Here is a 55,876-nt window from a genome sequence, read left to right on the forward strand (position 1 = left end):
CGCAATTCGGGCGATCCGGCGGTGGCCGAGGGCGGTGAGGTAGTCGACGGTCTCGCGTACCGGGGCGCCCTCGTCGGACCAGACCGGCACCAGCGAGCCAGCCCCCGACGGATCGCCGATGACGACGACCGGCATGCCGAGCTCCTCCATGACCGGGACACGCGGGTCGTCGACGTGCAGGTCGACCAGGAACGCGCCGTCGATGCGGCCCTCGCCCCACCAGCGCTGGTGGACGGCGATCTCGCCGTCGTGGTCGCCGACGACCTGGAGCATGAGCGCGAAGTCGCGGGCCGACAACTCGGCCTCCAGGCCGCTGATCAGCTCCATGAAGAACGGTTCCATGCCGAGGATGCGGGCCGGACGGCACAACGCCAGGCCGATCGCGTTGGCGCGGGCGCCGTTCAGCGCGCGGGCGGCGCTGTTCGGTCGCCAGCCGATTTCATCGGCTATCGCAAGAATGCGTCGCCGGGTCGACTCCGATACACCGGGTTGCCCGTTGAGCGCGTAGGACACCGCACCCTTCGAAACCCCCGCCTGACGTGCGATATCAGAGATCGTCGGTCTTTTCACGAACCCACCCCGTCGTGCGACTTAACTGGTTCAGCGTATATCAGGCTATTGACACCCCCGTCATGTGGATTTTACGGTCTCGGTACTTATCCGGTTCAGCCATGAATCACGCATTGGGAGTCCTCTTGGGAGCGCTCCCAACACGTCGGCCGGGGCTCCCACCGGCCGGCCCATCGGGGTTGGCCAGCAGGTGTGTGGATGCAAGGAGAAGAGACGATGCGGAACCGCGCTACCCGGTTTCTGATCCCCATCGTGGCGGCGGGCTTACTCGCGGCCGCGTGTACGAGTGGCGGCACTCCCACTCCGGCCCCGGGAGCGTCGGCGCCGGCCGCACCGGCTCCCGCCGCCGAAGGCGGCGCCTTCCCCCGGAACGAGACCCTCTACACGAGCGGCACCCAGTGGGGCCCGCCCGCGAACTTCAACCCCATCCGTGAGTGGGACTCCGCGACCGGCACCAAGGGCCTGGTCTACGAGACGCTGTTCCACTTCGACCCGGTCGCCGGGAAGCTCAACCCGTGGCTGGCCGCGAGCGGCGCGTGGGTCGACGACACGACGTACGAGGTCAAGCTGCGTCCGAACATCACCTGGTCGGACGGCAAGCCGTTCACCGCCGAGGACGTCAAGTTCACCTTCGAGCTCGGCAAGATGGAGACGATCCCCTACCACAACCTGTGGAACTGGCTCTCGGCCGTCGAGGCGCCCGACGCCTCGACCGTGAAGTTCACCTTCTCCAAGGCCAACTACCAGCAGTGGGACTTCAACATCTACAGCCGGTCGATCGTGCCCAAGCACATCTGGGAGGGACGCTCCGAGAAGGACGTGCTGGACGGGATCAACGAGAACCCCGTCGGCACCGGCGCGTACAAGTACCACAGCCACGACCAGGACCGCGTCGCGTGGGTGAAGAACGACACCTGGTGGGGCAAGGCGCAGCTCAACCTCGACCCGAAGCCGAAGTACATCGTCGACATCGTCAACTCCTCCAACGAGGTGGCGATGGGCCTGCTGCTGCAGAAGGGCCTCGACCTCTCCAACAACTTCCTGCCTGGCGCGGCCAACCTGGTCACCGGCAACTTCGGCATCAGCACGTACTACCCCGAGCCGCCCTACATGCTCTCGGCCAACACCGCCTGGCTGGTGCCCAACACCACCAAGAAGCCGCTGAACGACGCCGCGTTCCGCAAGGCGCTGGCCACCTCGGTCGACGTGAAGAAGATCGTCGAGGGCGTGTACGGCAACCTGGTCAAGCCCGCCAGCCCGACCGGCCTGCTGCCGCAGTGGGACCAGTTCGTCGACCAGGCGGTCGTCGGCCAGAAGGGCTTCGCCTTCGACACCGACAAGGCCAAGCAGATGCTCGCCTCCGCCGGTTACAAGGACGGCAACGGCGACGGCATGGTCGAGAACAAGGACGGCTCGCCGATCGCGCTCAAGCTGATCGTGCCGGCCGGATGGACCGACTGGATGGAGGCCATCCGGGTCATCGCCACCGGCGCCAAGGCCGCGGGCATCAACGTCGAGGCCGAGTTCCCCGACTACAACGCCCTCGTCGAGGCGCGCAACACGGGCAAGTTCGACCTGGTCATCAACAACGAGCGCCAGCTCTCGAACTCGCCGTACACCTACTTCGAGTACGTCTTCCAGCTCCCCGTCCAGGCCCAGCAGAACACCGTGAACTTCGGCCGGTACGAGAACGAGGAGGCCTGGAAGCTGGTGCAGCAGCTCGACGGCACCAAGACCGACGACATCGAGGGCATGAAGAAGGTCGCCTCGCAGCTTGAGGGCATCATGCTCGACGAGATGCCGGTCATCCCGCTCTGGTACAACGGCCTCTGGTCGCAGGTCAGCAGCAGCGTGTGGAAGAACTGGCCCTCCAGCGAGGGCAGCGCGCCCAAGTCGGCGCCCACGATGTGGCGTAACTGGCTCGAGCTCGGCGGCTTCGAGTCGCTCGCGGCGCTGCAGCCGGTCGCTCCCTAGTCAACCCGTCTCGGCCCTCCCCGGCGCTGCGAAGCCGGGGAGGGCCTCCCTAGGGAGAACCCCTCTTGCGTCGCTATTTCGGCAGGAAACTGCTCATCTACGGGCTGACCTTCTTCATGGCCGTGACCGTGAACTGGCTGGTGCCGCGCCTCATGCCGGGTGACCCGGTCGCGAGCATGCTGGCCCGGGCGCGGGTCGCGCAGCCGGAGGCCCAGGAAGCCCTGCGTGTCTACTACAACAACCTGTTCGGCTTCGACCTCCCCTGGTGGCAGCAGTACCTGAACTCCTGGGGGTCCCTGTTCCGCGGCGACTTCGGGATCAGCCTGTGGGCGTTCCCGACTCCGGTCGCCGACCTGCTCACCCGGGCGGTGCCCTACTCGCTGGCGCTGCTCATCCCGTCGATCCTGCTGAGCTGGGTGGTCGGGAACCGGCTCGGCGCGCTCGCCGCGCGCCGCAAGGTGCTGGACAACACGGTCCTGCCGGTCTCGTACGTGCTGACCGCCACCCCCTACCTCTGGCTGGCCGCCCTGATGGCCTGGGGATTCGGCGTCGTGTGGGGGATCTTCCCGGTGGCCGGCGGCTACAGCTTCTCGATGACGCCCTCGTTGACGTGGGCGTTCCTCGTCGACCTGTTCTGGCACTGGTTGTTGCCGTTCGCGTCGTTGTTCCTGGTCGCGCTCGGCGGCTGGGCGATCGGCATGCGCAACGTGATCATCTACGAGCTCGAATCCGACTACGCCAACTACATGTCGGCGCTGGGCGCCCCGCAGAAGCTCATCCGGCGCTACGCCTTCCGCAACGCCGTGCTGCCGCAGATCACCGGTCTGGCGCTGCAACTCGGTGTGCTGGTCGCGGGCGCGCTGGTAACGGAGATCGTCTTCTCCTATCCGGGCCTCGGGTCGCTGATCCTGGCGGCCATCCAGAACAAGGACTTCTTCCTGCTCCAGGGCGCGTTCCTGTTCATCGTGCTGGGCGTGCTGATCGCAAACTTCATCATCGACGTGGTGTATGTGATCGTCGATCCCCGTACGCGAGTCGGAATGGCGGGTGCCGCGGCATGAAGACGGAGGCGCTCTACTTCGCGGTCCGCAACACGAAGCTGCTGGTCGGGGCCGGGATCATCCTGGTCCTGCTGGGCATCGGCGTGATCGGGCCGTTCTTCATCGACAAGCCCCCGACCGAGTACGTCGGCATGCAGATGCAGCCGCCCGGCGGGGAGTACTGGCTCGGCACCAACACGTTCGGGCAGGACCTGTGGGCCCAGTTCGTGCACGGCCTGCGCACCACGTTCCTGGTCGGCGCGCTCGGCGGGGGCATCGCGGCGGTCATCGGCATGGTCGTCGGGTTCCTGGCGGGCTACAAGGGCGGCTGGATCGACGAGATCCTCAACATGCTCACCAACATCGTCCTGGTGCTGCCGACGCTGGCCGTGCTGTTCATCCTGAACGCCTACATCGGCGTCCGGAGCGCCGGCATGCAGGCCCTGTTCATCGGGCTGACGCAGTGGCCGTGGGCGGCCCGGTCGATCCGCGCCCAGACCTTCTCGCTGCGCGGACGCGACTTCGTCGACCTGGCCCGGCTCAGCGGGGTGGGGTCGGGCCGCATCATCATGCGCGAGATCGCCCCGAACATGAGCTCCTACCTGCTGCTCACCTTCATCCTGCTGTTCGGCGGCTCGATCCTGATCGCCTCGTCGCTCGACTTCATCGGCCTCGGCCCGACCGACGCCGTCTCCCTCGGGCTGATGCTGCAACAGGCCCACCAGTGGAGCGCGATGCACCTGGGCCTGTGGTGGTGGTTCGTCCCACCCGGGGCCGGCATCACCCTCATCGTCGGCGCCCTGTACGTCGCCAACGTCGGCCTCGACGAGGTGTTCAACCCCAAGCTGAGGGAGCTCTAGATGACCCTGGAAGTGGACGACCTCAGGGTCTACTACCGGACCCTGAAGGGCGACGTCCAAGCCCTCGACGGGGTGTCCTTCGGCCTCCGCGACGGCGAGATCCTGGGCCTCGCGGGGGAGTCGGGCTGCGGCAAGACCACCCTCGGCAAGGCGCTGATCCGGCTCGACGGCCGGATGAAGCACGTCGGCGGCAGCGTCACCCTCGACGGCCAGGTGCTCCCGATCGGCGACGACGTCAAGATGAACCCCTACCGGTTCAAGCAGGTCTCGCTCATCCCGCAGTACTCGATGAGCGCGATGAACCCGACCCGCAAGATCGGCCGCATGGTCCGGGAACTGCTCGAATCGCGCCGGGAGAAGCTCGACCTCGACGAGCTGCACAGCCGCCTCGACCTCGTCGAGCTGCCGAGACACGTCCTGGGGAAGTACCCGATCGAGTTGTCCGGCGGCATGAAGCAGCGCATGGTCATGGTCATCTCGACCCTGCTCAACCCGTCGCTGCTGATCGCCGACGAGATCACCTCGGCCCTCGACGTCTCCACCCAGAAGGCCGTCGTCACCACGCTGAAGGGCTTCCGCGACCGCGGTTTCGTGAAGTCGATGATCTTCATCACCCACGACATCTCGCTGACCAACCAGCTCGCCGACACGATCATGGTCATGTACGCCGGGAAGCTGGCCGAGAAGGCCCCCGCCTCGACCGTGGTGAACGCGCCGAAACACCCGTACACCCAGCTGCTGATCTCGTCGTTGCCCGAGGTCGGGGTGCGGTACGCCGACAAGCGCCTCACCGGCATCCCCGGGAACCCGCCGTCGCTGCTCAAGCCCGAGCCCGGATGCCGGTTCCGGGACCGCTGCCCGCTGGCGTTCGAGAAGTGTGCCGAGGACCCGCCGCCGGTCGAGGTCGAGAAGGACCACGTCGTCGCCTGCTGGAAGGCCGCCTGATGCTGAAACTCGACGGGGTCACCAAGGTCTACCGGATCGGCGCGTTCGGCGGGCAGACCATGACGGCGGTCGACGACGCCGGTTTCGAGATCAAGCCGGGCGAGGTGGTCTCGCTGATCGGCGAGAGCGGCAGCGGCAAGAGCACGATCGGCAAGATGGTGCTCCGGCTGCTCCCGCCGACGTCCGGGACGATCTCCATCGACGGCCGCGACGTGCGCTCGATCGGCAGGCGCGACTACTACCGCAAGGTCCAGGGCGTCTTCCAGGACCCGTTCAGCTCCTACAACCCGGTCTTCAAGGCCGACCGGGTCTTCGCGATGATCCGCCAGGTCTACTTCAAGGGCGTGCCCGACAAGGAGTGGACCGCGAAGATCGAGGCCGCCCTCGACGCCGTCCGGCTCAGCCCGGGGGCGGTGCTGAACAAGTTCCCCCACCAGTTGTCCGGCGGCCAGCTCCAGCGCCTCCTGATCGCGCGGGCGCTGCTGCTCGACATCGAGTACCTGGTCGCCGACGAGATCATCTCGATGCTCGACGCGTCCACCCGCATCGACGTGCTGAACCTGCTGGCCGACCTCAAACAGCGGGGTCTCGGGGTGCTGTTCATCACCCACGACCTGGCGCTGGGCAACTACATCAGTGAGCGGACGGTCGTGCTCCACAAGGGAAGGATCGTGGAGTACGGACCCACCGACGCCGTCTTCGAGCAGCCGGAGCACGCTTATACGAGGAAGCTGCTGGCGTCGGTGCCGCAACTGCACACGAAATGGGAGGACGCGTCGTGATCAGGACGCTGCACGAAGGATGGACCGTCACGGCCGTCTCGTCGACCGGGCAACCGCGCCCGGTCGTGGCGGGACTGCCGGCGACGGTGCCGGGATGCGTGCACACCGACCTGCTCGACGCGGGGATCATCCCCGACCCCTACCTCGACGACAACGAGAACCGGCTCAAGTGGATCGGGCGCACCGACTGGTCGTACGAGACGTCCTTCGACTGGACCGACCCCGGCGACCAGCGGGCCGACCTCGTCTGCGAGGGCCTCGACACGGCCGCGACGGTGATCCTCAACGGCGTCCAGATCGGCCAGACCGCCAACCAGCACCGCGTCTACCGCTTCCCGGCCCGGCACCTGCTGCGCGAGGGGAGGAACACGCTGAAGGTGCTGTTCGAGGCCCCCTACGGCTACGCCGAGAAGCAGCGGGCCGCGCTCGGCGACCGGCCCGGCGCCTACAACGAGCCCTACCAGTTCATCCGGAAGATGGCCTGCAACTTCGGCTGGGACTGGGGCCCGACCGTGGTCACCTCGGGCATCTGGCGGCCCATCTACCTGGAGACCTGGTCGTCGGCCCGCCTCGCGGAGGTCCGCCCGCTGGTGACCCTCGACGGCCGCGACGGCAAGGTCCGCGTGCACGTCACCGTCGACCGCGCCGCCCAGGCGCCGCTCACCGTGACCGCGTCCGTCGCCGGGGTCGAAGACCGGGTACGCCTGGCGCCCGGCGAACGCACCGCCGTCATCACCCTGACCGTGCCCGAGCCCGACCTGTGGTGGCCGCGCGGCTACGGCGAACAGCCGCTCTACACGCTGACCGTGACCGCAGGCGACAGCGTGTGGTCGCGCGAGATCGGCTTCCGGTCGGTGACGCTGGAGCGCGAGGCCTTCCGGCTGATCGTGAACGGTCAGCCGGTGTTCATGAAGGGCTTCAACTGGATTCCCGACGACTGCTTCCCCAACCGGGTCACCCGGGAGCGGGTCGCCGAACGTTTCCACCAGGCTGTGGACACCGGCGCGAACACGCTGCGGGTGTGGGGCGGCGGCCTCTACGAGAGCGAGGACTTCTACGCCCAGGCCGACGCCCTCGGCGTGCTGGTCTGGCAGGACTTCCCGTTCGCCTGCGCCGCCTACCCCGAGGAGGGCCCGTTCCGGGCCGAGGTCGAGGCGGAGGCCCGCCAGCAGGTCACCCGCCTGTCGAGCCACCCCTCACTCGTCCTGTGGTGCGGCAACAACGAGAACATCGAGGGGCACGCCGACTGGGGCTGGCAGGACACCCTCGACGGCCGTAGCTGGGGCGCCGGGTTCTACTTCGACCTGCTCCCCAAGATCGTCGCCGACCTCGACCCGACACGTCCCTACTGGCCGGGCTCCCCCTATTCGGGCAGCCCGGACGCCCCGCCGAACGACCCGTCGCGCGGCACCACCCACATCTGGACCGTCTGGAACCGCGAGGACTACACCTTCTACGGCACCTACACGCCGCGCTTCGTCGCCGAGTTCGGCTTCCAGGGCCCGCCCGCGTGGGCGACGCTGCGCCGCGCCGTCTCCGACGAGCCGCTGACGCCGACGTCCAGAGGCGTCGTACACCACCAGAAGGCCCACGACGGCAACGGGAAACTGCTGCGCGGCCTCGGCGACCACCTGCCGCAACCGCGCAACTTCGACGACTGGCACTACTACACCCAGCTCAACCAGGCCCACGCGATGGCCTTCGGGGTCGAGCGCTTCCGCTCGCTGATGCCCTACTGCATGGGCACGATCGTCTGGCAGCTCAACGACTGCTGGCCCGTCACGTCGTGGTCCGCCGTCGACGGCGACGGCCGCAGGAAGCCGCTCTGGTACGCCCTCCGCCGCAGCTTCGCCGACCGTCTCGTCACCTTCCAGGACCCGGAAACCGTCGCCGTCGTCAACGACACCTCCGATGAATGGCAGGCGGAACTGGTTGTGGTCCGGTTGACTGTGCACGGTGAGGAACTGGCACGGGAACGTTTCCCGGTGCGCCTGGCGGCCCGGTCGGCGATGACCGTCCCGCTGCCGGCCTCGATGGCGCCGGGCGACCCGTCGAAGGAGCTCGTGAGCGCCTCCGTCGGCGACCTCCGGGCCCTCCGGTTCCCCGCCGACGAACTGCCGCAGGCGTCCTACGAGGTGACGACAGAGCAGATCGGCGATGGTGTACGGGTCGAGGTCACGGCCCGCACCCTGGTCCGCGACCTGGCCCTGTTCCCCGACCGCCTCGACCCGGCGGCGGTCGTCGACGACATGCTCGTCACCCTGCTCCCCGGCGAGACCGCGACCTTCGTCGTGACCGGGAAGGATCTCGGCCCGGAGGCGCTGACCGCCTATCCGGTGCTCCGCTGCGTCAACGAATAGACAGGGGAATCATGACCGTCTTGGCGATAGACATCGGAGGTACGAAGTTCGCCGCCGCGACGGTCGAACCCACGGGAGCGATCACCGCCAAGCTGGAGATGCCGGTCGGCCCCGACCCCACGGCCACGCTGAAGGACATCGTGGCGCGCATCGTCGTCCCGGGGCTGATCTCCGAGGAGGGCCTGACCGGCGTCGGGATCGGCTCGGCGGGGCCGCTCGACGCGGTGCGGGGCACGGTGAGCCCGGTCAACATCTCGGTCTGGCGGGACTTCCCGCTGGTCAAGACGGTGGCCCAGCTGCTGCCCGGGGTGCCGGTGCACCTCGCCGGCGACGGCCAGCTGATGGCGCTGGGCGAGTGGTGGCGGGGCCGGTTCTCGGCCGGGGCGCTGCTCGGGATCGTGGTGTCGACCGGCATCGGCGGCGGGCTGGTGTTCGAGGGACAGCCGCACCTCGGGCCCACCGGGAACGCCGGGCACATCGGGCACATCCGGGCCGGTGAGGGCTGGGAGCCGTGCCGGTGCGGGGCCGTCGGGTGCGTGGAGACGATCGCGTCGGGCCCGTCGATGGTGCGGTGGGCGCTGGCCAACGGCTGGCAGCAGGCGGTGGAGCCGACCTTCTGGGCCGGACGGCCGGTCGACGCCAAGGCGCTGGCCGCCGACGCCAAACGCGGCGTCGCGGTGGCCGTGGAGGCGTTCGACCGGGCCGCGGGCGCGCTGGCCACCGCGATCCTCACGACGGCGGCCCTCTTCGACGTGGACAACGTGGTCGTCGGAGGCGGGGTGGCCGCCGCCGGGACGACGTTGCTGACCCCGCTGCGGCGAGCGGTGGCCGACCAGGCCGGGCTCGGCTTCCTCCGCCGCCTGAAGGTCGAGCCGACCAGCCTCGGCCGCGACGCCGGGCTGCTCGGGGCGGCGGCCCTGGCACTCGGACGAGAGTGACATCCTGTTCACCGGAGGACGACCACACCGACTCACGAGGACGTAGACAACGTGGACCTGCTCACCAACCCGATCAAGGACTACGGATGGGGTTCCCGCACGGCCATCGCCGCGCTCACCGGCCGTACCGCGACCGGACCCGAGGCGGAGATGTGGCTCGGGGCACATCCGTCCGGCCCCTCGCGGTTGACGCGGGACGGCGTGGAACACGCCCTCGACGAGGTCATCGCCGCCGACCCCGCCGGTGAGCTGGGGCCCGAGGTCGTCGAGCGGTTCGGCGAGCGGCTGCCCTACCTGATGAAGCTCATCGCAGTCGACGCCGCCCTCTCCATGCAGGTCCACCCCACCCTCGACCAGGCGGCCGACGGGTTCGCGCGGGGCGACCGGAACTACTCCGACCCGTGGCCGAAGCCCGAGATGATCGTCGCGCTGACCCCGTTCTCCGCGCTGGCCGGTTTCCGGCCCGGCCCCGAGGCGGCGGCCCTGTTGGCGGCCCTCGAGCTGCCCGCCCTTCAGCCGGTGGTCGACCGGCTGGCCGCCGGCGACGTGCTCGGCGCGCTGCGGGTGCTGCTCGAATGGCCCGCCGACGAGCGGCCCGCGCTGGTCGCCGACGTGGTGCGGGCGTCGTGCGACCCGCTGGTGGCGACCCTCGCGGAGACCTACCCGGCCGACCCCGCCGTGCTGGCGCCGCTGCTCATGCGGCACCACGAACTGGCTCCCGGCCAGGCCATCTACCTGGGCGCGGGGGTGCTGCACGCCTACCTCAGCGGGTTCGGCGTCGAGATCATGGGCAGCTCCGACAACGTGCTGCGGGCCGGGCTGACGCCCAAGCCCATCGACATCGAAGAGCTGCTGCGCATCACCGACCCCGACGAGCAGCCCGCCGAGATCACCCCCGTCGGCGACCTCTACCTGCCCCACTGCCCCGAGTTCCAGCTGCGCCGCTTCGTCCCCGGCGAGGGCCGCACCCTCCCGGGCGGGGTGCCCCGGATCGCGGTGTGTGTTGAGGGCACGGTCGTGCTCGCCGGCGAGACCAAGCTGCGCCCCGGCGACTCGGCCTTCCACGCCGCCTCGGCGGGCACCTTCGAGGTGTCCGGCCAGGGCGTCGTCTTCGTGGCCGAGCCGCGCCAGAGCTAGCGTGCGGCGGCGACGACCTCGATCTCGAAGCCGTCGCCGCTCACCACGTGGCCGGGCCGGACCTTGAAGCGCTTGCGCAGCTCGACCTCGCCGTCGACCAGCACGTAGCCCTCGGCGACCATGTATTTGGCCTCGCCGCCGCTCTCCGCGATGGACAGATATTTCAGCAGGTCACAGAGCGGGATGAACTCGTCATCCAGTTCAAAGGTCTCGCGCACCTCCCCAGCATAGGGAGGGTCAGCGGTCGCCCGCCCAGACGAACAGGGCGGCGCCGCTCAGCAGCAGCCCGGCGCAGCACGCCACGGTGCGCAGGTGGTTCCACGGCGCCCACTTCGGCGCGAACTCGGCCCAGACCCGCGCGGCCCGTGCCGGATCGGTGATCTCCCCCGCCGCGAGCAGCGCGTTGTTCAACGGGACGTTCACGATCGCCGTCGGCACGAACGAGCCGAGCACGTAGACGGCGGTGGCCGCGAAGAAGAGCAGCGCCGCACCGCGGTGACCCGAACCCAGCAGCAGCACCCCGGCGAGGGCCGCGACCAGGGGCGCCCCGATGAACGAGGCGAAGAACAGCGGGTTGAGGATCTTGACGTTGATCTGCTGCATCGCGGCGACCGCGTGATCGGCCCGCGAGGCGTTGAGCCCCGGGATGACCGACACCGAATAGGCGTAGAACAACCCGGCGATGTTGCCCATCAGCAGCAACGCGAGCCCGGCGACGAAAGCGGTGAGCACGAACATGACAACCTCCCGTTTGATTGCCGCGGGCGGGCTTGGCCGCTTTCAGTCCGGGCCTTCCCTCGTCGCTCCGGTTCGCTTCGCTCTCCTGCGCTCCTCAGTCCAGGTCCCGGACGCGGCCAAGCCACGACTGGTCGGCCTCACGACCAAGTCAGACGGTAAAGAAGGGAGATGTCCCCGCGTATCCGACTGGGGGTTGGACATGTCTCCGACCACAGGGGGAAGCCGGGGTGCCGCGTGATCTTTTGTTTGGTGTTCGTGCTGGTCACGGTGGCCTGGTATCTCCTCCGGGGGGTTTCGCGGTGGTCGCCGAGAGCACGGCGGGCCGTTGGGATCGGGTCGCCCTACACGCGGTTCCTGCATCAGTGGGTGCTCTCGGCGCCCGCCACGTTCACCTATGTCGTGGTGTTCACGAGTTCGACGATTCTGCAGCGGACGGGGCCGCCGGATCTGATCGACGTGCTGACGACCTTTCAGAGCACCAATCTGGCGCGGTTGTCCGACAATCCGCTCGTAGTGCTCGCGGACAGCGCGCTCTGGGTCTCGGACCGGGGGGCGTTCCTGGCCTTCTACATGATCGTGTACGCCACCGTCGTCGCCTGGGCCGAGCAGCGCTACGGGACGCCGCGCATCATCGTCATCGGGCTCTGCGGGCACGTGTTCGGGTCGCTGCTGACGGCGTTCGTGGAGTATCACGCCATCACCAACGGGCTGGCTCCGGCGCGGCTGGCCGTCTCCACCGACGTCGGGGTCAGTTACATCATGGTCGCCGGGGTGGTGGCCGCCGTGGTCCTGATGCGGGGGCGGTGGCGGGCCGTCGGGGTCATCACGCTGACGCTGGGCGTCGGAGCGCCGATCGTGATCAGCCGGAGCGTCTGGGACCTGGGGCATCTGCTGGCCACGATCTGCGGTCTGGTGGCCGCGCTGATCTGCCTGCGGGTCGCGCCGCCGCGTACACCACCCGCTTTTGACCTGGGAAAATGGGGTATGTCCCCTTCGTCGCCGGTCTTGGGGGGAAACGATGGCGCGGGGTGACGTGCCGCGGGTGGCGTCCATCGTGTTGACGGTGCTGGCGGTCTACTCGGCGGCGATCGCCATCGTGCCGCCGCTGCGCGAGATGGCACGGCCGCTGACCGCGCTGGTCGACGACTTCGCCGTTCCGCTGACGCCCAACCTGGCCTACGCCGCCTTCCTCGGGCTGCTCGCCGGGGCGCTGGCGCGGCGCAAGCGGGTGGCGTGGCGGTTGCTGGTGCTGCTGCTGGCGTTCTCGGTGCTGCTCAGCGTGATAGCCACGCCGCTGGTGGCGATCGCGCCGATGGCGGAGATACCCGACCAAGGACGGCTGCTCAGCGAGGTGCTGGTCTCCGGGGCGATCGCGCTGATCCTGATCGGCTATCTGTGGTGGGGACGGGCCGAGTTCTTCGCCAAGACGCAACCCGCGTCGTTCCGCAAGGCCACCGCCACGCTCATCGCGCTGCTCGGGGTGTCCTACGTCGTGGGCTTCCTGCTGACGATCTTCTTCCCGGGCGACCTGATGCGGTCGGCCCGCGCGATCTGGGTGCTCAGCCGGGTGCTCGGCGGGGTGATCGAGGTCGAGGACTACGGCCATCCGCCGGCCTGGGTCGCGTTCCTGATCGGGCTGATGAGCGCCGTCGCGCTGCTGGTGGCGTTCGGCGTGCTGTTCCGGTCGCAGCGGCAGCGGGCCGTGCTCGCGCCCGGCGACGAGGAGCGGCTCCGGGCGCTGCTGGGCGAACGCGACTCGCTGGCCTACTTCGCCACCCGGCGCGACCGCAGCGTCATCTTCTCGCCGAGCGGCAAGGCCGCGGTGTCGTTCCGGGTGGTCAACGGGGTCACCCTCGCGGGCGGCGACCCGCTGGGCGACCCCGAGGCGTGGGACCACGCGATCAAGGCGTGGATCGGCCAGGCCCGCGAGTTCGGCTGGACCCCGGCCGCCATCGGCTGCGGCGCCGAAGGGGCCAGGGCCTACCAGCGGGCCGGCCTGAAGGTGCTCGAACTCGGCGACGAGGCCGTCATCGAGGTCAAGAGGTTCAGCCTGCAGGGCCGGGAGATGCGCGGCGTCCGCCAGGCGGCCAACCGGGTCGAACGGGCCGGCTACCAGCTCCGGGTCCGCCGCCACGGCGACATCGCCCCCGAGGAGATGCGGCTGATCAGCCGGCGCGCCGACGCCTGGCGCGACACCGAGACCGAACGCGGGTTCTCGATGGCCCTCGGCCGTCTCGGCGACCCGCTCGACGCGAACTGCGTGCTGGTCGAGAGCCTCAGCAGGGACGGGGACGAGGCGGCGCTGTTGTCGTTCGTGCCGTGGGGCGAGCGGGGGCTCTCGCTCGACCTGATGCGCCGTGACCGGACGGCGGAGAACGGCCTGGTCGAGTTCATGGTCGCCGGGCTGGTCAGGAACGCCGGCTGGCTCGGGGTCGAACGGGTCTCGCTCAACTTCGCGGTCTTCCGGTCGGCCTTCGAGGAGGGCGCGAGGATGGGCGCCGGCCCGGTGATCCGGGCCTGGCGGCGCACCTTGTTGTTCCTGTCACGCTGGTGGCAGCTCGAAGCGCTCTACCGGGCCAACGTGAAGTATCACCCCGAGTGGGTGCCCCGCTTCCTCGCGTACGGGGACACCCGCGACCTCGTCAGGGTGGGCATCGCCTCGGCCATCGCCGAAGGCTTCTTCAAGCCGCCGACGCTGCCCCGGATGCTCAGCTCTGCACGAACACCGACCGCCAGTTCGGCTGCTCCAGGTAGCGACGCAGCTCGACCAGGCCGCTGAGCCAGCCGGCCCACCCGGCGTAGGGGGGCTGGGCCGCGTCGAACCCGCTCGTCACGAACGTCAGGGTGGTCCTGCCGCCGGAGCCCTCGAGCTCCCAGCTCGTCACCATGTTGCCCCAGTCGATCGTCGACGCGGTCGGCTCCAGCGTGACGATCTTCGCCGCGTAGTCGCCGGCCGCCTCGAAGCCGCCCATCGCGAACCGGCCGCCGACCTCGGGCTCGATCTCGATCGGGTAGCCGAACCACGCGGTGGCCTGCGCGGAGTCGGTCAGCGCGGTGTAGACGCGGTCGGCCGGGGCGTCGATCTCCAGCGTGGCGGAGAACGCGCCGACCTTGGCCGTGTAGTCGACCTTCGGGCCGAGCGTGCGGCCCTCGACGTGGTCGGCCAGGTTGCCGAGCGCCAGCGCCCAGAAGGTCTCCAGTGCGGCGAGCGGGCTCGGGCTGCCCGAGAAGACGAGCGAGCGGTCGAAGTGGGACTGGACCACCGCGACCACGGTCTCCCCGTCGGTCTCGGTGAGCCGGATCTCGGTCGTGGTCTCGGTGCCGTCGAGCGTCCAGGCGAACTTGATCAGGTCGTCGGCGACCTCCAGCACACGCTGGTGGGGAGCGTCGCCGTCCAGGGTGTGGCGGCCCCAGAAGTCGTACCGCTCGGGCAGGTCGACCTCGGCGTGCTCGGCGAACCAGACGCGCAGCTCGGCGGGGTCGGTCAGGGCGTGGAACACGGTCTTGAGCGGGGCCTGGATCCGGACGGCCGTGAGGGGGGACTGGGTCATGACTCTTCTCCTTGCTGGTTCGGGTAACAGGCCACGACGAGCTTGAAAGGGTCGCCTTCAGCACCGCCGTACTTCGTGAACAGTCGTTGCAGGGTTTCCTGGAGCTCGGCCAGGAACTCCGGCCGTCGCTCCGTCGGGACGCGGATGTCGCCCGAGACGCCGATCGACGGCAGCTCGGGGACCGATCGGTCGAGTGCGGCGATGTCGGCCTGGACCTCTTCGACCAGGTCGAGGAGGTGGCCCAGGCTCAGCTCGTCGCGGGCCCGGCCCAGGCCGATGTGGCCGACGAGCCGGGGTGAAAGCCAGTAGGAGCGGGCGGTGGCCTGGTAGATGCCCTCGGAGATGCCGCGCACCTTCCGTTCGGACACCTGCTCGACCAGCCCGGCCTCCACCAGGCGTTTCACGTGGTAGTAGACCCGCTGCGGGGTCTGCGCCAAGATCGCGCCCACTTCGCCGCAGGTGCGCGGCTCGGCGAGCTGCCGCAGCACGTCGATGCGCTGTGGCTTGAGCAGGGCCTCGGCCTGCTCGATCTGTTCCAGGTACAGGACGTCTCTCATCGCAAAAATAAGTTTGTACGTAAAAAACTCCCTTGTCAATGGGGCGCGAAACCGTGATGCGGAGCGAGAGGGTGTCCCCCTAAAGTGCCCACCGTGGAACAAACCGACCGCAAAGCGCTCATCGCCGCGGGGGTGACCGTGGTGCTCTGGGCGTCCGCGTTCGTCGCCATCAGGCACGCCGTGCTCTCGTACTCCCCCGGAGCCCTCGCCCTCGGGCGGATGCTCGCCGGATCGCTGACCCTCCTGGTCATCCTGCTGGCCCGGCGCGAAGGGCTGCCCCCACGTGCGGCCTGGCCGGGGATCGTCGTCTCCGGCGTGCTCTGGTTCGGGATCTACATGATCGCCCTCAACTGGGGCGAGCAGGAGGTCGACGCCGGGACGGCCGCCATGGTCGTCAACATCGGGCCGATCATCATCGCCCTGCTGTCGGGGCTGTTCCTCGGCGAGGGGTTCCCACGTCGCCTGCTCATCGGCATGGCCGTGTCGTTCACCGGCGCGGTCGTGGTCGGCTACTCCATGTCGGAGGGCGGCGGGGCCTCGGTGCTCGGTGTGGCGCTCTGTGTGGTGGCCGCGCTGACCTGGGCGATCGCGACGATCGTGCAGAAACCCGCGCTGCGGCACGCCTCCGCGCTCCAGGTGACCACCTTCGGCTGCCTCATCGGCGCGGTCACCTGCCTGCCGTTCGCCGGGCAGCTCATCGGCCAGGCCGCCGACGCGCCGCTGTCGGCCACGCTGAACCTGGTCTACCTCGGCGTTTTCCCAACGGCGTTGGCCTTCACGACCTGGGCTTACGCCCTGGCGCGGACGACGGCGGGGAAGATGGGCGCCACCACCTACGTGGTGCCGGCGATCGTGATCGTGATGGCCTGGGTGGTCCTGGGGGAGACCCCGACCTGGCTGGCCCTGGCGGGCGGCGCGCTCTGCCTGGCCGGTGTGGCCGTCTCCCGGCGGAGAACGGCCTGATCATCTCTCTGTCGCGAGTGAATTTCTCACGCGACGGAATGCGTGATCGTGCCCGAATAAGAACCCGCGACCGCCGATGACGGAACTCTGACAATTACTGTCGGATTCCACGCGACCGTGGTGTTTCCCACCGCCAGAGTCACGCTGAACGCCGTGTGCGTGCCCGTGAGGGCGATCGCGTTCGCGGCGGTGAGCTGGCCCGGAGTGAACACACCCGTGCCCGATACGGTGGTCGCCGGGCCCGACCAGTAGGAGATGTTGGGCCTGGAGATCGTGGACGTGTTGCCGCCGACCGTGGTCGTGAAGTTGGTCGTGCTCACCGTGGCCGTGTAGCTGACCTGGACCGCCGAGCCACGGGTGTCGGCGACGGTGACCGTGCCGAGCTGGGCCGACAACTGGCCTCCGATGGTGGTGCTGCCGAGCGCTCTGGACGTGGGAACGGTGATGGCAAGACCGGCGTTGGCCGCCCGTTTCGCCGAACCTTCCCGCCATCTGCCGGACTCTCGACGGGGTGCCGGGCGTGCCGGGGACGGCGGGCCACTTCGGGTCGACTCCTCCTGAGTGGCGACCAGGACGCCGCCCATGGTCCCGCCCTCTCCGCCTTCCTCCGCCACGGCGGGGGCGGCCGTCACGACGGCGGCGACCACGGTTAGCAGGACCGCCGTCACGCGTGGTCTCAGGGTGTCCTCCGGGCCCGTCGCCAGATGAGGTAACCACCGCCCGTCACGGTGAGCGCCCCCGCTGCGACGAGCAGGGCGGTCGTCGAGGGAAAGCCGGTGCTGCTCTGTTTCACGACGGCCGTCGTGTCGCGGGCGACGGGGAACGTCACCGTCCCACTCGCGGTTCTGGTGGTACGTCCGCTCGTCAGCTCCAGGTCCGCCTTCCACGGCCCCATGGGCAGCGAGGGATCGAGGAGGACCTCGACCTGCCCCACGTCCTGGGGCGCCAAGGTCACGCCGCTGGTCACCGGGAACGGTCCGGCCGACGTGCCGCCGGGGCCCTCCGAGAGCCGCAGTTCACCACTCATGTCGACGGCCCGCCGGCCGGTGTTGGTGACCTGCGCATCCAGGCGCGGCTTCCCCGCCGGGTCGCGGCTCGCCCAGATCTTGTCGACGCGGAAGTCGGTCGGCGGTTCGCCGCCGGTCCCGACGTCGAGGTAGACACGGATGCCCACCCGGTTGTTGACCTGGACGTTGTGTTGCCCGGTCGCCGAGGAGCGGGCCTCGGCCCACATGACGGCGTACCGCTCGCCCTTCCAGGCGGTCCGGGGCACGCGGATGGTGGCCTTGAGCATTCGTTCGCCGCCTGGAGGCAGCGTCACGGCCGGGTGGTCGAACGAGATCCACGACGACAACTCGTTGCGCGTCTGTTCCGGCAGGAAGCCGAACTTCTTCTGCCTGATCTCGGCCCCGGCCGCGTACAACCACAATGTCTGGGGTCTCGCGGAGGTGTTGTTCACGGCGAACCGCCGGTGGATCACGGTCCCCGGCTTCACGTGGTCGACGATGTAGGCCCGCGCGCGTGGATCGTCGGCCCTGTCCTCTGGCGCCTCGACGAGCCGGATCCCGATCAGCCCCTCCGGCTTCGCGTCCGCCCGGCCGGTCAGGGCGGGGAGGGCGAGCAGCACCAGGAGAGGCGCGATCAGGATCCGATGGAAAGCGGCGCGGTCACGCGACCGAATGGGTCACCGTCCCCGTGTACGTGCCGGCGACCGCGGAGTTCGGGATGGTGACGCGAAGGGTCGGGTTCCAGGTGACCGTGTTGTTGCCGACCAGCGCGGCCGCGGTGAACGCCGTGACCTGGCCGGTGAGCGGCGCGGCCAGCTGCACGGTGAGCTGGCCGGGTGCGAAGGTGCCGACGCCGCTGGTCGCGGTGGCCGCGCCCGACGCGTAGGCGGCGTCGGCCTTCGGGATCGTCTCGTTCGCGGTGCCGCCACCTGTGGTGAAATCGGTCGAGGTGACACCGGCGGTCCACGAGCCGAGCAGCGTGCCGCGCAGGTCGGTGACCGTGACCGGGCCGATCGTGCCCTGAAGGGTGGTGTCCGAGGCGCTGTTGCCCAAGTTGATGCTCGCCGGGGCGCTGATGGTGAGCGCGCCGCCCTGGATCGTGAAGGTCACAGTGGTGTCGGCGGCCTGCGCCGGGGCAACGGAACCGATCAGCAGCGCCATGGCCATGCCGATCACATATTTGAGAAGCCGCATCGGTCATCCTCACATCGCCCGGAAACACCGGGTTGCGAACAAGTCAGCGCGAGCGTAGATCGCTGACGAGCCGCCCCCGGCGCTCCGCGCGCAGGTCAGAGGAGATCTTGACCATCCGCTGGGTCACCGCAGGGTGGTCACCCTGTAGTGAGCTCGGGCAGCACCTTCGCGCCGAACGTCTCGATGAACCGGGTCTGCTCCTTGCCCACGTGGTGCAGGTAGACCTCGTCGAATCCGGCGTCGGCGTACCCGCGCAGCCAGTCGGCGTGCCGCGAGGTGTCGGCGGACACGAAGACCGACTTGGCGACCTCCTCGGGGGTGACGAACCGGGCCACGCTGTCGAACATCTCCATGGTGTCGAAGTCCCAGCTCCCGGGCGGGCCGACCACGTTCGACCGCCACTGGTCGTGCGCGGTCGCGAGGGCCTCCTCCTCACTCGGCGCCCAGCTCAGATGCACCTGTACGGCCGCCGGCCCCCGCCCGCCCGCCTCGCGGTAGGCGTCCAGGACCTCCTTCGACTTGGGGCTGTTCACCGTGATCAGCCCGTCGGCCCACTCCGCGACCCACCTGGCGGTCTCCACACTGACCGCCGCGCCGATCAGCTTCGGCGGCTCCGCCGGGAGCGACCACACCCTGGCCCGGTCGACGGTGACGAGCCCGTCGTGGGTGACCTCCTCGCCGTTCAGCAGGGCCCTGATCACGTCGACGCACTCGCGCAGCCGCTGCTGCCGGATTTCCTTGCGCGGCCACCGGTCACCGGTGACGTGCTCGTTCGACGCCTCGCCGGAGCCGAGCGCGGCCCAGAAACGGCCCGGGAACATCGCCGCGAGCGTCCCGATCGCCTGCGCGACGATCGCCGGGTGGTAACGCTGGCCGGGCGCGTTCACCACGCCGAACCGCAACGTGGTGGCCTGCAGCGCGGCGCCCAGCCATGACCACGCGAACCCCGACTCGCCCTGCCGGGCGCTCCAGGGCGCGATGTGGTCGGAGCACATCGCCATCGCGAAGCCGGCCTCGTCGGCGAGGCGGACGGCGTCCAGAAGATCACTGGGGGAAACCTGCTCATGGGAGGCGTGAAAGCCATAGATCGCCATGCCTATCGACTACCCCGGCAAGTCATCCGCTATCGGGCGTAAAGCGGGCAGCTCTATGGTGGGCGCATGTCCTCAAGATCACTGTTGACCGGCGCCGCGTTGACCGCGACCGCCCTGCTCACCGTCGCGGCCCCGGCCGCCCAGGCGGCGGCACCCGCCCCCGCCACCGTCGCGAAGAACGTGTTCAAGGGCTTCGTCGCGAAGGACAGGAAGGCGATGCTGAAGTGGGCCGCCCCCGACGCGGTCGACAAGCTCCTCAAGTACAAGTTCCGCACCCCCGACAAGTTCGCCGGCTGCACGGCCGCTGGAACGTGCCGATACGTCCACACGAGCGTGAAGGTGCCGGGCGACCTCAACGGCATCCTCATGGTCGTCAAGGGCTCCCGGGTGACCGCGGTCTACACCTCGCAGCACGTCACCTCGCCGTCGACGGTCGCGAAGACCTTCTACCGGTACTGGCAGCTCGGCGCCAAGACCCGCGCCCGCGAGATCGCCACCGCCGGGGCCATCAAGACCCGCTTCGCGGTCAAGTACGACCCGACCGGCGTGCCCTACCACAGGCAGGGCTGCTCCAAGGAGACGAAGGGCTACAGCTGCGCCTACTCCTACGAGGGCGGCGCCATGTTCCTGCACGTGCGGGGCACGAAGGCGGCCGGCTACTACGTGAACTCCGTGAGTTACATCGCCGACTGAAAAGGCATATAGGTCCCGTCTCGGCCGACGGGACCATGCACAGACCCGGTTTGGGTCGGCACGCTGGGTGTCCGGCAACTCTCCCGAAAGGGGAGTCCCATGGACACGCTCATGCCCGTCCTGTTCATCCTCGCCGTGATCCTCCTCGTGTACGGCGCGGCGCAACGCAACCCGCTCAGGAAGTGCCCTCGCTGCGGAGGCAAGGGCACTCTCCCGTCGAGTGTGTTCGAAGGCCGCTACCGGATCTGCCCCCGCTGCGACCGCAAGGGCGAGATCGGCGGCTAGCGAACCTCGTCCCTCGTCATCCGCGTGCTCCGCGGCGTTTCGCCGCTCGGTCGAGTGCCCAGATGTAGTACCAGGGGCCGCTGCGGATCGCGCGGAGGCTGTTCTGGTTCATCGCCTGGATGACGCCCCACAGCCCGCCCGTCGCGCCGAGGATGCCCAGCGCGGGCAGGAGCGCCGGCCCGTGGACGGCCACGAGCGTGGCGCTCACCGTGCCCACGACGGCCCCGCTCGCGGCGACCGCCCGGGTGCTCCGGACCCTCGCCATCTCGTCACGGCAGTCGAGGATGTGCCCCTCGATCTCAAGGCCGATCCTGGCCAGTTCCCGCTCGGACTGGACGGCGTCATGCGCCTGGTCGAGTCTGGCGAGCGTCTGGCGCAGGTGGTTGCGGAGACGTTCGTAGGACCCGAACTCCTCGACGGTGATCTTGCCGAAATCGCGCAGACCGACCCCGTCGATGAACGGCAGGTCCATCTCCAGGATCGGCCGGACGACTCTGCTCTTGACCGGCCTGTCACCGGAGACCTCGATCGCCCGGCGCCCCTCGACGAGAAAGTCGATCACGTTCTTGTGCTTGACCGGCTTCGTCTTGCCGACGGCGCGTCCGTCCTCCAGACGTTGGGTGCGGACACTGTAGCTGGGCAGATACCACGCGAGTCCGGCCCGCAGCAGGGGCTCGGCGTCTCTGATCCAGGTTCCGAGACGCGCGAGGTCGGGCGTGGTGAATCCGACGTACCGGTCGTCCCAGGCCTCGGCGTATCCGTCCCTCTTCCGGGACCCCTCCGCCACGCCGAAGTAGTTCGTCGGCATGTCGCCCAGATTCGGCTTGTCGGAGCTGTATCGGTGAATTTCGTGGTACTTCCCGCGCCAGTCGTCCGACAGCAGCAGCGTGTCGGAGATGAGCGAGACGCGCTTGGTGATCAGGTCGAAGGAGCCCCGCCGGACGCCGAGACCGACGTCGAACGTGTGGTTGCCGATTCCGGCGCGGTCGGTCAGCGTGGCCCTGTGGTCGTCCCAGAAGTAGACGGCGTACCGCCGCGCGACCTCCTCCGGGGGATCCTGAGGAGACACATGGCGGTAGAACCGCCGCATGTGCTTGGCGATGACATGATCCTGAACGCCTCCGCGCCGCCACGGCCACATCCATCAAGCGTAGATTCTGCGGACCTTGGCCGGCAGGGCGCTCCCACGGCCCCGCCGACCAAGGTCACGACCAGCGATCAGCGCACGTACACGTTGGGCCTGGCCGGGGTCGCCATCCCGTCGCCGATGAAGAAACTCGGGTGGGGCGGCTGGTTGTAGGCGGTGTTCTGCCAGGCCAGCGCGGCGCGGTACATCGGGTCGTGCAGCAGCGTGTGGATCTTCACGCCGGTGACCGTGGGCGTCGAGTAGACGCGCAGCGCCCGGTTGTCGCTGGTCGGCCAGATCACCTCTTCGCGCCAGTCGCCGAGGATGTCGCCCGACAACGACGGGGTCGCCTTGGTGCCGTTGTTGGAGTGCACGCCCGAAGCGGTCAGCAGGCGGGTGTCGCCGCCGGTGCCGTACTTGTCGATGCGCACGTCGTCGAGGAGTTCGCGTACGGGATCGGCGTCCCACCAGGCCAGGAAGTTGATCGACGAGGGCTCCCGGCCCAGGCTCGCGCCGGTCGGCGACCGGAGCGTGGTGTCGCGCGCCGACCACGACTCGGCCCCCGCGCTGCCGGCCCACACGTCGGCCGAGACGCCGCGGCCGTTGTCGCCGCCCGAGGCGGTCTGCCAGAGGATCTGGCCGGTCCGTGCATCGGCCATCCACGAGCCCGGCTTCGAGGTGTCCTCGCTGACCTTGAAGATCTCCAGGCCCTGCCGCGCCGGATTCAGGTCGCCGACGTGCAGCGCGTCGCCGTGGCCGAGGCCGGTGCTGTAGAGGCCCGAGCCGTTGTCGTTGATGACGGCGGCGCCGAAGACGATCTCGTCGCGGCCGTCGGCGTCCACGTCGGCGATGGAGAGCTGGTGGTTGCCCTGGCCCGCGTAGGAGGTGGCGTTGTTGGAGTCGAAGGTCCACCGGCGGGTGAGCGAGCCGTTGCGGAAGTCCCAGGCCACCACGACCGCCCGGGTGTAGTAGCCCCGGGACATGATCAGCGAGGGGCGCTGGCCGTCGAGGTAGGCCGTACCGGCCAGGAACCGGTCGACCCGGTTGCCGTAGTTGTCGCCCCAGCTGGAGACGGTGCCGCGTCCCGGGAGGTAGTCGACGGTCGACATCGCGGCGCCCGTCTGGCCGTTGAACATGGTCAGGAACTCGGGCCCGGAGAGCACGTAGCCGCCGGAGTTCACGTAGTTCGCCGACGCGTTGCCGATCACGGTACCCCGGCCGTCGACGGTCCCGTCGGCGGTCTTCATGGCGACCTCGGCGCGGCCGTCGCCGTCGTAGTCGTACACCTGGAACTGCGTGTAGTGCGCCCCGGCGCGGATGTTGCGGCCGAGGTTGATCCGCCACAGGCGGGTGCCGTCGAGCTTGACGCCGTCGACGTAGACCGGGGACGTGACGCCCGACTGGGAGTTGTCCTTGGCGTCGTTCGGCTCCCACTTCAGGACCAGGTCGACGCGGCCGTCACCGTCGAGGTCGCCGACGCCGGCGTCGTTGGCGGTGTAGTTGGAACTCGGCGGCGTGATCGGGACGTCCAGGTAGCCGTTGGCGAACCTCAGCGAGGTCTCCGAGCTCGGCCCCTCCACGCCGCCGGTCACGGCCCTGATCGTGTACGTCGCGTCGGACGCCGCCCCGCTGTCCAGGTAGTTCGTGGAGTTGGAGACGGTGGCCACGCGGGTGCCCGACCGGTAGACGTTGAACGAGGTGTCCCTGGCCTCGGTGCCGAGCAGCCGCCACGACACGAGGTTCGCGCTGCCGCTGCGGACCGAGATGACGCCGCGGTCGAGGTCCTCGACCTGCTTCGCGCCACTCGGCGTGGGCTTGGGCGTGGGCGTGGGTGTCGGGGTGGGTGTGGGAGTCGGCGTCGGCGTAGGTGTCGGGGTCGGAGTCGGGGTGGGGGTCGGCGTCGGGCTGGGCTGGGGGCCGTTGCAGGGGACGCCGTTGAGCACGAAGTTCGTGGGCGCGGGGTTGTTGGTGCCGCTCATCGAGGCGTTGAAGCCGAACGCGGCCGAGGCTCCCGTCCCCAGCTGGCCGTTGTAGCCGGCGTCGTCCGCCGTCACGTTGGCGCCGCTCTGGGTGAGCGCGGTGTTCCACGCCTGGGTGATCTGCTGCCCGGCGGTGAACGTCCAGGTCAGCCGCCATCCGTCGATGGGGTCGCCGAGGTTGTTGACGGTGACGGTGGTGGAGAAGCCGCCAGGCCACGACGTGCCGACGGAGTAGTCGATCCGACAGGCCACGGCGGCCTTGGCCGGACCCTGCCAGGCGACCGCGGCGACCAGCAGCCCTGCCGCGATGAGGGCGAAACGTTTCATAGCCGGTCCAATCTGGGGGAGCGTCAGGCCCAGAACGTAGAAATCCCGACTCAATTGGTCAACGATCGCCGACTTCGCCGTAATGTCATCCGAGGTCGTGACTGAAACGTTCAGATCGGCCGATTCGGACTCATGGGCCCCATGTCCATTTTTGATTGGCGGCCGGACCGCACGAGAAAGCCTGATCTGTCGGCACACGGCGCACCTGTCGGGCGGGGCCGACAATGGCCGACCCTTCGCCGGGATATCCGGATTTAGCCAGCGTACCGGCCCCGAAAAAAGGGACACAAGCCCACATCGCGGCGCTCGAATTTTTTCTTCGGAAGTTTGTTTACAGGCCCGATCGCCGGGGGTAGTTCAGGGGTGTCACTAAATAAGGCGCCACCCCCCGGGGCGAAAATCAAATGAGCTCGATATTTGTGGGGGTGTGTTGTGAGCAGGCTGATCGGCAGAACATGGGCGGTTCTCGTCTCGCTCGCCTTCGCCGTCATCGGATTGTTCGTTCCCGCAGGTACGGCTCTTGCCCTGTCGGTGACGCCGGTGCCGGACGTGGTGGTCGACACTGAGGAGACCGTCGCGGGACGCATCAATCTACCGCGGTGGCCCGGCGATCTCGCGCCGGGCGGAGATGCCACGGTGACGCGGACGATAAAAACAACGAGAAATTATCTGCTCGTCGAATTCGTGCCGGTGATTCTGGTCAGAGATAATCGGCCGGTTCAGGTATACGGCGCGTGGCGGCTGCCAACCTCCGCCCACGTCGCCGGCACCCCCGCACACCGGGCCCGCGCACCGCCTCACACCTGAGCCGAACCAGCGACTTACCGCGAAAAGAGATCACGATTGGCGTGCCCCCACCAACGGGGGCACAGCGGTACCTTTTCTCCCCGCGAAGCTAGAAGGAATCGAACTCCGGCGCGTCTCCATGCCGCCGGTGGCCCCGTTCCGCACCTCGCTCGGCGTGGCGACCGTCTTTTGACGTCCTGCCGCCCCGCGTGGTGACCGGCGGTGCCGAGGGGCGGGGCGAACGCGTGGCCATGGCTGAGCCGCGCCACAGCCCCGAACACCCTCCCTTCCTGCGCGACGAGATGACCACTGGGGATGACCACTGCGAAGGAGTGGACAGGCCTCTGAGAGCATCGGGTTACCAACGACCGATGTCAGGAGATCCCTGTGGCCGTCGACCGGCTCCTCCCCACCCCGGAGGCCCGTGACCTGCTCGACCTCACCCGTGATGTGGCGGACAAGGAACTGCTGCCCATCGTGGACCGGCACGAGCGCGCCGAGACCTATCCCGAGGGCCTGTTCGCGACACTCGGCGCGGCCGGCCTGCTGAGCCTCCCCTACCCGGAGGAGTACGGCGGCGGTGGCCAGCCCTACGAGGTCTACCTCCAGGTGCTCGAAGAACTCGCCGCGCGCTGGGCGGCGGTGGCCGTGGCGGTGAGCGTGCACTCGTTGTCGTGCCATCCCCTGGCGACGTTCGGCACCCCCGAGCAGATCGAACGCTGGTTGCCCGACATGCTCGCCGGCGACCTCGTCGGCGGCTACAGCCTCTCCGAACCCCAGGCCGGCTCCGACGCCGCCGCCCTGACCTGCCGCGCCACCCGCGTCGCCGACGGCTACGAGATCAACGGCGCGAAGGCGTGGATCACCCACGGCGGCCGCGCCGACTTCTACGCCCTGTTCGCCCGGACGGGCGAGCAGTCGATCTCCTGTTTCCTCGCACCGGGCCAGGTCGACGGCCTGACCTTCGGCAAGCCCGAAGAGAAGATGGGCCTGCACGCCGTCCCCACGACCAGCGCCCACTGGGACGGCGCGATCCTGCCCGCCGACCGGTTGATCGGCGCCGAGGGCCAGGGACTCCAGATCGCCTTCAGCGCCCTCGACTCGGGCCGCCTCGGCATCGCCGCCTGCGCGACCGGCCTGGCCCAGGCCGCCCTCGACGCCGCGGTCTCCTACGCGAAGGAACGCACCACCTTCGGCAAGCGCATCATCGACCACCAGGGACTCGGCTTCCTGCTCGCCGACATGGCCGCGGCCGTCGACTCGGCCCGCGCGACGTACGTCGACGCCGCGCGGCGCAAGGACGCGGGCCTGCCGTTCTCCAGGCAGGCGTCGGTGGCGAAGCTCGTGGCGACGGACGCGGCGATGAAGGTGACGACCGACGCGGTCCAGGTGTTCGGCGGATACGGGTACACGCGCGAGTTCCCGGTGGAGAGGTACATGCGCGAGGCGAAGATCATGCAGATCTTCGAGGGCACCAACCAGATCCAGCGATTGGTCATCGCGAGAGGCCTGGCCCGCTAACCGCGATGGAGCCGGGAACGGACCTCCGCGACGAACCGGGGGACCCTGCATTTCTCAAGTGAGGACAGGACGTCTTCGACAGTCATCGCGGGGTGCGGCGGTCTGCCGGTCGCCGCGGCCTGGTCCTTGACCACATTGAGGATCACGGCCGGGGCGGACTCCAGTTCGTGAAGCAGGAAGGTGTCGGGGTCGAGCGGCTCGACGTCCCATGGTCGGCAGGCGGCGCGGGCGAAGTCGCGCAGATTGAACGTGACGATCGCGTCGGCGTGCCCGCGCACGGCGGCCGCCAGCACATGTCGGTCTTTGGGATGGTTCGCCATGGAACGTTCCAGAGATTCCCAGCCCGTCACCATCGCTTCCGGAAACGCGCTCTGGACGAGTGACAACATCCGCGCCACCTTCGGCTCGGGCATTCCTTTGCGGATCAGGGCCTTCTGGGCCTCCGCCAGGATGCGCTCGCTCCATAACGGCTGGTAGGTGCCGGCCTCCGCGAGCCGCAGAAGGGTGTCACGCAGGGCGTTCGGATACAGAACGCATGCGTCCAGGATGGCGGAGAATGGCACGCGGACAGCATATGTACATTTCAGGAAAGCGTCTTAGGAATCGTCTGACGGCTTGTCGTATGTGCCCGCTTCTATGGATTCCTGAGTGAGTTCATCCAAGATGCGGCGCCGTTCGACACGTCGCTTTTCCTGATATATCAGGACATCTCGGAGCTTCACGCGCCGATGTGCTCCCGGACGGTCGGTCGCCCGTTCGTACGGGATTTCGCGGCTTTCGAGGAGCTTGACGAAAGTCGGCCGGGAGATTCCGAGAAGTTCGGCGGCCTGGTAGGTCGACAACGTCGTGTGCTGCGGCGCGACCGTCACGGCCAGACCCTGCGACAGCGCCTCGGCCACTTTCAGCAGAGCGTCGTAGACGGGAAGCGGCAACGGCAGTCGGGGCGAACCGTCTGGGCCGGTCAGGAGGGCCGGGCGGTCGGCGACCGGGCGTCCTCGCCTGTGTAGTTCCGCAACGAGATCGACTATGGCGGCCTGGTTTCCAGGATCTTCATCGGGGAGGAATGTCCTGGTGTCACCGGCGGCCAAAGATGTGTCGCCCATCCGAGACCTCCGTCACCTCATGCTGCCGTAGCCGGAACTCTACCCTGAAACGAAAATATCGAAAACGTAATTGGTGAATTCTGTTGGAACACCCGGATTGTGAATTCGCTTGATCTTGTTTTCAGCCGGGTAGCGGGGGCGACAGGTCCCAGACGCGGATCGACTCGTCGCGGCCGCCCGTGACGGCGACCGGTTTTCCGCCGACCGTGCCGAACGCCGCGCAGTACACGCGGTCGGTGTGCCCCTCCAGCGGGCCGCCGAGTTCGGCGCCGGCGGTCAGGTCCCAGACGCGGGCGGTCTTGTCCTCGCTGGCGGTGATCGCGATCGGCTTTCCGTCCGACTCGCCCAGGGCCACGCCCCACACCCAGCTCGTGTGGCCGGTCAGCGGGGTGCCGAGAGTCGTGCGGGTCGTCAGGTCCCAGAGGCGGGCGGTCTTGTCCTCGCCGCCCGTCACGGCGATGGGCCTGCCGTCGAGTTCGCCGATCTCGACTGATCTGGCCCAGCCGATGTGGCCGGTCATCGGCTCGCCGAGTTGTTTTCTCGTGGTCAGGTCCCAGACCCGGACCCAGCCCTCGTCGCCGGTGCTGACGACGATCGGGACGCCGTTCGCCTCGGCCAGCGCGACCGCCCAGACGGCGCCCGTGGTGCCGGTCATGGGCTCGCCGATCTGCTCGCCGCTGTGCAGGTCCCAGACGCGGACGGTGCCGTCGACGCCGCCGCTGACCGCGATGGGGTCGCCGTTCAGCGTGCCGATGTCGACGCCCTTGACGCCGCCCTCGTGGCCGAGCATCGGGTTGCTCATCTGGGTGCCGTTGCGGAGGTCCCAGATGCGCAGTGAGCCGTCGTCGGCGGCGGTGACGGCGATCTCGGTGCCGTCGAGCAGGCCGACGGCGACGTCTCTGACCCACTTCTCGTGGCCGGTCATGGCGTACAGCTCGGAGCCGGTGTTCAGATCGACGACGCGGACCGTGTTGTCGTCGCCGCCGCTCACCGCCGTCGGCACCCCGTCGATGTCGATGAAGCCGATGTTGCGGACGTCGTCTTCCTGGACGTCGACCGGGCCGCCCACCGGGCGGCCGAAGGTGACCGGGGCGGGGGTCAGCGTGGTGCCCATGCGGGCGCCCTCGCCGGTCGTGGCGGTGTCTCCGTCGGGCCAGAGTTGCCAGGTCAGGATGCCGCCGGCCACCGCGACCGCCAGGGCGCCGGCCAGCCAGGCCGGTTTGCGGTTCTTCACCGGGGGCGCGAGCGGCATGGTCTCGACCGCGAACTCGTCGCCCGTCAGGGCCTTGACCAGGTCGGGGGCCGTCGGGCGGAGTGCCGGGTTCTTGTTCAGGGCCTGCTCGATCAGCGGCTTGAGGCCCGCGGGCACGCCGTCGAGTTGTGGCTCGCGGTTCATGATGGCGTTGATGATCTGCGGCACGGTCGTGCCGGGGAAGGCGCGTCTGCCGGTCGCGGCGAAGGCCATCGTGGCCGCCCACGCGAAGACGTCGGCGGCGGGGGTGACCTCGCCGTGCTCGATCTGCTCGGGGGCCATGTAGCCGGGGGTGCCGATCGAGCCCGACATCGTCGCGGTGTGGTCGAGGGCGCGGGAGATGCCGAAGTCGATCACGACGGGGCCTTCCGGGCCCATCAGCACGTTGCTGGGCTTGAAGTCGCGGTGCACGATCCCGGCCCGGTGGATGGCCGCCAGCGCGGTCGCGGTCGCCACGGCCAGGCGTTCGAGGCCGCCGCCCGTGCGGGGGCCTTCCTGCTGCACCACGTGGTGGAGGGAGGCGCCGGGCACGAACTCGCTCACGATGTAGGGCCGGTCGCCGAAGACGCCCATGTCGAGCACGCGGGCGGTGCAGAACGGGGCGACCCGGCGGGCCATCTCGACCTCGCGCAGGAAGCGACGGCGGTGGTCGGCGTCTTTCGACAGTTCGTCGTGGAGGACCTTCAGCGCGACCGGGGTGCCGTCGGGGGTCTCGGCGCGGTAGACCGCGCCCTGGCCGCCGTGTCCGATGCGGTGGAGGATGCGATAGGTGTCGATCGACGCCGGTATGCCAGGCTCCGCGTTCACGACCTCATGATAGGAGCGGTCCACCGAACCGCAGGATCACGATTCGGCCAGCCCCCCGCAGGCAGCGGCCGGGCGGAGAGGTGGATGCGGCGGGCGATCTCGCGGTTCCGCGGACGCTCCCCCGACGAGCCGAAGGCGCGCGGTCGGATCCGTGTGAACGCGGGTGAGAACGCACACGCTGGTTCACACGGCACCCCCGGATAGTCGGAGACGTCACGAAGACAGAAGTCCAAGAGGGGGACATCACAATGAGCGAGTCCGTTAAGGCTCTGATCGCCCAGGCGCGCGCGCAGATCGACAACCTGCCGGTCGACGAGGTCGCCAAGGCGGTCGAGGCCGGCGGCGTCACGCTGGTCGACCTGCGGGAGCCGGGCGAGGTGGAGAAGGAGGGCACCATCCCGGGGGCCGTCCTCGCTCCCAGGGGGATGCTCGAGTTCTACGCCGACCCGTCCAGCCCGTACCACCGCGCCGAGTTCGACCCGGCCGGCACCGTGATCCTGTTCTGCGCCTCCGGCGGCCGGTCGGCGCTGGCCGCCCGGACGCTCCAGTCGCTGGGCTACCAGGACGTCGCCCACCTCGACGGCGGGTTGAAGGCCTGGAAGGACGCGGGCCGTCCGACCACCCACGAGAACTGAAAGTGGATCTGGGCCGATGCCGTCCGTCAATGTGAGAGTAGTCGGAGACGGCGGCTAGGCCGGGGAGGGAGCGGGCTCATGGTGTCGATCCGGCTGCTCGGACCGCCGGTCGTCGAGATCGGCGGCCGGCCGGCCAAGCCGCCGCGCGGCCGGAAGGCGTGGGCCCTGCTCGCCTATCTGCTGCTGGCCGAACGGCCGCCCAGCCGCAAACGCCTCGCCGAGCTGCTGTTCGGCGACGCCGACGACCCGCTGGGCGCGCTGCGCTGGACGCTGGCCGAACTGCGCCGCTCGCTGGGCCTCAAGGAGTCCCTGTCGGGTGATCCGGTGCGCACCGACTTCGGGGAGGACGTCACGGTCGACGTGCGCGTCCTGCTCGACCAGGACGCCGATCCGGCGCCGCTGCTCGAACTCGGGGGAGAGCTGCTGGAGGGTGTGCACCTCGCGTCCTCCCTCGAGTTCGAGTCCTGGCTCCTGGTGGCCCGCCACCGGGTGGCGGGGATGATCGAGGCCCGGCTCCGGCAGGCCGCCGCCCGGCTGCTCGCGGCCGGCCGGGCGAAAGAGGCGGTCGTGTACGCCGCCCGAGCGGTCGAGCACAACCCGCTCGACGAGGGCAACCACGAGCTGCTGGTGCGCAGCCTCACCATGGCCGGCGACCGGGCCGCCGCGCTGAAGCAGGTCTCCGTGTGCGAAGACCTGATGCGGCGAGAGCTGGGCGTGCGCACGTCGCCCGCGTTGCGGGAAGCGGCCACGGTCGGCTCCGACTCGCCGATGTTGCCGCCGCTCAGCGGCCGGGCCGCCGCGATCAGCCAGCTCAACGCGGGCCGGGCCGCGATCACGGCGGGGGCCGTGGCGGCCGGCGTCCAGTGTCTGCGCACGGCGGTCGCCGAGGCCTCCCGGACGGGGGACGCGGCGCTGAAGGCGCGGGCCTACTGCGCGCTCGGCAGCGCCCTCGTCCACGCCCTCCAGGGGCGCGACGAGGAGGGCTCGCTGGCGCTGCACGAGGCGATCCTGCACGCGGTCGCCTCGGGCGACCGGTCGGTCGCGGTGACCGCCCACAAGGAACTCGGCTTCGTCGAGGTCAAGGCGGGCCGGCGGACCGCCGCCACGATGTGGCTGACCAAGGCCGCCGAGATGGCGCAGACCGACGCGGAGATGGCGGCGGTCTGCGGGGTGCTCGGCCAGAACACCTCCGACCAGGGCGACTACCGCGCCGCGATCGGGCATCTGGAGGAGTCGATCGAGCGGGCCGCCCGCTGTGGCGACCACAAGCAGCACGCCTGGTCGTTGTCGATCCTCGGACGCGTGCACCTGATGCGCGACGAACGCTCCCAGGCCCACGCGGTGCTCCGGCGTTCGCTGGAGCTGACCGAGGAGCAGCGCTGGATGGCGTTCCTGCCGTGGCCGACCGCGCTCCATGCCGAGATCGACCTGCGCATGGGCGACGTCGAGGCCGCCGCCGACGGCCTCGAACGGGCGTGGGTGCTGGCCTGTCAGGTCGAGGACCCGTGCTGGGAGGGGACTGCGGCACGGGGGCTCGGCCTGCTCAGCCGCGACCGGGGCGACCACACGGCCGCCTTCCGCTGGTTCGGCCAGGCGACCGACAGCTGCAACCGGCTGCCCGACCGCTACCAGTGGGTGCACGCCAACGTGCTCGACGCGACGATCACCTGCGCGCTCGACGCCGGCGACACCGAGCGGGCCCGCCCGCTCGTGACCACACTGGGATCCCTGGCGGCCCGGTGCGACATGCGCGAATGGGTCGTCCGGGCCCATCTGCACAACGCCCGTCTCGGGGACCGGACGGCGCTCGCCTCCGCGCGGATGCTCGGAGCGGGGATCGACAACCCCGCCCTCGCCGCGCTGCTTCGTTAGGAAACAGGGGAAATGTACGATTCGACGGCCTGGATGCTGGTCGACGAGGGGTGGGGCCGCCGCGCGGTCGACTTCGCGACGCTCAGCGAACCGGGGAACTGCAGAGAATACGTCGCCATGCACCAGCATCTCGGTGTGGGCGACGGCGACCGCATACTCGACGTCGCCTGCGGCGCGGGGCTGGCCCTGGAACTGGCCGCCGTCCGGGGCGCCCGGTGCGCGGGCATCGACGCCTCGGCCCGGCTGGTCGCGGTGGCCCGCGACCGCAACCCCGGCGCGGACGTCCGTGTCGGCGACATGCACGACCTCCCCTGGGACGACGCGTCGTTCGACGCCGTGACCAGCTTCCGCGGGGTCTGGGGCACCACGCCGCTGGCGCTGCGGGAGATCCACCGGGTGCTGAAGCCCGGCGGCCGGGTGGGGCTGACCGTGTGGGGGCACATCAAGAAGTCACCCGGCGCGTGGGCGCTGGAGCCGTTCCGGCTGGCCGCGCCGCCGAAGGTCGACAACCAGCGGAACATGGTCGCCCTCGGGCGTCCGGGGGCCGGTGAGCAGGTGCTGGAGGCGTTCGGGTTCGCCGACGTGCGGCGGGTGACGGTGCCGTTCGCGTGGGAGTTCGCCGACCCGGCGACCTACGCGCGGGCACTGGCGTCGACCGGGCCGGCGTACGAGGCGATTCAGAACGTCGGCGAGGACGCGTTCACCGCCGCCGCGATCAAGGGGGCGAGCGAACGGCTGCGGGCCGGTCTGCCGCTCCGGGCGAGCGTCGACGTGGTCGGCTATCTGGCCCGGAAGGAGGCGTGATGAGCAGCTTCCTGGCCGACGTGGAGGCCGACCCGGCGGAGGCCGAGGTCGATCTCAAGGAGTTCGGCTACGTCATGAACGCCACCCGCTTCTGGGGCTACCGGCCCGAGGTGGCCGAGGGCATCTTCGGCCTGGCCAGAGAGGTCACGCGCGGGATGCCGCTGCGGCTGCGGGGCATCATGGTGGCCGCCTGCGCGGTCGCCTACGGGAACTCCTACTGCGCGTTGTCGTGGGGCAACAAGCTCGCCGTCTGGGCCGACCCGGAAACGGCGGTCTCGGTGCTCACGGGCTCCGACGCCGACCTGACCGAGGCCGAGCGTGCCGTCGCCGCGTGGACCCGCAAGATCACCCGGCGGCCCCACGCGACCACCGAGGCCGACGTCGGGGAGTTGCGGGCCGCCGGGTTCACCGACGCGCAGATCTTCGACATCACGACGTTCGTGGCGCTCCGGATCGCCTTCTCCACGGTCAACGACGCCCTCGGCCTGCGGCCGGACGCACAGTTGCGCACCACCACACCCGAGGGCATCCTCGCGGCGGTCGACTTCGGCCGCCCGATCGCCGACTAGACCGACCCGACCAGCCGGGCCTCGACGCTGCGCAACATCTCCTCAGCCGTGGTCCGGGGGAGGTAGGCGGTGTCGGCGATGAGGCTCAACTGGCCGGTGCCGGGGTCGGTGCCGACGGTGAAGAACACCTTGAACCTGACGCCCGGCCAGGCGTTCTTGGTGTACGTCCTGGTGTGCGCCACCGACAGGTCGGCCTCGGGCGGGAGGGCCGGCCAGCCGGGGGCGGCCCGGCGGTCGTTGAAGAAGGCGTCCAGGTCGTGCCCGCCCGCCTTCTCGCGCATCGCCGTCATCGCGAACGGGTCGTAGTGGGCGTTGCGGTAGGCCTGGAGGGCGGCCCGATGGGTGGTGCGGCAGAACTCGGGGAAGTCGCGCTCCCGCAGGTCGAGCACGATCAGGGCGTCCTGGCCGACCGTGCCGACCATGCCCCGGGTCCGGGCGTCGCGGCGGTTGTTGTGCACGAGCTGCATGACCACCCGTGACCGCGCGCTGACCTCGCCCAGCTCCCCGGCGCAGGCGGCCAGGAGCACGCTGGTCGAGCTGACCGCCAGCCGGCTCGACAAGCGGGTGGCGGCCACCGCCAGCGCGGGCGACTCCATGGTGACCTCGATGAACCGGGGGTCCTCGGGTTCGCCCGGCGGATGGTCGAAGACCTCCAGCGGGGCGTCGGCGAGCACGTCGCGCCAGTAGGAGATCGACCGCGCCGACCGGGCCTGCCAGGCGTCGGAGGCCTCCAATCCGGCCTGGTCGCGCGGCTGCCAGGCCACCGGCGGCGGCGCGACCCCCTTCAGCAGGGACTTCCACTCCTCGGCCAGCAGGGCGAGGGCGTGGTAGTCGACCGCCAGGTGGGTGAAGACGCAGGCCAGGGCGAACGGGCGGCCGTTCTTGACCACGACCGCGCAGCGCAGCGGCCATTCGGCGCCGTGGTCGAAGACGGTGTGCGCCATCTCGCCCGCCACCCGCTCGGCGACCCGGAGCCCGCGTTCCGGGCCGGCCTCGACCAGGTCGATCTCCAGCACGCCCTCGCGGAGGATCCGCTGCCCGGCGTCGGAGAAGGTGGTCCGCAGGGCCTCGTGCCGTTCGATCAGCACCCGCAGCGCGTCGAGCACCTGGGGCAGTTCCCGGCGGCCGTACACCGGGAACACGAACGGGCAGTTCAGGTAGTTCTGGCTGTCGCCCATCAGGTGGACGGCCCGCCACATCAGCCGCTGGCCCCAGGTCAGCGGCGCCTCCCCCTCTGTGGCGCCATTGAACTCGATCTTCATTTCAGCGCCGCGACTAGGGTGTCGACGTCCTCGAACGACGACAGGTCGCCGCTGAGGTCGATCTCCAGGCCGAAGACGTCCTCGATGGTGTCGATCAGGCTGATCCTGGCCAGCGACGTCAGGCCGAGCGCCGACAACGTGTGCCGTCCGGCCAGCACCTCGCCGGGGCTGATCACGCCGCCGGACGCGTCCGCGATCATCCCGGCCAGCCGCACCCTGAGCTCTTCGGTCATGCCATCTCCAGATCGAGCAGTTTCTCGACGGCCAGTGCCGGCCCGGCCACGGTGGGCCGTTCCAAGACCGTCCTCATCGGTACGTTCAACGCCAACGCCTCCCTCGACCGCGCCGGCGACCAGGCGTTCCAGGAACTCGATGGTGCCGTCGTCGCGGTATCGGGCCAGGTCGCCGGTCCGGTAGAGGCGGTCGCCCGGGGCCCCGAACGGGTCGTTCACGAAGCGTTCGGCGGTCAGCTCGGGCCGCCACCGATAGCCGGGGGCCACCCCCGCGCCGCCGACGCACAACTCACCCGGCGTCCCGACCGGCACCAGCCTGAGCCGGTCGTCGAGCAGGCGGATGGTGGTGTTGGCGATCGGCCGCCCGATGGAGTCGTCGTCGGAGAAGGTGCTCCAGATCGTCGTCTCGGTCGAGCCGTAGACGTTCACCACCCGGCCGAACCGCTGCCGGAGTTCGGCCGCCAGGGACGCGGGCAGCGCCTCCCCGCCCGTCAGCGCCGTCACGCCGGAGATCCCGCCCGGCAGCAGCAGCCGCCAGACCGAGGGCCTCGCCTGCACGAACGTCACGCCCTGTGTCTTCGCCAGATCGGCGAGGGCCTTCGGGTTCCGTACGGCCCCCGCCCCCGCGACGACCACCCGGCCGCCGGTGATCAGCGGCAGGTAGAACTCCAGCGCCGAACTGTCGAACGCGGGTGAAGCGAGCGCGAGCCAGCGGTCGTCCGGGCCCGACCCGAGCAGGTCCCGCATCGCCAGCAGCAGGTTCGCCAGGTTCCCGTGGGTGATCTCGACGCCCTGGGGCCGCCCGGTCGAGTCCGAGGTGTAGACGACGTAGGCGAGGTCGTCGGGCGAGGTCAGCCGCAGGTAGCCCTCGTGGTCGTCGGCGCGTGCGTCGGTCAGCACGAGCTTCGGCTGCGCGTCCGCCAGGATCAGGTCGAGGCGCTCGGCCGGATGCCCGGGATCCAGCGGCAGGTACGCCGCCCCCGCGCGCTGCACGGCCAGCAGCGCGACCAGCAGGTCGTCGGAGCGGGGGATCCGGACCGCCACGAGGTCGCCGGGGCCGATGCCGAGCCGCCGGAGGCGTCCGGCCAGCCGCCCGGCGGCCATGTCGAGCTCGGCGTAGGTCAGCGTGCGGTCGTCGCACCAGACCGCGACCGCGTGGGGGGTCGTCCGCACCTGCGCCGCGAACAACTCGGGCAGCGTGACCGGCGGGTAGGCGACGCCGGTGTCGTTCCAGGTGACGAGTAATTTCTCCCGGTCGGCGTCCGGGACGACGTCGAGCTCTCCGACGGCGTCGGCCCGCCGGTCCCCTTCACCGAACGTGATCTCCGCCTGCTCGGGAAGCGTGAGGTTTCGGTCAACCCGCACGGCCACCACCGTTTCGAAATATTTCGAGCCACCGTGAACCCGGTCAGGGGGCACGGAAAGTGACAGCTTGCCCAGGCAGGACAAGCAGTGAAATTTCTCGTATCGGCAGGATAGGCAACCTCAGCGGGAAACGACAGAGAAATGTTTGAGACGTTATTCCGAAACTTTCAAGGTTCCGAGGGTATGCCCGCAAGATGGACTTCGACGGGCAGGGCTGGGCCCAGATCGGTGAACTGGCCCTCGCCATGGTGCTCTCGGCCGCGATCGGCCTGGAACGCGAACGCCGCCAGCACGGCGCGGGGTTGCGCACCCACACGCTGGTCGGCGTGGGCGCCGCACTCTTCATGATCGTCTCGAAATACGGCTTCACCGACGTGCTGAGCGATGAGGTCCTGCTCGACCCGTCCCGGGTCGCCGCGCAGATCGTGTCGGGCATCGGGTTCATCGGCGGCGGGCTGATCTTCGTCCGGCGCGACATCGTGCGGGGGCTGACGACCGCGGCGGTGGTCTGGGTGACCACGGCGGTCGGCATGGCCGCGGGGGCCGGGCTCTGGGTGCTGGCCGTGGCCGTGACGGCGGGCCACTTCCTGATCATCCTGGGACTCCCGCCGCTGGCGGCCCTGCTCCCGCGCTCCAAGTTCGAGGAGACCCAGCTCCGGCTGACCTATGTCGACGGCAAGGGCGTGCTGCGGCAGATCCTCACGACCTGCGGCGACCGTGATTGGTCGGTCAGGCAGATGACCGTCGACCGGGAGACCCGCCCGGGGACCGTTTCGATCCGCATCGTTCTCCAAGGCGGGGGGTCGATCCCCGCGCTGACCCTGGCGCTGACCGACCTCGAGGGAGTGCTCGCGGTGTCGACGGAGGAACCGGACCTGTAGCCGTCAGCCCCGGGCGAAGTTCTCGCCCATCTCCGCGAGGCTGGCCTGGAGCACCTCGCCCAGCGGACGGGACTCGCGCTCGTCGAGCCACACCACGATCGCGACGCGCAGCGCCGCCAGGAAGGCCGCCGCCAGCACCCGCGGGCGCAGCGTGTGGTCTTCTAGGCCCTCGCGGGCGGCGACCTCGACGGCGATCTCCTGTTCCAGCAGCGCCTGGTTGGCGAGCTGACGGGCGAGCAGCGCCGGATGGCGGCGGGCCAGCCGGGTGCGCATCGCCCACTCGCGGTCGGCCTCCTTGCCCTGGTCCTCGTAGAGCTCGGCGGAGGCGCGGCAGAGCGCGGGCCAGGCGCGTTCGCCGGGCGGGCGGCGGCGGATGCGCTCGACGAGTTCCTGGATGCGCTGTTCCTCGCCGTAGAGGACGGCGTCCTCCTTGCCGGCGAAGTAGTTGGAGAACGTCCGACGGGAGATGTTGGCGGCGTCGGCGACGGCCTCGACGGTCACCGCGTCGAAGCCCAGCTCCACGGTCAGCCGCAGCGCCGCCTCGTGGACGGCCTGCCGGGTCTCGGCCTTCTTCCGTTCTCTCAGTCCCACAAGGGGCACCCTACTGTGCGCGCAAATTTGCGCAATGGGTAAAGTTGCCGTGTGAGCAAAACTTCTCGGCACGTCCTGGAGGCGCTCAGCGGCCTCCTGCTCGTGCTCTTCGTCGCGATGATCTCCAGCACGATCGTCTCGGTCGCGCTCCCGCAGATCATCACGGCGCTGAAGGGCACGCAGTCGCAGTACACCTGGGTCGTCACCGCCTCTCTGCTGACCGCGACGGCGACCACTCCGGTCTGGGGTCGCCTCGCCGACCTCTACAACAAGAAGACCCTCCTGCAGATCGCCGTCGGCCTGTTCCTCATCGGCTCGCTGGCCTGCGGCTTCGCGCAGAACACCGCGCAGCTCATCGGCTTCCGGGCGGTCCAGGGGCTCGGCATGGGCGCCCTCCAGGTGCTGGTCCAGGTGATCATCGCGGCGATGATCCCGCCCAAGGAGCGCGGCAGGTACAACGGCTACCTGGGCGGCGTGATGGCCGTGGCGACCGTCGGCGGCCCGCTGCTGGGCGGCGTCATCGCCGACACCTCGTGGCTCGGCTGGCGCTGGTGCTTCTGGATCGCGGTGCCGTTCTGCGTGGTCGCGTGGGCCCTGCTGTTCAAGACCCTCAAGGTCGAGACCGTCCGGCGCGACGTGACCGTCGACTACGCCGGGGCGGGCCTCATCGCGGCCGGCGTCAGCGTGCTGCTCGTGTGGATCACCTTCGTCGGCAACTCGTTCGACTGGATCTCCTGGCAGACCGCCGCCATGGTCGGCGGCTCGGTCGTCCTGCTCGGCCTGGCCACCTTCGTGGAGGCGCGGGTCAAGGACCCGGTCGTCCCGCTGCACGTCATCAGGCAGCGCACCCCCGCCCTGGCCATCCTCGCCAGCCTCGCGGTCGGCATGGCGATGTTCGGCGGCGCGGTCTTCCTCGGGCAGTACTACCAGGTCGGCCGCGGCTTCACGCCCACCGAGGCCGGGCTGATGACGATCCCGATGATGGCCGGCGTGCTGCTCTCCTCGGCGATCTCGGGCCAGATCATCTCCCGCACCGGCAGGGTCCGCCCGTGGATCGTCTCGGGCGCGGTGATCCTCACCGTCGGCTTCCTCGGCCTCTCGCGGATCGACCACACCACCTCGATCTGGTGGATCATCCCGGCGATGGTCCTGGTCGGCGCCGGCGTCGGCATGTCCATGCAGAACCTGGTACTGGCCCTGCAGAACACCGTCGCCCTGCACGACCTGGGCGCCGCCAGCGGCGCGATCACCTTCTTCCGCTCCCTCGGCGGCACCATCGGCGTCTCGGTCCTCGGCGCGATCCTGGCCGACCAGGTCGCCGAGAACGCGGTCCGCAACCCGCTCCCGGTGGCCTTCGCCGACGCGACCGGCCACATCTTCCTGGTGTCGGCCGCCATCGCCGCCCTCGGCGTGGTCGCGACGTTGTTCTTCCGCCCGGCCCCGCTGCGCGAGACCGTGGAGAAGGAGGAGCCCCCGGTTCCGGCAGGCGTCTAGGGACGCTCGCCGACGCCCGTCGCGACCTCCTCGATCCGTCCCCGCAGGCCCCGGTCGGGCTTGAGCGGCTCGGTGTCCATGCCCGCGCCCTCGCGCAGCCCGGACAGGAAGTCCAGGAGCGCCTCGGGGGCGGCGTGCCGCGGCGTCCAGTCGAGCTCCTCGCGGGCGCGCCTGGTGTCCATCAGCGGGATGTGGAGGGCGATGTCCAGCATCCCCGGCGTGGCCGGGATCAGCCGCAGGCGCCAGGCGGCGGCGACCGCGGCGCGGGCCAGTGAGATCGGCACCGGGATCAGCCGGGCGTCGAGGAGCTCCGCCAGGGTGGGCATGTCGAGCACCGGTTCGGCCGCGATGTTGAACGCGCCCTTGACGGGCTGGGTGGCGGCCAGGTGGAAGGCCCGCGCGGCGTCGTCGGTGTGCAGGATCTGGAGCCGCAGCCCCGGGATGTCCGGGATCAGCGGGACTCCGCCCGCCCTCGGCGTGAACGGGCCGCCGAACAGCCGGCGCTGCTCCGAGGCGGCCTCGCGCTTGAAGATGAACCCGGGCCGCATCCGCACCACGCGGGTGCTGGGGTGTTCGAGCTCGAAGACGTCGAGCACCCGTTCCAGGTAGGCCTTCTCGCGGCCGTAGGGGGCCGCCGGCCAGCCGTGGGTGGGCCAGCTCTCGTCCACGGGACCGCCGCCGGGCGAGTAGGCGCCGACGGACGACGCGTACACCAGCTTGGGCACCCCGGCCTCGGCGACGGCGTTGAAGACGCGGATGCCGCCGAGCACGTTGTTGCGCCAGGTCAGGATCGGCCGCCGCATCGGCTGGAACAACCAGGCGAGGTGGATGACCGCGTCCGCGCCGGAGAAGATGTCCTGCAGGTCGTCGGTGGAGATGTCGGCGGCCCGGAACGTGGTCTTCGGGCCGCCCTCCCATCTGGGCTGCCTACGGGCCACCCCCACGATCGTGGTGACCTTGGGATCCGACTCCAGGGCCGCGATGAGGCTCGTGCCGACGTTACCCGTTGCTCCAACCACGACTACTCGCATATCGGGCGAATGCCCCAAAGGGTGCCAGCGAAACTACACCTCCGCGGTCAGGCCCTCCCCCATCGGAAACCAGGTCAAGGGCAGCTGAGCTTGGACGATGCCCTCCCGGCCGTCCAGGAAGTGCGACCAGCCCTCCCAGTGGACCGCGAAGACGTTGGCCGGAGCCATGTCGCCGAGCAGGGTCACCGCGTCACGGCCCGTCATCGTGTAGCGCAGCGGGCCGGTGATCGGGAACCGCACGCCGCCCAGATGGAGGACGACCGTGCCGGGCCTCAGCCTGCGGGCGGTCTCGCGGAGCGGGGCGTACAGGACGGTGTCTCCCGTGATCCACAACGGGCCGTGGGTCTGACCGGGCCATTCGAGGGCGAACCCGATGACGTCGCCGACGATGGGGTGGCTCAGCGGCGGACCGTGCCGGCAGGGGGTGGCGGTGATCGTGACGTCGTTCAGGCGGGTGCTCTCGCCGGGGCGGAGCCCGGTGCCCCCGATCCGGGCGGCCCCCGAGTGGGTGGTGATCACCAGCGGGACGTCCTTGAGGAAGGCCCGTCCGGCGGCGTCGAGGTTGTCGTCGTGGTGGTCGTGGCTGAGCAGCACCGCGTCGACCGGCCCGATCTCCTCGGGTGTGAGCGCCGGTCCGGCGACCTTGGTCGACGAGGTGCCCCAGCCGAAGTCGTAACGCCGGCCGGGCGCGTCGAAGGTCGGATCGGTCAGCAACCGGAGACCCTCGAACTCGACGAGTAACGTCGGGCCGCCGACATGGGTGAATGTGACCTCCGTCATGCCTCGTATTTTGGCGTTCCGGACATGTCCGGCGGGAGTCCCCGGCTCCGACGTATCGGGTGAGCGAAGGGAGAACAGATCATGAAATACATGATCATGCTGTACGGCTCACAGCGTGACTTCGACGCCATGGCGACCGGCGGCCCCGAGGTGGCCGAGATGCACGCGTTCATGGAGAAGTGGAACAACGACCTGGTCGAGTCGGGCGAGTTCGTCGACGCCAAGGGCCTGTCGGCGCCCGTCCACACGCGCCGCGTCTCGATGAAGGCCGGAGTGCCGGTCGTCACCGAGGGCCCCTACCCGGAGACCCAGGAGGTGCTGGTCGGCTACACGATCGTCGAGTGCGCCGGCATCGACCGCGCCACCGAGATCGCCGCCCGGCTCGCCCACACGCCCGGCCAGCAGGCCGAGGGGCAGTACGTCGACGTGCGGCCGATCATGGAGCAGTTCGACGACATGTTCGAATGACGGACCATCCCGGCGTGGAGGACCTGCTGCGCGAGCACGCGCCGCAGGTCCTCGCCGCGCTGGTGCGCCGCTACGGCCACTTCGACACGGCCGAGGACGCCGTCCAGGAGGCGCTCCTGGCCGCCGCCACCCAGTGGCCGGCCGACGGGGTGCCCGGCAACCCGAAGGCGTGGCTGATCACCGTCGCCGCCCGCCGCCTGACCGACCTGCTGCGCAGCCAGCGGGCCCGCCGCGAGCGCGAGGAGGCGGTGGCCCGCTGGACCCCCGTGCCGGCCGACCCGCCCGCCGCCGGAGACGACACGCTGGTGCTGCTGTTCATGTGCTGCCACCCGGCGTTGTCCCCGGCGTCGCAGATCGCCCTGACCCTGCGCGCCGTCGGCGGCCTGACCACGGCGGAGATCGCCCGCGCCTTCCTGGTCCCCGAGGCGACCATGACCCGGCGCATCACCCGGGCGAAACAGGCCGTCAAGGAGAGCGGCCAGCCCTTCGGCCTGCCCCGCGACCGCGCCGACCGTCTGGGCGTGGTCCTGCACGTGCTCTACCTGATCTTCAACGAGGGCTACGCGACCACCTCGGGCCCCGACCTCCAGCGGGTCGAGCTGGCCCGTGAGGCGATCAGGCTGACCCGCATGCTCCGCCGGACCCTGCCGCACGACGGCGAGGTGGCGGGGCTCCTGGCCCTCATGCTGCTCACCGACGCCCGCCGCGCCGCCCGCACCGGCCCCGGCGGCGCCCTGATCCCCATGGACGAACAGGACCGCTCCCTCTGGGACCGGGCGCGGATCGCCGAAGGCGTCGCCCTGCTCGAAGAGGCCCTCCGGCGCGGCGAACCGGGCCCCTACCAGCTCCAGGCCGCCATCGCCGCCCTCCACGACGAGGCTTCGACGCCCGCCGAGACCGACTGGCCCCAGATCCGCGCCCTGTACGACGTCCTCTACGAGATGACCCCCACCCCGGTCGTGGCCCTGAACCGGGTGGTCGCCCTGGCCATGAGCGAGGGCCCGGCCGCCGGCCTGGCGGCCCTGGAGGCGATCGCGCCGGTCGACCACCGCGTGCTGGGCGTCCGCGCCCACCTGCTGGAGCTGACCGGCGACCTCCCGGCGGCGCATAAGGCCTACCTCGAAGCCGCGGAGGCGTCGACGAGCCTGCCGCGCCAGCGCTACTTCCAGCACAAGGCCACCCGCCTTGACGGCAGAGGCTAAAGACTTTAGCTTTGGAGCTATGAGCATTAGCTATGTGGAGCGTGAGGGCGGCCGGATCGCCTACGAGGTCGACGGCGACGGCCCCCTGGTCGTCCTGGCCCACGGGATGGGCGACAGCCGGAAGGCCTTCCGGTTCCTCGCGCCGAAGCTGGTCGCGGCCGGTTACCGGGTCGCCTCCGTCGACCTGCGCGGCCACGGCGACTCGTCCACCGGCTGGGCCTCCTACACGCGCACCGACACCGCGAACGACCTCCTCGCGCTGATCAGGGAGCTCGGCGGCCCGGCCGTCGTCGTGGGCCACTCGTTCGCCGGAGGGTCGGCGACGATCGCGGCCGTCGACGCGCCCGAGCTGGTCTCGGCCGTCGTGCTGGTCGGGCCGTTCACGCGGGCGCAGAAGACGGACTTCGGGGCCCTGCTGCGCAACGGGCACCACCGGCGCGGGATCATGCTGCTGATGGCGACCGCTGTCCTGCGCAGCGGGAAGATGTGGAAGAAGTACCTCGACCACGCCTACCCGGGCCCCAAGCCCGCCGACTGGCAGGCCTACCTGACCGCTCTGGAGACCACGCTGCACATGGACGTCGTGGCGAAGATGGGCATGAACCCGCCGGTCGACGCCGACAAGAAGCTGCCCCTGCTCAAGGCCCCCGCGCTGGTCGTCATGGGTGACCGCGACCCCGACTGGGGCGACCCGAGGGCCGAGGCCGAGGGGATCGTCGCGACCATGCAGGCGGGGGCCGTCACGATGATCCCGGGCGCCGGGCACTACCCCCACGCCCAGTTCCCCGACCGGGTCGCCGAGGTCGTGCTGCCGTTCCTCGCGGAGCACACGCGTGGCTAGGGCGGGCCTGACGCCCGAGATCGTCGTCGACCACGCGATGGCGATCGTCGACGAGCACGGCCCGGCCGCCGTCACCCTGTCGGCGGTCGCGGCCAGGGCGGGCGTCGCCACGCCCTCGCTCTACAAGCACGTGCGCAACCTGGCCGAGCTCACCGAACTGGTGTCGATCAGGGTGATGGACCAGCTCGCCGAGCGCGGCTTCGCCGCCGTCGCCGGCCGGTCGGGCGAAGACGCCCTGCGCGCCTACGCCGACGCCTGGCGCGGCTACGTGAAAGACCATCCGGGCCGCTACGCCGCCATGATCCAGACCGCGTCGCCGGAACTGTCGAAGGCCGGCCAGAAGCTCGTGGACATCACGCTGGCCGCACTGCGGTCGTACGGGCTCGAAGGCGAGCAGGCCATCCACGCCACCCGCGCCTTCCGCGCCGCCGTCCACGGGTTCGTCACCATAGAGGCGGTCGGCGGTTTCGGTCTGCCGTACGCCATCGACGAGAGCTACCACCGGCTGATCGGGATGGTGATCGCGGGCCTGCCGAAACCCGTGTGACAAGATCGCCCCATGTGTCACAGCACCGACAGCAGGCCGCCCGCGCCGCCGGTGGCCGGGGCGGTCGCCTCTCATGAGCAGACCACGCTGACCAGCGAAGACGGCACCCGCTTCCTGGCCTACCGGGCCGAACCCGCCGAGCCCAACGGCCGCTCGGTGATCATCCTGCCGGACATCCGCGGCCTCCACCCCTACTACCGCGACCTGGCCGTCCGGTTCGCCGAGGCGGGTTTCCACACCATCGCCATCGACTATTTCGGCCGCACCGCCGAAACCGACGATCGCGGCGAAGGCTTCGAGTTTCAGCCCCACGTCGCCCAGGTCACCCCGGAACAGGTCGACATGGACGTCGCCGCCGCCCGGGCCGAGCTGCCCGCGCCGGTGTTCACCGTGGGCTTCTGCTTCGGCGGCTCCCACTCATGGCGGCTGGGCGCCCACGGCAGCGGCCTGGCCGGCGCGATCGGCTTCTACGGCGCCATCGGCCGCATCGGCGAGGTGCCCGCCACGCCCGGCGCCCCGATCCTGCTGCTGCGCGGCGGCGCCGACACGGCGTCCACCCCCGAGGAGTTCGACGGCTTCACCGCCGCACTCGACGCCGCGGGCACACCCAACAGGTCTGTCATTTATGACGGCGCCCCCCACTCTTTCTTCGACCGTTCGTTCGCCGAATGGGCCGAGGCCTGCGACGACGCCTGGCGCCAGATCATGGCGTTCACGACCGATCACGCCCAGTAAGAGAAATGTCACTGAGGGTGTCATCGTGGCCGCTCGCCCGGGTTGGTGACCATCAAGGTCCCCCCACCCGTGAAGGGAGTGGCCCGATGGCTACCAAGTTTCAGTACCGCAAGATCACCGGTGTCTTCCGCGCGATGGACGTCGACGGCGACGGCTACCTGACCGAGTCCGACTTCGAGGCGCTGGCGAGCCGGTGGGCGGCGATCCAGGGGCAGCCCAAGGGCCGCATCTACGCGATCATGATGAACTGGTGGGCCACCCTCCTCACCGCCGACCGCGACGGCGACGAACGGGTCACCCTCGACGACGTGATGCTGATCGTCGACCGCCTCAACGAGATGCCCCACGCGATGGCCACCACGGCCCTGTCGATGTTCGACGCGGTCGACGTGAACGGCGACGGCATGATCTCGGCCCGGGAGTACAACCAGCTCATCGTGGGGTGGACCGGCGTGCCGACCGACACCGACGACATCTTCGACGAACTCGACGGCGACGGCGACGGTTACCTGTCCCGCACCGAATTCGGGGAGTTGTGGGCCGAGTTCTGGTCGGGCGACGACCAGCGGGCGTCGGGGTCGCTGGTGTTCGGTCGGATCGACGTGCCGGCGCGCTGAGTTGCGAGAATGGCGCGGTGCCGCGCGAACTCGAAGACCTCCCCTACGCCCCCTACCTCGAGCCCCTGACCGGCGGTCTCGAACGGGAGGGCGACTACGACGGCGTCCACCTCCGTGACGCCACGCTCGACGACGTCAACACGGTCGGCGCCCGGTTCATGGAGTCGGCGGTCCAGCAGGTCACGATCAACGACGGCCGCATGGACCGGACCCGCTACAACGACGTCTGGTTCCACACCGTCCGGTGGATCGGGGTGAACCTCGCCGAGACCGACTGGTTCGACGTCGAGGTGATCTCCAGCGCCATGTCGGGCGTGCCGATGTTCGGTTCGAAGGTCCACCAGGTGGTCTTCCACAACTGCAAGCTCGACTCGGTCAACCTGCGGTCGGCCACGCTGCGCAACGTCACTTTCGACGACTGCCTGCTGCGTGAGGTCGACTTCGCCGGGGCGACCCTCAAGGAGGTGTCGTTCCCGGGGTCGGAGCTGGAGGAGGTCCGGTTCGACAAGGCCCAGCTCGCCAAGGTCGACTTCCGGGGGGCGCGCAGCCTCGGGATCGCCGACGGCCTGGAGTCGCTCCGCGGCGCGACGATCTCGATGAGCCAGCTATTCGACCTTGCCCCACGTATGGCTCAGTCGCTGGGCATCTCCGTACGCGATTGACCGGCGGTCCAGGTGCCGGGCCACGATGAACACAACGATCGCGACGACCAGCAGCGGGATGCCCTTGGCGAAGGTCGAGTCGGAGAGCAGGGGCGAGTCCCACCAGGCGTGCATCAGCATGGCGAGGATCCAGGCCGAGACGGCCACCGTCACGCGTGCGGCGAGGGTCCGGTCGGTGCGCGCGATGGCGTAGGCCAGGCCCGCTCCGGCGACCGCGGTCATCGCCCAGTGGCTCCACCAGGCCGAATACACCAGACGGGCGAACAGGGACTGCACGGTGTCGCCGCTCTGCTGGATGCCGCCGGTCGCGATGATGGTGTTGAAGACGTACAGGAAATCTTCGACGATCTGGAAACCCAGGCCGACGATCGCGCCGTAGCCGAACCCGGCCAGCGCGCCCGACATGACCCACGGGGCGATCAGCGCGATCAGGGCCACTCCGGCGAGTTTCGCGGTCTCCTCGTCGAGGGGCGCGACGATGGCGTCGGCCCAGCGGTCGGCGAAGAGGGGGCTGGTGGTCTTGGTGAGCAGGGAGCTGAACGCCGTGTTGGCCAGGAAGGCGACGCCGAAGGCGGCCAGGCCGCCCCAGGCCAGGGCCATCCACGAATAGCCGATCGGCGCCGCGCGGAGCGGCCGGACGCGGGTGAACAACCAGAACGCGGCGAGCAGCACCGGCACCAGCACGCACAACGCGATCATGGTGCCGATCGTGAACACCCGGGCCTGCGGGACCAGTGTCGTGTTGATCAGCAGGAGGCCCGCGACGACGCCGAGCAGCCAGACCCAGAAGGCGGGGCGGCCGGTCACTGCGGGCCTCCGGCGAACTTGATCGAGGCGATCATCTGGCTGATGTCGTCGCGGTGGGCGGCGACGGCGGCCGCGTCGCCGCCCACCAGGACGCTCGCACCCTGCTGAGGGGCGGCGAAGACGGCCTGGGTGCCGGTGCGGTCGTCCAAGGTGATCATCCCGACGAGGCCGGGAACCCCCTGCACGGTCTGGATCGGGGTGGGGCTCTCGGCTCTGACGGGCACCCCCTGCGCCTTGAAGATCAGGTGCTGGCCGGCCCAGAGCTCCTGCGGAGACGCCGACTCGACGTCGATCGCTCCGAGCTGGACGGTCGCCCCGCCGCTGACCAGCGTCACCGACTCCGACAACGACGACGCGCTCTCGTCGAGCGACCATCCGGCGGGCACCAGCATGGAGACGGGGCGTGAGCCGCCGTCGAACGCCTGGCCGACCCCGATGACCGTGCCCGCTCTGAGCGGCACCGCGACGTCGGCGACGACGGAGTTGGCCAGCGGCAGGCCGATGGCCAGGATGCCGAGTATCACCAGGATCGCGATCGATCCGGGCCATCCGGTGCGCGACATGAGACCCCTATGAGAACAGGGGGGATTCCCGACTCATAACCGGCTACGTCAGAACAAAACCTGCTTCCCGGGCGAGCTGGAGCTCTTCCCGGGTCTCGACCACCAGGACCGGCACCCCGTCGGTGCTGATCAGGCCGTCGTCGGTACGGTTGCCACCCACCGGCTCCCGCACCCCCAGCAGGCCTAGGCGGCGGCAGACACCCTCACGGACCTCCGGCTGGTCCCACCCGATCTCGCCGGTGAAGACGAGGGCGTCGAGGCGGTCGAGCGAGGTCGCGGCGGCGGCGATCTCACGGGCGACGCGGTGGCAGTAGACGTCGAGGGTGAACGTGTCGCCCGCCTTGACCAGGTCGCGGGTGTCGCCGGAGAAGCCGTCCGAGAGGCCCAGCAGCCCGGAGTGCCGCTCCAGCCCGTCACGCAGCTCGGCGAGGGTGAGCCGCCCGTCGAGCAGCCAGAGCAGCATGCCGGGGTCGACGCTGCCAGACCGTCTGCTCATCGGGACGCCCTCCAGGGGCGTGAAGCCCATCGAGGTGTCCATCGACCGGCCGTCGCGGACGGCGCAGACCGAGGCGCCGCCGCCCAGGTGGCACATGACGAGCTGGGACGCCTCGACCAGCTCGCCGGCCCGGCGCAGCGCGTGGGCGTAGGAGAGGCCGTGGAAGCCGTACCGGCGCAGGCCGAAGCGGGCCCGCCAGTCGGCGGGGAGCGGATAGGTCCAGGCCACCTCGGGCATCCCGGCGTGGAAGGCGGTGTCAGGGCAGAGCACCTGCGGGACGTCGGGCAGTGCTTCCAGCGATGCCCTGACCAGTTTCAGGGCGGGCGGCAGATGCAGCGGGGCGAGGTCGGCGATCTCCGAGAGGCGGTCGACCAGCTTCGGGGTGGCCCGCACGGGCTCCCGTACGATCGGCCCGCCGTGCACCAGCCGATGAGAGATCGCGTCGGGTCTCTCGTCGAGGAACTCCAGGAGCGCGTCGGCCGAGGTCGGGGCCTGTTCCACATGGTGCTTGGCGAGCACCTCGCCGCCCGGGGAGACGAGGTGGAGCTGGAGACTCGATGAACCGGCGTTGACCGTCAGAACATTCACAACGAGGACACTTCCCCGCGAAGCCGGGTAGAGACCCCGAATGGATGCACTGCAGCAGGTCTCCGCGTACTGGCGTGCCGCCAACTATCTTTCGGCAGGGCAGATCTATCTGCTGGACAACCCGCTGCTGACCGAGCCGCTGCGCCCGGAGCACATCAAGCCGCGTCTGCTGGGCCACTGGGGCACCACGCCGGGGCTCAACTTCGTCTTCGCCCACCTGAACCGGATCATCACCGAGCGCGACCAGGACATGATCTACATCGCCGGCCCCGGACACGGCGGTCCGGCGACCGTGGCGCACGCCTGGCTGGAGGGCACCTACAGCGAGCTCTATCCCGACGTCTCCCAGGACGCCGCCGGGATGCGCCGCCTGTTCCGCCAGTTCTCCTTCCCCGGCGGCATCCCCAGCCACGCCGCCCCCGAGACGCCCGGGTCGATCCACGAGGGCGGTGAGCTGGGCTATTCACTGGCGCACGCCTACGGCGCCGCCTTCGACAACCCCGACCTGGTGGTGGCCTGTGTGATCGGCGACGGCGAGGCCGAGACCGGCCCGCTGGCCGCGAGCTGGCACTCGAACAAGTTCCGGCACCCTCGCAAGGACGGGGCCGTGCTGCCGATCCTCCACCTCAACGGGTACAAGATCGCCAACCCGTCGTTCCTGGCCCGCATCCCCCCGGCCGAGCTGGCCAAGCTTATGGAGGGCTACGGCTACCGCCCCTACGTCGTCGAGGGCCACGACCCCGACCAGGTGCACCCCCTGATGGCGAGCACCCTCGATGCCGTCTTCAACGAGATCGCGACCCGGCCCGAGCACCTCCCGATGATCATCCTCAAGACCCCGAAGGGGTGGACGGGCCCCAAGGAGGTCGACGGCAAGCCCGTCGAGGGCACGTGGCGGGCCCACCAGGTGCCGCTCTCCGAGGTCCGCGGCAACGACGAACACCGGGAGCAGCTCCGGGAGTGGATGGCGTCGTACCGGCCGGAAGAGCTGTTCGACGAGACCGGCCGGCCCTATCCCGAGGTCGTCGGGCTGGTGCCGAAGGGCGCGCGGAGGATGAGCGCCAACCCGCACGCCAACGGGGGAGAGCTGCTCCGGCCGCTCGTGCTGCCCGACTTCCGCGACTACGCCGTGGCGATCGACAAGCCGGGCACCGCCTCGACCTCGCCGACGCAGGTGCTCGGCGGCTTCCTGCGCGACGTCATCGCGGCCAACCCGCACTCGTTCCGGCTGCTGGGCCCCGACGAGACCGCCTCCAACCGGCTCCAGGCCGTCTACGAGGCGACCGGGAAGGAGTGGCAGGCGGCGATGTTGCCGACCGACGAGAACCTCCGGCCCGGCGGGCGGGTCATGGAGGTGCTGTCGGAGCACCTGTGCCAGGGCTGGCTGGAGGGCTACCTGCTGACCGGCCGGCACGGGTTGTTCAACTGCTACGAGGCGTTCATCCACATCGTCGACGCGATGTTCAACCAGCACGCCAAGTGGCTCGACACCGCCCGCGAGATCCCGTGGCGGCGGCCGGTGGCCTCGCTCAACTACCTGTTGTCGTCGCACGTCTGGCGGCAGGACCACAACGGGTTCACCCACCAGGATCCGGGCTTCCTCGACGTCGTGCTGAACAAGAAGGCGAGCGTCGTGCGGGTCTACCTGCCGCCGGACGCCAACACGCTGCTCTCGGTCGCCGACCACTGCCTCCGGTCGCGTGACTACGTCAACGTGATCGTCGCCGGGAAGCAGCCGGTGCTCGACCTGTTCGGCCGGGAGGAGGCCGTCACCCACTGCACCCGCGGCCTCGGCATCATCGACTGGGCCTCCAATGACGCCGGGCACGAACCTGACGTGGTGCTGGCCTGCGCGGGCGACGTCCCGACGCTGGAGACCCTCGCCGCCGTCTCGCTGCTCCGGGAGAAACTGCCCGCCCTGCGGGTACGCGTCATCAACGTCGTCGACCTGATGCGCCTGCAGCCGCCGGCCGCGCACCCCCACGGCCTGCCCGACGCCGAGTTCGACGCCCTGTTCACCACCGACAAGCCGGTCATCTTCAACTTCCACGGCTACCCGTGGCTGATCCACCGGCTGACCTACAAACGGCACGGCCACGACAACTTCCACGTGCGCGGCTACCGCGAGGAGGGCACCACCACCACCCCGTTCGACATGGCCATGCTCAACGGCATCGACCGGTTCCACCTGGTCAGAGACGTGATCGACCGGGTGGAGGGGCTCGGGGTCCGGTACGCCGCGCTGCGCCAGGAGATGACCGACGCGCGGCTGCGGGCGCGTTCCTACACCCGTGAACACGGGGAGGACGCGCCCGAGATCCGCGACTGGACCTTCTAGGCGAAGACCGTTTCGGGCTTGCGGGCCCGTGCCGCGACCACCGTCCCGGCCAGGGCCGCTCCCACCACCGGGATGAACAGGGCGGCGTGCAGCGACCCGGTCGCGTAGACCGCGGTGGCGGCCGAGACGCCGAGCGCCATGCCGAACTGGAAGCAGCTGTAGAGCAGGCCGCCGGCCACACCGTGCTCCCGTTCGGCCACGCCGTCGGTCGCCGCGATCGTGTACGGCCCGTAGGCCAGCGCGAACGCCACCCCGACCAGCAGCAGCGCGGGCAACATCATCAGTGCCGCCTGGTCGATGCCGGTGGGCAGGAAGAGCAGGTAGGCGACCGCGCCCACGGCCGCGCCGCCGAGGATGACCCGGACCGTGCCGTACTTCCTGATCAGCCACGGCGTGACGGTCGGGCCGAGAATGGCGTCGACGCCCATCGTGGCCATGATCAGCCCGGTCTCCAGGGTCGACCAGCCGCGCTCCTCCTGCAGGTGCAGGGTGACCAGGAACTGGAAGGAGGAGAACGCGGCCATGAACAGGACGGCGCTGACGTTGGTCCGGGCGAGCGTGCCGGTCTTCAGCAGGCCGAGCCGCACCAACGGGTGGGGCGCCCGGCGTTCGATGGCGACGAACGCGGCGACCAGCGCGAACGCGGCGGCGAAGACGGGCACCGCCCACAGGTCGGGATGCTCCAGCCGGACCACTCCATAGATGAGCAGCAACATCGCGCCGGTCACGGTGAACGCCCCGGCGAGGTCGAAGCGGCCCTCGGCGCGCTCGCCGTTGTCGCGGATCAGCGGGATCGCCGCCGCGAGCAGCAACGAGGCGAAGATGACCGGCGCGAAGAACACCCACCGCCAGCCGAACGTGGTCAGCACGCCCCCGGTGACCATGCCGAGCGAGTATCCGGCGCCGCCGACCGCGCCGTAGATGATCAGAGCGCGGTTGCGTAACGTGCCCTCGGCGAAGTTGTTCGTGATCAGCGACAGCCCGGCCGGGGCGATGAACGCCGCCGCGACCCCCGTGACGAACCGCGCCAGCAGCAACATCCACCCCTCGGTAGCCAGCCCGCCCAGGCCGCTGAAGACGACGAAGATGCCCAGCCAGAGCAGGAACATCCGCCGGCGGCCCAGCATGTCGGCGGCCCGCCCTCCCAGCAAAATGAACCCGCCGAACCCGAGCACGTAGGCCGAGACCACGCCGCTCAGCACCCCCGTCGACAACCCGAGATCGGCCCTGATGGCCGGAAGGGCGACGTTCAGCAGAGCGACGTCGACGCCTTCCATGAAAATCGTTCCGCACAGCACAAAAAGCACGCCCCACGTGCGCATGTGTGGCCCCCTGAGTCGGTTACCTCTTGTAAGCGACTCCATCCTGGGTAACCATGGCGAGCTATGGAAGACGGGACTTTTTTGACACCCGGTCACTGTGGAGATACCGGCCCCGACTACGACGCATTCCAATGGGACAGCCGCGAAGACTGCGAAGTGCGGCAGATTCTCGACCGCATCGCCGACAAGTGGTCGCTGCTGGTGATCGCGCTCCTCGACAACAAGACGATGCGTTTCACCGAGCTGAAGCGGGAGATCGACGGCATCAGCCAGCGCATGCTCGCCCGCACCCTGCGCCACCTCGAACGCGACGGCCTGGTCAAACGCACCGTCTTCCCCGTCGTGCCCCCCCGGGTCGACTACGAGCTGACCCCGCTCGGCGAGAGCCTGCACGAGACGATCCAGGCCCTGGTGACCTGGACCGAGGCCCACCAGACCCAGATCGCCGCCGCTCGCGAGAACTACGACCGCCTGGTCGGTGAATCCGCTCCGGGATGATCTGGGCCAGCCGCGTGGCTATTGGCTGCCTTTGTCAATTCCTTGCGGGTGGCCGCCTATCGTCGGACGTGTGGAGATGAACGCCTGGGTGGTGGCCCGGCCGGGCACGCTGGAGTTCACCCGGCTGCCGGTTCCCGTGCCGAGGCCCGGCGAAGTGCTCGTCAAGGTCGAGGTCTGCGGCGTGTGCCGTACCGACCTGCATCTTCTCGAAGGCGACCTCGCCGTCCACCGGCCGCGGACCGTGCCCGGTCACGAGGCGGTCGGGCGGATCGTGGACACCGGTGAACGCGTCGGGGTGGCGTGGTTGCGGTCGACCGACGGGACCTGCCGTTACTGCCGTCGCGGGAACGAGAATCTGTGCCCGTATTCGACGTACACGGGATGGGACGCCGACGGCGGTTACGCCGAATATCTCGTCGCGCCGCGCGACTACGTCTATCCGCTGCCCGAGAACTATCCGGCCGAGAAACTCGCGCCGCTGTTGTGCGCCGGGATCATCGGCTACCGCTCGCTGCTGCGGGCCGACCTGCCCCCCGGCGGGCGGCTCGGCGTCTACGGGTTCGGCGCGTCCGCCCACCTGACCGCTCAGGTCGCCATCGAGCAGGGGGCGACCGTCCATGTGCTGACCCGGTCGGAGGAGGCGCGGCGGCTCGCCCTCGAACTCGGCGCGGCCTCCGCCCGCGGCGCCTACGACCAGCCGCCCGAGAAGCTCGACGCCGCGATCCTGTTCGCGCCGGTGGGCGACCTGGTGCCGGCCGCGCTCGAAGCCCTCGACCGGGGCGGCACCCTCGCCGTCGCCGGCATCCACCTGACCGACATCCCGGTCCTGAACTACGACCGGCACCTGTTCCAGGAGCGCGACCTGCGCTCGGTGACGGCCAACACCCGCGCCGACGGCCGCGCCTTCCTGGAGTTCGTCGCCGAGCACCCGCTCACCGTCGAGACCACGCCCTACCCCCTCGACCAGGCCGACCGGGCGCTCAGAGACCTGGCGGCCGACCGAGTGAATGGGGCCGCGGTGTTGAATGTCGCCCCGTGACCCAGGCCGCCGACGCCCCGAGCACCGTGCTGAGCACCACTGCCAGCACCGTGGCCTGGGCGTGGGTGGGGACCCAACCGGCACTCCAGGCCTCGAACGGGGCAATGATGACGAACCAGGTCAGCCCGGCCGTGGCCAGGCCGACCGGCAGGATCCACAGAGGCGGCCGGGCCATGACGGCGAAGAACATCATCAAGGCGAAGGCCGCCAGCGGGAGCGCCAGCGCGGTGGCCAGCACCCCGACATCGGGATAGAGCGGGGCGTATCCCCCTGAGATGATGTCGTGGAACTGCGCCCGGGGGGCCAGCCAGAACCACGCGGCCACCCAGCCGACCGCCACACCGACGGTGAACCCGATCGTGCGAATGCCCGTCCCCAACACGAAAAGCCCGACCACGACCGCGATGAACAGGGCGTTCTGGGGGAGGGCGGCGTCGTAACGACCGGGGGCGTCGGTGGGCACCGTGCCGGCCGGACTGATCTCGTAGTCCTTGATGCCGATCCTGCGCCAGGTCCCGGCGGCGTCGCGGACCGCGACCCCGTCGGCCCCGTTGGCGACGACGACCAGGCCGGGGATCGCCGAGACGCTGAGCGACTCCACCGGCTGGATGTCCTCGGGCTCGTCGGGCGGGTAGGCCCGGACCAGCCGGTCCTGCACCTCCGGGGAGACCTCCCACGCGGTCGTCCAGGCCCCGCCGCCCGTCGACTCCTCGACCTTCAGACGCCCGGGGACGACGCGGAGACAATGATCACCGGCACAGGAGGACGCCGTGGGGGTACTCCGGACGGCGCCCGTCCACTCCTCCCAGGTGACCCCGTCGCGGGTCAGGTAGGCCCGGGAGACGTGGCGCTCGTCGCTCTTGAGCTGGACGATGATCCCACCGTCGCGCACCTCGGTGGCGAACGCCATGGGCGGCACATAGGGCAACTCGGGACTGGTCGCCGTGATCGCGAGCACGGCGGCCGGGGTCAGTAGCACCACGACGGTCCGCCCCACGGGCACGGGGTGCCGGGAGGCGAGCCAGGCGACGTACAGGGCGGGCAGGGTCAGCAGGTCGGTCGGGTCGGCGAGGATCACCGAGGGCCCCCAGGCCAGCGACCACGCCTCGGAGGCCAGCCACGCCCCGGTCTCCGAGGCCTTGACCAGCGTGAACCCGACGCCGGTGACCGCGATCGAGAGCCAGGGCCGGCGGAGCACCAGGTCGAGCACGGCGGGCAGCAGGATCAGCCCGGCGACGTCGCTGAGCTTCCCGGTGACCACCCCGGGCCAGGTGTGTTTCAGCAGGTGGTCGTTGACGACCAGCACGACCAGGGCCAGCACGGTCAGCGGATGACCGATCCACGATGCCCGTCTCATCGACGCCCGCCTTTCAGGTAGCCGGTGACCATCCCCGCCGCCGTCACCAGCGTGAAGGCGGCCAGGGCCGCCCGACCGGCGTCGGTGTAGAAGTCCAGTGCACCCGCGCTCCAGGCGGCGTAGGGCGCCAGCACCGCCGACCCGGCCACCAGCCCGGTGACCAGGCTCACCACGATCAGCCGCCAAGGCGGCCCGGCCCGGCTGATGCCCCAGGACAACAATCCGGTCCCTGCCACCATGAGCAGGAGCGCGGGCGGCATCCCGAGAAAACCCAACGTCGAGTCCACCATGCTCAGGCCGAATCGCAGGCCCAGGAGCAGCACGGCCCCGCCGATCACGATCGGCCAGTTGCGGGCGCCCGCGAGCAGCGCCAGCAACGCGGCGGCCAGCGCCCCCAGCGCCACGAGGTCGGTCACGTCGTAACGGCCCGGCGTGGTCAACGGCACCGCGCTGGAGGCCCGCAAGCCGTCCGGACCGACGCCGAGCCGGTGCCAGGCGCCCTGGGCGTCCCGCAGGGCGATGCCGTCGGCGCCGTTGGCGACCACCACCAGCCGTTCAGTCACCGCCACCGCCAACGACTCCACCGGCTCGGGGTGGCCGAACGGCGGATCGGGATGGCGGCGGACGAGACGGTCCCTGGCCTCGTCGGGGATCTCCCAGACGGTCGTCCAGCGCCCACCCCGGATCTCC

At 70.0% G+C, this 55,876-nt stretch carries 56 protein-coding genes (2 of these 56 cut by a window edge); 31 read left to right on the forward strand and 25 right to left on the reverse strand.

Translation table 11 applies throughout. The features are described 5' to 3' along the window. On the reverse strand, positions 1-570 hold the 5' portion of the coding sequence (locus GT755_RS17325) for a LacI family DNA-binding transcriptional regulator (protein ID WP_161480742.1). It extends 450 nt beyond the left edge of the window; only the first 570 of its 1,020 coding nucleotides appear in the window; the start codon lies at positions 568-570; its stop codon lies beyond the left edge, outside the window. A 216-nt stretch (positions 571-786) separates the two neighbouring features. Here GT755_RS17325 and GT755_RS17330 point away from each other — a divergent pair, with 216 nt between their 5' ends. The 8 genes from GT755_RS17330 to manA all read left to right on the forward strand — a co-directional run bounded on the left by GT755_RS17330 (position 787) and on the right by manA (position 10,606). Then, positions 787-2,544 carry an ABC transporter substrate-binding protein gene (locus GT755_RS17330; RefSeq protein ID WP_161480743.1) on the forward strand — a complete coding sequence of 586 codons (1,758 nt, stop codon included), beginning with the start codon at positions 787-789 and terminating at the stop codon, positions 2,542-2,544. A 65-nt stretch (positions 2,545-2,609) separates the two neighbouring features. Next, complete coding sequence (locus GT755_RS17335) at positions 2,610-3,605, forward strand: ABC transporter permease (RefSeq protein WP_161480744.1); 996 nt, start codon at positions 2,610-2,612, stop codon at positions 3,603-3,605. After that, the gene (locus tag GT755_RS17340; RefSeq protein WP_161480745.1) at positions 3,602-4,444 is read left to right on the forward strand and encodes an ABC transporter permease; all 843 of its coding nucleotides are present in this window, start codon (positions 3,602-3,604) and stop codon (positions 4,442-4,444) included. The genes GT755_RS17335 and GT755_RS17340 overlap by 4 nt, the downstream gene beginning before the upstream one ends. Then, a complete protein-coding gene (locus GT755_RS17345) occupies positions 4,445-5,389 on the forward strand; it encodes an ABC transporter ATP-binding protein (RefSeq protein WP_161480746.1) in 945 nt (314 codons plus the stop codon). Beyond that, positions 5,389-6,171 (forward strand): ABC transporter ATP-binding protein, encoded by a 783-nt coding sequence (locus GT755_RS17350; protein ID WP_161480747.1) that lies wholly within the window; start codon positions 5,389-5,391, stop codon positions 6,169-6,171. The genes GT755_RS17345 and GT755_RS17350 overlap by 1 nt, the downstream gene beginning before the upstream one ends. Further along, positions 6,153-8,531, forward strand: a complete 2,379-nt coding sequence (locus GT755_RS17355) for a glycoside hydrolase family 2 protein (RefSeq protein ID WP_161480748.1) — start codon at positions 6,153-6,155, stop codon at positions 8,529-8,531. The genes GT755_RS17350 and GT755_RS17355 overlap by 19 nt, the downstream gene beginning before the upstream one ends. A gap of 11 nt (positions 8,532-8,542) precedes the next feature. Beyond that, positions 8,543-9,469, forward strand: a complete 927-nt coding sequence (locus GT755_RS17360; protein ID WP_161480749.1) for an ROK family protein — start codon at positions 8,543-8,545, stop codon at positions 9,467-9,469. A 51-nt stretch (positions 9,470-9,520) separates the two neighbouring features. Next, positions 9,521-10,606, forward strand: a complete 1,086-nt coding sequence (gene manA, locus GT755_RS17365) for a mannose-6-phosphate isomerase, class I (RefSeq protein ID WP_161480750.1) — start codon at positions 9,521-9,523, stop codon at positions 10,604-10,606. On the opposite strand, the gene GT755_RS17370 is transcribed toward manA, so the two are convergent. Both GT755_RS17370 and GT755_RS17375 read right to left on the reverse strand, forming a co-directional pair. After that, a complete protein-coding gene (locus GT755_RS17370) occupies positions 10,603-10,824 on the reverse strand; it encodes an RNA-binding S4 domain-containing protein (RefSeq protein ID WP_030452705.1) in 222 nt (73 codons plus the stop codon). The genes manA and GT755_RS17370 overlap by 4 nt on opposite strands. A 19-nt stretch (positions 10,825-10,843) precedes the next feature. Then, positions 10,844-11,344: an anthrone oxygenase family protein gene (locus tag GT755_RS17375; protein WP_161480751.1), complete on the reverse strand. Its 501-nt coding sequence runs from the start codon at positions 11,342-11,344 to the stop codon at positions 10,844-10,846. A gap of 234 nt (positions 11,345-11,578) precedes the next feature. Between GT755_RS17375 and GT755_RS17380 the strand changes: the two genes are divergently transcribed. Together GT755_RS17380 and GT755_RS17385 are read left to right on the forward strand one after the other, a co-directional pair. Further along, complete coding sequence (locus tag GT755_RS17380; RefSeq protein WP_202610175.1) at positions 11,579-12,376, forward strand: rhomboid-like protein; 798 nt, start codon at positions 11,579-11,581, stop codon at positions 12,374-12,376. Next, positions 12,363-14,123 (forward strand): phosphatidylglycerol lysyltransferase domain-containing protein, encoded by a 1,761-nt coding sequence (locus tag GT755_RS17385; protein ID WP_161480752.1) that lies wholly within the window; start codon positions 12,363-12,365, stop codon positions 14,121-14,123. The genes GT755_RS17380 and GT755_RS17385 overlap by 14 nt, the downstream gene beginning before the upstream one ends. Here the strand turns inward: GT755_RS17385 and GT755_RS17390 are convergent. Together GT755_RS17390 and GT755_RS17395 are read right to left on the reverse strand one after the other, a co-directional pair. Next, a complete protein-coding gene (locus GT755_RS17390; RefSeq protein WP_161480753.1) occupies positions 14,053-14,895 on the reverse strand; it encodes an SRPBCC family protein in 843 nt (280 codons plus the stop codon). The two genes, GT755_RS17385 and GT755_RS17390, sit on opposite strands and share 71 nt — an antisense overlap. Then, positions 14,892-15,452, reverse strand: a complete 561-nt coding sequence (locus GT755_RS17395) for a winged helix-turn-helix domain-containing protein (protein ID WP_161480754.1) — start codon at positions 15,450-15,452, stop codon at positions 14,892-14,894. Before GT755_RS17395 ends, GT755_RS17390 begins: the two co-directional genes overlap by 4 nt. Before the next feature lie 93 nt (positions 15,453-15,545). On the opposite strand from GT755_RS17395, the gene GT755_RS41140 reads away from it, so the two are divergent. Further along, a complete protein-coding gene (locus tag GT755_RS41140; protein WP_161480755.1) occupies positions 15,546-16,415 on the forward strand; it encodes a DMT family transporter in 870 nt (289 codons plus the stop codon). 26 nt (positions 16,416-16,441) lie between these two features. On the opposite strand, the gene GT755_RS17405 is transcribed toward GT755_RS41140, so the two are convergent. The 4 genes from GT755_RS17405 to GT755_RS17420 form a co-directional block, all read right to left on the reverse strand. Beyond that, entirely contained in the window at positions 16,442-17,083 is a 642-nt protein-coding gene (locus GT755_RS17405; protein ID WP_161480756.1) for a hypothetical protein, read from the reverse strand. Between the two features lie 8 nt (positions 17,084-17,091). Next, positions 17,092-18,042: a COG1361 family protein gene (locus GT755_RS17410; protein ID WP_161480757.1), complete on the reverse strand. Its 951-nt coding sequence runs from the start codon at positions 18,040-18,042 to the stop codon at positions 17,092-17,094. A gap of 40 nt (positions 18,043-18,082) precedes the next feature. Further along, positions 18,083-18,616 carry a hypothetical protein gene (locus GT755_RS17415; RefSeq protein ID WP_161480758.1) on the reverse strand — a complete coding sequence of 178 codons (534 nt, stop codon included), beginning with the start codon at positions 18,614-18,616 and terminating at the stop codon, positions 18,083-18,085. A gap of 137 nt (positions 18,617-18,753) precedes the next feature. Then, entirely contained in the window at positions 18,754-19,710 is a 957-nt protein-coding gene (locus GT755_RS17420) for a TIGR03885 family FMN-dependent LLM class oxidoreductase (RefSeq protein ID WP_161480759.1), read from the reverse strand. A 66-nt stretch (positions 19,711-19,776) separates the two neighbouring features. On the opposite strand from GT755_RS17420, the gene GT755_RS17425 reads away from it, so the two are divergent. Beyond that, positions 19,777-20,403, forward strand: a complete 627-nt coding sequence (locus GT755_RS17425; RefSeq protein ID WP_161480760.1) for a hypothetical protein — start codon at positions 19,777-19,779, stop codon at positions 20,401-20,403. 99 nt (positions 20,404-20,502) lie between these two features. Continuing rightward, complete coding sequence (locus tag GT755_RS17430) at positions 20,503-20,688, forward strand: hypothetical protein (protein ID WP_161480761.1); 186 nt, start codon at positions 20,503-20,505, stop codon at positions 20,686-20,688. Between the two features lie 16 nt (positions 20,689-20,704). Here GT755_RS17430 and GT755_RS17435 read toward each other — a convergent pair whose 3' ends face one another. Both GT755_RS17435 and GT755_RS17440 read right to left on the reverse strand, forming a co-directional pair. Then, on the reverse strand, positions 20,705-21,829 hold the full coding sequence (locus GT755_RS17435) for a hypothetical protein (RefSeq protein ID WP_161480762.1): 1,125 nt from the start codon (positions 21,827-21,829) through the stop codon (positions 20,705-20,707). A 77-nt stretch (positions 21,830-21,906) separates the two neighbouring features. Next, on the reverse strand, positions 21,907-24,120 hold the full coding sequence (locus tag GT755_RS17440; protein ID WP_161480763.1) for a rhamnogalacturonan lyase family protein: 2,214 nt from the start codon (positions 24,118-24,120) through the stop codon (positions 21,907-21,909). A gap of 432 nt (positions 24,121-24,552) precedes the next feature. Here GT755_RS17440 and GT755_RS17445 point away from each other — a divergent pair, with 432 nt between their 5' ends. Together GT755_RS17445 and GT755_RS17450 are read left to right on the forward strand one after the other, a co-directional pair. After that, on the forward strand, positions 24,553-24,927 hold the full coding sequence (locus GT755_RS17445) for a hypothetical protein (protein ID WP_161480764.1): 375 nt from the start codon (positions 24,553-24,555) through the stop codon (positions 24,925-24,927). A 366-nt stretch (positions 24,928-25,293) separates the two neighbouring features. Next, complete coding sequence (locus GT755_RS17450) at positions 25,294-26,427, forward strand: acyl-CoA dehydrogenase family protein (protein ID WP_161480765.1); 1,134 nt, start codon at positions 25,294-25,296, stop codon at positions 26,425-26,427. Here the strand turns inward: GT755_RS17450 and GT755_RS17455 are convergent. The 3 genes from GT755_RS17455 to GT755_RS41145 all read right to left on the reverse strand — a co-directional run bounded on the left by GT755_RS17455 (position 26,424) and on the right by GT755_RS41145 (position 29,589). After that, positions 26,424-26,990, reverse strand: coding sequence for a PIN domain-containing protein (locus GT755_RS17455; protein WP_161480766.1), 567 nt, complete (start codon positions 26,988-26,990; stop codon positions 26,424-26,426). The genes GT755_RS17450 and GT755_RS17455 overlap by 4 nt on opposite strands. 33 nt (positions 26,991-27,023) lie before the next feature. Next, complete coding sequence (locus GT755_RS17460; protein WP_161480767.1) at positions 27,024-27,530, reverse strand: excisionase family DNA-binding protein; 507 nt, start codon at positions 27,528-27,530, stop codon at positions 27,024-27,026. Positions 27,531-27,651: 121 nt separating this feature from the next. Continuing rightward, entirely contained in the window at positions 27,652-29,589 is a 1,938-nt protein-coding gene (locus GT755_RS41145) for a WD40 repeat domain-containing serine/threonine protein kinase (protein ID WP_161480768.1), read from the reverse strand. A 248-nt stretch (positions 29,590-29,837) separates the two neighbouring features. Here GT755_RS41145 and GT755_RS17470 point away from each other — a divergent pair, with 248 nt between their 5' ends. The 4 genes from GT755_RS17470 (at position 29,838) to GT755_RS17485 (ending at position 33,469) form a co-directional block, all read left to right on the forward strand. Continuing rightward, a complete protein-coding gene (locus GT755_RS17470) occupies positions 29,838-30,224 on the forward strand; it encodes a rhodanese-like domain-containing protein (RefSeq protein ID WP_030452721.1) in 387 nt (128 codons plus the stop codon). A 78-nt stretch (positions 30,225-30,302) separates the two neighbouring features. After that, positions 30,303-32,096 carry a tetratricopeptide repeat protein gene (locus tag GT755_RS17475; protein WP_161480769.1) on the forward strand — a complete coding sequence of 598 codons (1,794 nt, stop codon included), beginning with the start codon at positions 30,303-30,305 and terminating at the stop codon, positions 32,094-32,096. A gap of 12 nt (positions 32,097-32,108) precedes the next feature. Beyond that, positions 32,109-32,900 carry a class I SAM-dependent methyltransferase gene (locus GT755_RS17480; protein ID WP_161480770.1) on the forward strand — a complete coding sequence of 264 codons (792 nt, stop codon included), beginning with the start codon at positions 32,109-32,111 and terminating at the stop codon, positions 32,898-32,900. Continuing rightward, complete coding sequence (locus GT755_RS17485) at positions 32,900-33,469, forward strand: carboxymuconolactone decarboxylase family protein (RefSeq protein ID WP_161480771.1); 570 nt, start codon at positions 32,900-32,902, stop codon at positions 33,467-33,469. Before GT755_RS17480 ends, GT755_RS17485 begins: the two co-directional genes overlap by 1 nt. Here the strand turns inward: GT755_RS17485 and GT755_RS17490 are convergent. Together GT755_RS17490 and GT755_RS17495 are read right to left on the reverse strand one after the other, a co-directional pair. Further along, the gene (locus GT755_RS17490) at positions 33,466-34,731 is read right to left on the reverse strand and encodes a condensation domain-containing protein (RefSeq protein WP_161480772.1); all 1,266 of its coding nucleotides are present in this window, start codon (positions 34,729-34,731) and stop codon (positions 33,466-33,468) included. The two genes, GT755_RS17485 and GT755_RS17490, sit on opposite strands and share 4 nt — an antisense overlap. Then, positions 34,728-36,329, reverse strand: coding sequence for an amino acid adenylation domain-containing protein (locus GT755_RS17495; RefSeq protein ID WP_161480773.1), 1,602 nt, complete (start codon positions 36,327-36,329; stop codon positions 34,728-34,730). The genes GT755_RS17490 and GT755_RS17495 overlap by 4 nt, the downstream gene beginning before the upstream one ends. Positions 36,330-36,523: 194 nt before the next feature. On the opposite strand from GT755_RS17495, the gene GT755_RS17500 reads away from it, so the two are divergent. Further along, a complete protein-coding gene (locus GT755_RS17500; RefSeq protein WP_161480774.1) occupies positions 36,524-37,210 on the forward strand; it encodes an MgtC/SapB family protein in 687 nt (228 codons plus the stop codon). 3 nt (positions 37,211-37,213) lie between these two features. On the opposite strand, the gene GT755_RS17505 is transcribed toward GT755_RS17500, so the two are convergent. Next, positions 37,214-37,801 carry an acyl-CoA-like ligand-binding transcription factor gene (locus GT755_RS17505; protein ID WP_161480775.1) on the reverse strand — a complete coding sequence of 196 codons (588 nt, stop codon included), beginning with the start codon at positions 37,799-37,801 and terminating at the stop codon, positions 37,214-37,216. 117 nt (positions 37,802-37,918) lie between these two features. Here GT755_RS17505 and GT755_RS17510 point away from each other — a divergent pair, with 117 nt between their 5' ends. Next, the gene (locus tag GT755_RS17510; RefSeq protein ID WP_161481176.1) at positions 37,919-39,295 is read left to right on the forward strand and encodes an MDR family MFS transporter; all 1,377 of its coding nucleotides are present in this window, start codon (positions 37,919-37,921) and stop codon (positions 39,293-39,295) included. Here GT755_RS17510 and GT755_RS17515 read toward each other — a convergent pair. Then, positions 39,292-40,314, reverse strand: coding sequence for an NAD-dependent epimerase/dehydratase family protein (locus GT755_RS17515; RefSeq protein WP_328794391.1), 1,023 nt, complete (start codon positions 40,312-40,314; stop codon positions 39,292-39,294). The two genes, GT755_RS17510 and GT755_RS17515, sit on opposite strands and share 4 nt — an antisense overlap. 45 nt (positions 40,315-40,359) lie before the next feature. Beyond that, positions 40,360-41,106 carry an MBL fold metallo-hydrolase gene (locus GT755_RS17520; RefSeq protein WP_161480777.1) on the reverse strand — a complete coding sequence of 249 codons (747 nt, stop codon included), beginning with the start codon at positions 41,104-41,106 and terminating at the stop codon, positions 40,360-40,362. Positions 41,107-41,187: 81 nt separating this feature from the next. Between GT755_RS17520 and GT755_RS17525 the strand changes: the two genes are divergently transcribed. From GT755_RS17525 to GT755_RS41150, 7 genes are all read left to right on the forward strand, one after another. Further along, positions 41,188-41,574 carry a YciI family protein gene (locus GT755_RS17525; protein ID WP_161480778.1) on the forward strand — a complete coding sequence of 129 codons (387 nt, stop codon included), beginning with the start codon at positions 41,188-41,190 and terminating at the stop codon, positions 41,572-41,574. Further along, complete coding sequence (locus GT755_RS17530) at positions 41,571-42,776, forward strand: RNA polymerase sigma factor (protein ID WP_161480779.1); 1,206 nt, start codon at positions 41,571-41,573, stop codon at positions 42,774-42,776. Before GT755_RS17525 ends, GT755_RS17530 begins: the two co-directional genes overlap by 4 nt. Before the next feature lie 19 nt (positions 42,777-42,795). Then, a complete protein-coding gene (locus GT755_RS17535; protein WP_161480780.1) occupies positions 42,796-43,617 on the forward strand; it encodes an alpha/beta fold hydrolase in 822 nt (273 codons plus the stop codon). After that, on the forward strand, positions 43,610-44,164 hold the full coding sequence (locus GT755_RS17540) for a TetR/AcrR family transcriptional regulator (protein ID WP_161480781.1): 555 nt from the start codon (positions 43,610-43,612) through the stop codon (positions 44,162-44,164). Before GT755_RS17535 ends, GT755_RS17540 begins: the two co-directional genes overlap by 8 nt. A 12-nt stretch (positions 44,165-44,176) precedes the next feature. Further along, positions 44,177-44,899, forward strand: coding sequence for a dienelactone hydrolase family protein (locus tag GT755_RS17545; RefSeq protein WP_161480782.1), 723 nt, complete (start codon positions 44,177-44,179; stop codon positions 44,897-44,899). Positions 44,900-44,985: 86 nt separating this feature from the next. Then, the gene (locus GT755_RS17550) at positions 44,986-45,516 is read left to right on the forward strand and encodes an EF-hand domain-containing protein (RefSeq protein ID WP_161480783.1); all 531 of its coding nucleotides are present in this window, start codon (positions 44,986-44,988) and stop codon (positions 45,514-45,516) included. Between the two features lie 17 nt (positions 45,517-45,533). After that, complete coding sequence (locus GT755_RS41150) at positions 45,534-46,178, forward strand: pentapeptide repeat-containing protein (RefSeq protein ID WP_161480784.1); 645 nt, start codon at positions 45,534-45,536, stop codon at positions 46,176-46,178. Here GT755_RS41150 and GT755_RS17560 read toward each other — a convergent pair. From GT755_RS17560 to GT755_RS17570, 3 genes are read right to left on the reverse strand one after another with little or no spacing between them, the layout of a single operon-like run. Next, a complete protein-coding gene (locus tag GT755_RS17560) occupies positions 46,122-46,985 on the reverse strand; it encodes a PrsW family intramembrane metalloprotease (RefSeq protein WP_161480785.1) in 864 nt (287 codons plus the stop codon). The two genes, GT755_RS41150 and GT755_RS17560, sit on opposite strands and share 57 nt — an antisense overlap. Further along, positions 46,982-47,548, reverse strand: a complete 567-nt coding sequence (locus GT755_RS17565; protein ID WP_161480786.1) for a hypothetical protein — start codon at positions 47,546-47,548, stop codon at positions 46,982-46,984. The genes GT755_RS17560 and GT755_RS17565 overlap by 4 nt, the downstream gene beginning before the upstream one ends. A gap of 43 nt (positions 47,549-47,591) precedes the next feature. Beyond that, on the reverse strand, positions 47,592-48,632 hold the full coding sequence (locus GT755_RS17570) for an acetate/propionate family kinase (protein ID WP_328794392.1): 1,041 nt from the start codon (positions 48,630-48,632) through the stop codon (positions 47,592-47,594). Positions 48,633-48,672: 40 nt separating this feature from the next. Between GT755_RS17570 and GT755_RS17575 the strand changes: the two genes are divergently transcribed. Next, positions 48,673-50,970, forward strand: a complete 2,298-nt coding sequence (locus tag GT755_RS17575) for a phosphoketolase family protein (RefSeq protein WP_161480787.1) — start codon at positions 48,673-48,675, stop codon at positions 50,968-50,970. Here GT755_RS17575 and GT755_RS17580 read toward each other — a convergent pair. After that, positions 50,967-52,334, reverse strand: coding sequence for an MFS transporter (locus GT755_RS17580; RefSeq protein WP_161480788.1), 1,368 nt, complete (start codon positions 52,332-52,334; stop codon positions 50,967-50,969). The two genes, GT755_RS17575 and GT755_RS17580, sit on opposite strands and share 4 nt — an antisense overlap. A gap of 114 nt (positions 52,335-52,448) precedes the next feature. Between GT755_RS17580 and GT755_RS17585 the strand changes: the two genes are divergently transcribed. Together GT755_RS17585 and GT755_RS17590 are read left to right on the forward strand one after the other, a co-directional pair. Then, complete coding sequence (locus GT755_RS17585) at positions 52,449-52,790, forward strand: winged helix-turn-helix transcriptional regulator (protein WP_328794393.1); 342 nt, start codon at positions 52,449-52,451, stop codon at positions 52,788-52,790. Between the two features lie 76 nt (positions 52,791-52,866). Next, positions 52,867-53,829 carry a zinc-binding alcohol dehydrogenase family protein gene (locus tag GT755_RS17590; protein WP_161481178.1) on the forward strand — a complete coding sequence of 321 codons (963 nt, stop codon included), beginning with the start codon at positions 52,867-52,869 and terminating at the stop codon, positions 53,827-53,829. On the opposite strand, the gene GT755_RS17595 is transcribed toward GT755_RS17590, so the two are convergent. Together GT755_RS17595 and GT755_RS17600 are read right to left on the reverse strand one after the other, a co-directional pair. Beyond that, positions 53,771-55,186, reverse strand: a complete 1,416-nt coding sequence (locus tag GT755_RS17595; protein WP_161480790.1) for a hypothetical protein — start codon at positions 55,184-55,186, stop codon at positions 53,771-53,773. The genes GT755_RS17590 and GT755_RS17595 overlap by 59 nt on opposite strands. Further along, positions 55,183-55,876, reverse strand: the 3' portion of a protein-coding gene (locus tag GT755_RS17600) for a hypothetical protein (protein ID WP_161480791.1). It continues 650 nt past the right edge of the window; only the last 694 of its 1,344 coding nucleotides appear in the window; the start codon falls outside the window, past its right edge — the gene reads right to left on this strand; its stop codon occupies positions 55,183-55,185. Before GT755_RS17600 ends, GT755_RS17595 begins: the two co-directional genes overlap by 4 nt.

This window comes from Herbidospora solisilvae, from assembly GCF_009901565.1.
Classification (GTDB): Bacteria; Actinomycetota; Actinomycetes; order Streptosporangiales; family Streptosporangiaceae; genus Herbidospora; species Herbidospora solisilvae.

Coding starts and splice junctions, on each gene's coding strand:
- GT755_RS17480 (WP_161480770.1), top strand. CDS start 32,109: ATGTACGATTCGACGGCCTGGATGCTGGTCGACGAGGGGTGGGGCCGC.
- GT755_RS17440 (WP_161480763.1), bottom strand. CDS start 24,120: ATGAAACGTTTCGCCCTCATCGCGGCAGGGCTGCTGGTCGCCGCGGTC.
- GT755_RS17375 (WP_161480751.1), bottom strand. CDS start 11,344: ATGTTCGTGCTCACCGCTTTCGTCGCCGGGCTCGCGTTGCTGCTGATG.
- GT755_RS17470 (WP_030452721.1), top strand. CDS start 29,838: ATGAGCGAGTCCGTTAAGGCTCTGATCGCCCAGGCGCGCGCGCAGATC.
- GT755_RS17490 (WP_161480772.1), bottom strand. CDS start 34,731: ATGAAGATCGAGTTCAATGGCGCCACAGAGGGGGAGGCGCCGCTGACC.
- GT755_RS17390 (WP_161480753.1), bottom strand. CDS start 14,895: ATGACCCAGTCCCCCCTCACGGCCGTCCGGATCCAGGCCCCGCTCAAG.
- GT755_RS17330 (WP_161480743.1), top strand. CDS start 787: ATGCGGAACCGCGCTACCCGGTTTCTGATCCCCATCGTGGCGGCGGGC.
- GT755_RS17350 (WP_161480747.1), top strand. CDS start 5,389: ATGCTGAAACTCGACGGGGTCACCAAGGTCTACCGGATCGGCGCGTTC.
- GT755_RS17510 (WP_161481176.1), top strand. CDS start 37,919: ATGATCTCCAGCACGATCGTCTCGGTCGCGCTCCCGCAGATCATCACG.
- GT755_RS17530 (WP_161480779.1), top strand. CDS start 41,571: ATGACGGACCATCCCGGCGTGGAGGACCTGCTGCGCGAGCACGCGCCG.
- GT755_RS17385 (WP_161480752.1), top strand. CDS start 12,363: ATGGCGCGGGGTGACGTGCCGCGGGTGGCGTCCATCGTGTTGACGGTG.
- GT755_RS17415 (WP_161480758.1), bottom strand. CDS start 18,616: ATGCGGCTTCTCAAATATGTGATCGGCATGGCCATGGCGCTGCTGATC.
- GT755_RS17345 (WP_161480746.1), top strand. CDS start 4,445: ATGACCCTGGAAGTGGACGACCTCAGGGTCTACTACCGGACCCTGAAG.
- GT755_RS17550 (WP_161480783.1), top strand. CDS start 44,986: ATGGCTACCAAGTTTCAGTACCGCAAGATCACCGGTGTCTTCCGCGCG.
- GT755_RS17360 (WP_161480749.1), top strand. CDS start 8,543: ATGACCGTCTTGGCGATAGACATCGGAGGTACGAAGTTCGCCGCCGCG.
- GT755_RS17545 (WP_161480782.1), top strand. CDS start 44,177: ATGTGTCACAGCACCGACAGCAGGCCGCCCGCGCCGCCGGTGGCCGGG.
- GT755_RS17430 (WP_161480761.1), top strand. CDS start 20,503: ATGGACACGCTCATGCCCGTCCTGTTCATCCTCGCCGTGATCCTCCTC.
- GT755_RS17435 (WP_161480762.1), bottom strand. CDS start 21,829: ATGTGGCCGTGGCGGCGCGGAGGCGTTCAGGATCATGTCATCGCCAAG.
- GT755_RS17595 (WP_161480790.1), bottom strand. CDS start 55,186: ATGAGACGGGCATCGTGGATCGGTCATCCGCTGACCGTGCTGGCCCTG.
- GT755_RS17580 (WP_161480788.1), bottom strand. CDS start 52,334: ATGGAGTCGCTTACAAGAGGTAACCGACTCAGGGGGCCACACATGCGC.
- GT755_RS17575 (WP_161480787.1), top strand. CDS start 48,673: ATGGATGCACTGCAGCAGGTCTCCGCGTACTGGCGTGCCGCCAACTAT.
- GT755_RS17485 (WP_161480771.1), top strand. CDS start 32,900: ATGAGCAGCTTCCTGGCCGACGTGGAGGCCGACCCGGCGGAGGCCGAG.
- GT755_RS17520 (WP_161480777.1), bottom strand. CDS start 41,106: ATGACGGAGGTCACATTCACCCATGTCGGCGGCCCGACGTTACTCGTC.
- GT755_RS17590 (WP_161481178.1), top strand. CDS start 52,867: ATGAACGCCTGGGTGGTGGCCCGGCCGGGCACGCTGGAGTTCACCCGG.
- GT755_RS17340 (WP_161480745.1), top strand. CDS start 3,602: ATGAAGACGGAGGCGCTCTACTTCGCGGTCCGCAACACGAAGCTGCTG.
- GT755_RS17565 (WP_161480786.1), bottom strand. CDS start 47,548: ATGTCGCGCACCGGATGGCCCGGATCGATCGCGATCCTGGTGATACTC.
- GT755_RS17420 (WP_161480759.1), bottom strand. CDS start 19,710: ATGGCGATCTATGGCTTTCACGCCTCCCATGAGCAGGTTTCCCCCAGT.
- GT755_RS17475 (WP_161480769.1), top strand. CDS start 30,303: ATGGTGTCGATCCGGCTGCTCGGACCGCCGGTCGTCGAGATCGGCGGC.
- GT755_RS17395 (WP_161480754.1), bottom strand. CDS start 15,452: ATGAGAGACGTCCTGTACCTGGAACAGATCGAGCAGGCCGAGGCCCTG.
- GT755_RS17460 (WP_161480767.1), bottom strand. CDS start 27,530: ATGGGCGACACATCTTTGGCCGCCGGTGACACCAGGACATTCCTCCCC.
- GT755_RS17500 (WP_161480774.1), top strand. CDS start 36,524: ATGGACTTCGACGGGCAGGGCTGGGCCCAGATCGGTGAACTGGCCCTC.
- GT755_RS17525 (WP_161480778.1), top strand. CDS start 41,188: ATGAAATACATGATCATGCTGTACGGCTCACAGCGTGACTTCGACGCC.
- GT755_RS17425 (WP_161480760.1), top strand. CDS start 19,777: ATGTCCTCAAGATCACTGTTGACCGGCGCCGCGTTGACCGCGACCGCC.
- GT755_RS17535 (WP_161480780.1), top strand. CDS start 42,796: ATGAGCATTAGCTATGTGGAGCGTGAGGGCGGCCGGATCGCCTACGAG.
- GT755_RS17355 (WP_161480748.1), top strand. CDS start 6,153: ATGGGAGGACGCGTCGTGATCAGGACGCTGCACGAAGGATGGACCGTC.